This is a genomic window from Streptomyces sp. NPDC041122 (assembly GCF_055592445.1).
In genome coordinates, this window is sequence record NZ_JBVIYQ010000008.1 from 282,732 (window position 1) to 337,218 (window position 54,487).

The 54,487-nt window shown below is 72.7% G+C and carries 54 protein-coding genes and 7 tRNA genes (2 of these 61 only partly in view); 43 read left to right on the forward strand and 18 right to left on the reverse strand.

What is annotated here, in order from left to right; genetic code table 11:
• A protein-coding gene (locus ACZ6B8_RS27950; RefSeq protein WP_471609065.1) for a VOC family protein crosses the window boundary here: on the forward strand, positions 1-606 show its 3' portion. Its footprint begins 180 nt before the window's first position; 606 of the gene's 786 nt are visible here — the last part of the coding sequence; the start codon falls outside the window, past its left edge; its stop codon occupies positions 604-606.
• A gap of 13 nt (positions 607-619) precedes the next feature.
• Here ACZ6B8_RS27950 and ACZ6B8_RS27955 read toward each other — a convergent pair whose 3' ends face one another.
• Positions 620-1,225, reverse strand: coding sequence for a dihydrofolate reductase family protein (locus tag ACZ6B8_RS27955; RefSeq protein ID WP_471080730.1), 606 nt, complete (start codon positions 1,223-1,225; stop codon positions 620-622).
• Positions 1,226-1,403: 178 nt separating this feature from the next.
• Between ACZ6B8_RS27955 and argC the strand changes: the two genes are divergently transcribed.
• The 5 genes from argC to ACZ6B8_RS27980 are packed head-to-tail and all read left to right on the forward strand — an operon-like array spanning position 1,404 to position 6,324.
• A complete protein-coding gene (gene argC, locus ACZ6B8_RS27960) occupies positions 1,404-2,432 on the forward strand; it encodes an N-acetyl-gamma-glutamyl-phosphate reductase (protein WP_471609066.1) in 1,029 nt (342 codons plus the stop codon).
• Positions 2,429-3,580: a bifunctional glutamate N-acetyltransferase/amino-acid acetyltransferase ArgJ gene (gene argJ / locus ACZ6B8_RS27965; protein ID WP_471609067.1), complete on the forward strand. Its 1,152-nt coding sequence runs from the start codon at positions 2,429-2,431 to the stop codon at positions 3,578-3,580. Before argC ends, argJ begins: the two co-directional genes overlap by 4 nt.
• Positions 3,577-4,569: an acetylglutamate kinase gene (argB, locus tag ACZ6B8_RS27970; protein WP_471080774.1), complete on the forward strand. Its 993-nt coding sequence runs from the start codon at positions 3,577-3,579 to the stop codon at positions 4,567-4,569. Before argJ ends, argB begins: the two co-directional genes overlap by 4 nt.
• The gene (locus tag ACZ6B8_RS27975) at positions 4,566-5,771 is read left to right on the forward strand and encodes an acetylornithine transaminase (protein WP_471609068.1); all 1,206 of its coding nucleotides are present in this window, start codon (positions 4,566-4,568) and stop codon (positions 5,769-5,771) included. The genes argB and ACZ6B8_RS27975 overlap by 4 nt, the downstream gene beginning before the upstream one ends.
• Before the next feature lie 7 nt (positions 5,772-5,778).
• Entirely contained in the window at positions 5,779-6,324 is a 546-nt protein-coding gene (locus ACZ6B8_RS27980; protein WP_361726545.1) for an arginine repressor, read from the forward strand.
• Positions 6,325-6,474: 150 nt separating this feature from the next.
• Here the strand turns inward: ACZ6B8_RS27980 and ACZ6B8_RS27985 are convergent, their stop codons facing one another.
• Both ACZ6B8_RS27985 and ACZ6B8_RS27990 read right to left on the reverse strand, forming a co-directional pair.
• The gene (locus tag ACZ6B8_RS27985; RefSeq protein ID WP_471609069.1) at positions 6,475-7,494 is read right to left on the reverse strand and encodes a bile acid:sodium symporter family protein; all 1,020 of its coding nucleotides are present in this window, start codon (positions 7,492-7,494) and stop codon (positions 6,475-6,477) included.
• 57 nt (positions 7,495-7,551) lie between these two features.
• Positions 7,552-8,157: a pyridoxamine 5'-phosphate oxidase family protein gene (locus ACZ6B8_RS27990; protein ID WP_471080784.1), complete on the reverse strand. Its 606-nt coding sequence runs from the start codon at positions 8,155-8,157 to the stop codon at positions 7,552-7,554.
• A 144-nt stretch (positions 8,158-8,301) separates the two neighbouring features.
• Between ACZ6B8_RS27990 and argH the strand changes: the two genes are divergently transcribed.
• Genes argH through ACZ6B8_RS28010 form a run of 4 tightly spaced genes read left to right on the forward strand, consistent with a single transcriptional unit; the run spans position 8,302 to position 12,916 of the window.
• A complete protein-coding gene (gene argH / locus ACZ6B8_RS27995) occupies positions 8,302-9,732 on the forward strand; it encodes an argininosuccinate lyase (RefSeq protein ID WP_471609070.1) in 1,431 nt (476 codons plus the stop codon).
• 57 nt (positions 9,733-9,789) lie between these two features.
• On the forward strand, positions 9,790-10,764 hold the full coding sequence (locus ACZ6B8_RS28000; protein WP_471609071.1) for an aldo/keto reductase: 975 nt from the start codon (positions 9,790-9,792) through the stop codon (positions 10,762-10,764).
• A gap of 56 nt (positions 10,765-10,820) precedes the next feature.
• Positions 10,821-11,372, forward strand: a complete 552-nt coding sequence (locus tag ACZ6B8_RS28005; RefSeq protein ID WP_471609072.1) for a TetR/AcrR family transcriptional regulator — start codon at positions 10,821-10,823, stop codon at positions 11,370-11,372.
• Positions 11,369-12,916, forward strand: a complete 1,548-nt coding sequence (locus ACZ6B8_RS28010; protein ID WP_471609073.1) for an MFS transporter — start codon at positions 11,369-11,371, stop codon at positions 12,914-12,916. The genes ACZ6B8_RS28005 and ACZ6B8_RS28010 overlap by 4 nt, the downstream gene beginning before the upstream one ends.
• Before the next feature lie 295 nt (positions 12,917-13,211).
• Here the strand turns inward: ACZ6B8_RS28010 and ACZ6B8_RS28015 are convergent, their stop codons facing one another.
• Positions 13,212-13,901 carry a lysophospholipid acyltransferase family protein gene (locus tag ACZ6B8_RS28015; RefSeq protein WP_471081372.1) on the reverse strand — a complete coding sequence of 230 codons (690 nt, stop codon included), beginning with the start codon at positions 13,899-13,901 and terminating at the stop codon, positions 13,212-13,214.
• A 365-nt stretch (positions 13,902-14,266) separates the two neighbouring features.
• Here ACZ6B8_RS28015 and ACZ6B8_RS28020 point away from each other — a divergent pair, with 365 nt between their 5' ends.
• The 3 genes from ACZ6B8_RS28020 to ACZ6B8_RS28030 all read left to right on the forward strand — a co-directional run bounded on the left by ACZ6B8_RS28020 (position 14,267) and on the right by ACZ6B8_RS28030 (position 16,637).
• Positions 14,267-15,457, forward strand: coding sequence for a glycerophosphodiester phosphodiesterase (locus ACZ6B8_RS28020; protein WP_471609074.1), 1,191 nt, complete (start codon positions 14,267-14,269; stop codon positions 15,455-15,457).
• Positions 15,458-15,571: 114 nt separating this feature from the next.
• A complete protein-coding gene (locus ACZ6B8_RS28025; RefSeq protein WP_471080800.1) occupies positions 15,572-16,087 on the forward strand; it encodes an RNA polymerase sigma factor in 516 nt (171 codons plus the stop codon).
• A 37-nt stretch (positions 16,088-16,124) separates the two neighbouring features.
• Positions 16,125-16,637 (forward strand): GNAT family N-acetyltransferase, encoded by a 513-nt coding sequence (locus ACZ6B8_RS28030; protein WP_471609075.1) that lies wholly within the window; start codon positions 16,125-16,127, stop codon positions 16,635-16,637.
• 13 nt (positions 16,638-16,650) lie between these two features.
• Here ACZ6B8_RS28030 and ACZ6B8_RS28035 read toward each other — a convergent pair whose 3' ends face one another.
• Both ACZ6B8_RS28035 and ACZ6B8_RS28040 read right to left on the reverse strand, forming a co-directional pair.
• Complete coding sequence (locus ACZ6B8_RS28035; protein WP_471609076.1) at positions 16,651-17,097, reverse strand: hypothetical protein; 447 nt, start codon at positions 17,095-17,097, stop codon at positions 16,651-16,653.
• 7 nt (positions 17,098-17,104) lie between these two features.
• Complete coding sequence (locus ACZ6B8_RS28040) at positions 17,105-17,464, reverse strand: hypothetical protein (protein WP_471080831.1); 360 nt, start codon at positions 17,462-17,464, stop codon at positions 17,105-17,107.
• Positions 17,465-17,604: 140 nt separating this feature from the next.
• Between ACZ6B8_RS28040 and ACZ6B8_RS28045 the strand changes: the two genes are divergently transcribed.
• The 10 genes from ACZ6B8_RS28045 (at position 17,605) to ACZ6B8_RS28090 (ending at position 31,341) form a co-directional block, all read left to right on the forward strand.
• A complete protein-coding gene (locus ACZ6B8_RS28045) occupies positions 17,605-18,252 on the forward strand; it encodes an HAD family hydrolase (RefSeq protein ID WP_471609077.1) in 648 nt (215 codons plus the stop codon).
• A 411-nt stretch (positions 18,253-18,663) separates the two neighbouring features.
• Positions 18,664-19,722 carry a methionine ABC transporter ATP-binding protein gene (locus ACZ6B8_RS28050; RefSeq protein ID WP_471080837.1) on the forward strand — a complete coding sequence of 353 codons (1,059 nt, stop codon included), beginning with the start codon at positions 18,664-18,666 and terminating at the stop codon, positions 19,720-19,722.
• Complete coding sequence (locus ACZ6B8_RS28055) at positions 19,719-20,465, forward strand: methionine ABC transporter permease (protein WP_471080840.1); 747 nt, start codon at positions 19,719-19,721, stop codon at positions 20,463-20,465. Before ACZ6B8_RS28050 ends, ACZ6B8_RS28055 begins: the two co-directional genes overlap by 4 nt.
• Positions 20,466-20,548: 83 nt before the next feature.
• A complete protein-coding gene (locus tag ACZ6B8_RS28060; protein ID WP_471609078.1) occupies positions 20,549-21,388 on the forward strand; it encodes a MetQ/NlpA family ABC transporter substrate-binding protein in 840 nt (279 codons plus the stop codon).
• Positions 21,389-21,390: 2 nt separating this feature from the next.
• Positions 21,391-22,209: a MetQ/NlpA family ABC transporter substrate-binding protein gene (locus ACZ6B8_RS28065; RefSeq protein ID WP_471609079.1), complete on the forward strand. Its 819-nt coding sequence runs from the start codon at positions 21,391-21,393 to the stop codon at positions 22,207-22,209.
• Positions 22,210-22,350: 141 nt separating this feature from the next.
• Complete coding sequence (locus ACZ6B8_RS28070; protein WP_469255398.1) at positions 22,351-23,034, forward strand: GNAT family N-acetyltransferase; 684 nt, start codon at positions 22,351-22,353, stop codon at positions 23,032-23,034.
• 187 nt (positions 23,035-23,221) lie between these two features.
• A complete protein-coding gene (gene cbiE, locus ACZ6B8_RS28075; protein ID WP_471609080.1) occupies positions 23,222-24,436 on the forward strand; it encodes a precorrin-6y C5,15-methyltransferase (decarboxylating) subunit CbiE in 1,215 nt (404 codons plus the stop codon).
• A gap of 355 nt (positions 24,437-24,791) precedes the next feature.
• The gene (gene cobT, locus ACZ6B8_RS28080; RefSeq protein WP_471609081.1) at positions 24,792-29,012 is read left to right on the forward strand and encodes a nicotinate-nucleotide--dimethylbenzimidazole phosphoribosyltransferase; all 4,221 of its coding nucleotides are present in this window, start codon (positions 24,792-24,794) and stop codon (positions 29,010-29,012) included.
• Positions 29,013-29,173: 161 nt separating this feature from the next.
• Positions 29,174-30,406 (forward strand): uroporphyrinogen-III C-methyltransferase, encoded by a 1,233-nt coding sequence (gene cobA, locus ACZ6B8_RS28085; protein ID WP_471080856.1) that lies wholly within the window; start codon positions 29,174-29,176, stop codon positions 30,404-30,406.
• A 116-nt stretch (positions 30,407-30,522) separates the two neighbouring features.
• Positions 30,523-31,341, forward strand: coding sequence for a TrmH family RNA methyltransferase (locus ACZ6B8_RS28090; protein ID WP_471080858.1), 819 nt, complete (start codon positions 30,523-30,525; stop codon positions 31,339-31,341).
• 13 nt (positions 31,342-31,354) lie between these two features.
• On the opposite strand, the gene ACZ6B8_RS28095 is transcribed toward ACZ6B8_RS28090, so the two are convergent.
• On the reverse strand, positions 31,355-32,653 hold the full coding sequence (locus ACZ6B8_RS28095) for a serine/threonine-protein kinase (protein WP_471080860.1): 1,299 nt from the start codon (positions 32,651-32,653) through the stop codon (positions 31,355-31,357).
• Between the two features lie 196 nt (positions 32,654-32,849).
• On the opposite strand from ACZ6B8_RS28095, the gene ACZ6B8_RS28100 reads away from it, so the two are divergent.
• From ACZ6B8_RS28100 to ACZ6B8_RS28120, 5 genes are all read left to right on the forward strand, one after another.
• A complete protein-coding gene (locus ACZ6B8_RS28100; protein WP_471080863.1) occupies positions 32,850-33,116 on the forward strand; it encodes a hypothetical protein in 267 nt (88 codons plus the stop codon).
• Between the two features lie 198 nt (positions 33,117-33,314).
• On the forward strand, positions 33,315-33,518 hold the full coding sequence (locus ACZ6B8_RS28105) for a hypothetical protein (RefSeq protein ID WP_355810567.1): 204 nt from the start codon (positions 33,315-33,317) through the stop codon (positions 33,516-33,518).
• Positions 33,519-33,687: 169 nt separating this feature from the next.
• On the forward strand, positions 33,688-33,960 hold the full coding sequence (locus ACZ6B8_RS28110; RefSeq protein ID WP_471609082.1) for a hypothetical protein: 273 nt from the start codon (positions 33,688-33,690) through the stop codon (positions 33,958-33,960).
• Between the two features lie 113 nt (positions 33,961-34,073).
• Positions 34,074-35,009 carry a phosphotransferase family protein gene (locus ACZ6B8_RS28115; protein ID WP_471609083.1) on the forward strand — a complete coding sequence of 312 codons (936 nt, stop codon included), beginning with the start codon at positions 34,074-34,076 and terminating at the stop codon, positions 35,007-35,009.
• A 102-nt stretch (positions 35,010-35,111) separates the two neighbouring features.
• Entirely contained in the window at positions 35,112-35,420 is a 309-nt protein-coding gene (locus tag ACZ6B8_RS28120; RefSeq protein ID WP_471609084.1) for a TFIIB-type zinc ribbon-containing protein, read from the forward strand.
• A gap of 49 nt (positions 35,421-35,469) precedes the next feature.
• Here the strand turns inward: ACZ6B8_RS28120 and ACZ6B8_RS28125 are convergent.
• The 5 genes from ACZ6B8_RS28125 to ACZ6B8_RS28145 form a co-directional block, all read right to left on the reverse strand.
• A tRNA-Val gene (locus ACZ6B8_RS28125) sits at positions 35,470-35,544 on the reverse strand.
• Positions 35,545-35,573: 29 nt separating this feature from the next.
• Positions 35,574-35,645, reverse strand: a tRNA-Val gene (locus ACZ6B8_RS28130).
• A gap of 39 nt (positions 35,646-35,684) precedes the next feature.
• A tRNA-Val gene (locus tag ACZ6B8_RS28135) sits at positions 35,685-35,756 on the reverse strand.
• A gap of 1 nt (position 35,757) precedes the next feature.
• A tRNA-Cys gene (locus ACZ6B8_RS28140) sits at positions 35,758-35,831 on the reverse strand.
• A gap of 39 nt (positions 35,832-35,870) precedes the next feature.
• Positions 35,871-35,943: transfer RNA gene (locus tag ACZ6B8_RS28145), tRNA-Gly, on the reverse strand.
• A gap of 186 nt (positions 35,944-36,129) precedes the next feature.
• Here ACZ6B8_RS28145 and ACZ6B8_RS28150 point away from each other — a divergent pair.
• From ACZ6B8_RS28150 to ACZ6B8_RS28160, 3 genes are all read left to right on the forward strand, one after another.
• Entirely contained in the window at positions 36,130-37,155 is a 1,026-nt protein-coding gene (locus ACZ6B8_RS28150) for a chorismate-binding protein (protein WP_471609171.1), read from the forward strand.
• Positions 37,152-37,973 carry an aminotransferase class IV gene (locus tag ACZ6B8_RS28155; RefSeq protein ID WP_471080875.1) on the forward strand — a complete coding sequence of 274 codons (822 nt, stop codon included), beginning with the start codon at positions 37,152-37,154 and terminating at the stop codon, positions 37,971-37,973. The genes ACZ6B8_RS28150 and ACZ6B8_RS28155 overlap by 4 nt, the downstream gene beginning before the upstream one ends.
• Positions 37,974-38,039: 66 nt before the next feature.
• A complete protein-coding gene (locus ACZ6B8_RS28160; protein WP_471609085.1) occupies positions 38,040-38,861 on the forward strand; it encodes a GNAT family N-acetyltransferase in 822 nt (273 codons plus the stop codon).
• Here ACZ6B8_RS28160 and ACZ6B8_RS28165 read toward each other — a convergent pair.
• Positions 38,858-39,379, reverse strand: coding sequence for a DsbA family protein (locus ACZ6B8_RS28165; protein WP_471609086.1), 522 nt, complete (start codon positions 39,377-39,379; stop codon positions 38,858-38,860). The two genes, ACZ6B8_RS28160 and ACZ6B8_RS28165, sit on opposite strands and share 4 nt — an antisense overlap.
• Positions 39,380-39,604: 225 nt before the next feature.
• On the opposite strand from ACZ6B8_RS28165, the gene ACZ6B8_RS28170 reads away from it, so the two are divergent.
• Together ACZ6B8_RS28170 and ACZ6B8_RS28175 are read left to right on the forward strand one after the other, a co-directional pair.
• The gene (locus tag ACZ6B8_RS28170; RefSeq protein WP_471609087.1) at positions 39,605-40,051 is read left to right on the forward strand and encodes a hypothetical protein; all 447 of its coding nucleotides are present in this window, start codon (positions 39,605-39,607) and stop codon (positions 40,049-40,051) included.
• A 238-nt stretch (positions 40,052-40,289) separates the two neighbouring features.
• Entirely contained in the window at positions 40,290-40,538 is a 249-nt protein-coding gene (locus ACZ6B8_RS28175; protein ID WP_471080887.1) for a hypothetical protein, read from the forward strand.
• Here ACZ6B8_RS28175 and ACZ6B8_RS28180 read toward each other — a convergent pair.
• Complete coding sequence (locus ACZ6B8_RS28180) at positions 40,535-41,092, reverse strand: CGNR zinc finger domain-containing protein (RefSeq protein WP_471080890.1); 558 nt, start codon at positions 41,090-41,092, stop codon at positions 40,535-40,537. The two genes, ACZ6B8_RS28175 and ACZ6B8_RS28180, sit on opposite strands and share 4 nt — an antisense overlap.
• A gap of 250 nt (positions 41,093-41,342) precedes the next feature.
• Positions 41,343-41,756 (reverse strand): SsgA family sporulation/cell division regulator, encoded by a 414-nt coding sequence (locus ACZ6B8_RS28185; RefSeq protein WP_003959770.1) that lies wholly within the window; start codon positions 41,754-41,756, stop codon positions 41,343-41,345.
• Positions 41,757-41,947: 191 nt separating this feature from the next.
• Here ACZ6B8_RS28185 and ACZ6B8_RS28190 point away from each other — a divergent pair, with 191 nt between their 5' ends.
• Positions 41,948-42,382 (forward strand): TIGR02611 family protein, encoded by a 435-nt coding sequence (locus tag ACZ6B8_RS28190; protein ID WP_471609088.1) that lies wholly within the window; start codon positions 41,948-41,950, stop codon positions 42,380-42,382.
• Positions 42,383-42,448: 66 nt separating this feature from the next.
• Positions 42,449-42,520, forward strand: a tRNA-Val gene (locus tag ACZ6B8_RS28195).
• 104 nt (positions 42,521-42,624) lie between these two features.
• Here the strand turns inward: ACZ6B8_RS28195 and ACZ6B8_RS28200 are convergent.
• Positions 42,625-45,012 (reverse strand): SCO7613 C-terminal domain-containing membrane protein, encoded by a 2,388-nt coding sequence (locus tag ACZ6B8_RS28200; protein WP_471609089.1) that lies wholly within the window; start codon positions 45,010-45,012, stop codon positions 42,625-42,627.
• A 108-nt stretch (positions 45,013-45,120) separates the two neighbouring features.
• Between ACZ6B8_RS28200 and ACZ6B8_RS28205 the strand changes: the two genes are divergently transcribed.
• Positions 45,121-45,567: an SRPBCC family protein gene (locus ACZ6B8_RS28205; protein ID WP_471609090.1), complete on the forward strand. Its 447-nt coding sequence runs from the start codon at positions 45,121-45,123 to the stop codon at positions 45,565-45,567.
• 39 nt (positions 45,568-45,606) lie between these two features.
• Positions 45,607-45,678: transfer RNA gene (locus ACZ6B8_RS28210), tRNA-Val, on the forward strand.
• Positions 45,679-45,738: 60 nt separating this feature from the next.
• Here the strand turns inward: ACZ6B8_RS28210 and ACZ6B8_RS28215 are convergent.
• The gene (locus ACZ6B8_RS28215) at positions 45,739-46,464 is read right to left on the reverse strand and encodes an exonuclease domain-containing protein (protein ID WP_471080902.1); all 726 of its coding nucleotides are present in this window, start codon (positions 46,462-46,464) and stop codon (positions 45,739-45,741) included.
• 168 nt (positions 46,465-46,632) lie between these two features.
• Here ACZ6B8_RS28215 and ACZ6B8_RS28220 point away from each other — a divergent pair, with 168 nt between their 5' ends.
• The 3 genes from ACZ6B8_RS28220 to thrS all read left to right on the forward strand — a co-directional run bounded on the left by ACZ6B8_RS28220 (position 46,633) and on the right by thrS (position 50,513).
• Positions 46,633-47,199, forward strand: a complete 567-nt coding sequence (locus ACZ6B8_RS28220; protein WP_471609091.1) for a DUF4365 domain-containing protein — start codon at positions 46,633-46,635, stop codon at positions 47,197-47,199.
• Positions 47,196-48,425, forward strand: coding sequence for a hypothetical protein (locus ACZ6B8_RS28225; RefSeq protein WP_471609172.1), 1,230 nt, complete (start codon positions 47,196-47,198; stop codon positions 48,423-48,425). The genes ACZ6B8_RS28220 and ACZ6B8_RS28225 overlap by 4 nt, the downstream gene beginning before the upstream one ends.
• A 108-nt stretch (positions 48,426-48,533) precedes the next feature.
• The gene (thrS, locus tag ACZ6B8_RS28230) at positions 48,534-50,513 is read left to right on the forward strand and encodes a threonine--tRNA ligase (RefSeq protein ID WP_471080909.1); all 1,980 of its coding nucleotides are present in this window, start codon (positions 48,534-48,536) and stop codon (positions 50,511-50,513) included.
• 92 nt (positions 50,514-50,605) lie between these two features.
• Here the strand turns inward: thrS and ACZ6B8_RS28235 are convergent, their stop codons facing one another.
• Positions 50,606-51,289: a potassium channel family protein gene (locus tag ACZ6B8_RS28235; protein ID WP_471080912.1), complete on the reverse strand. Its 684-nt coding sequence runs from the start codon at positions 51,287-51,289 to the stop codon at positions 50,606-50,608.
• A gap of 67 nt (positions 51,290-51,356) precedes the next feature.
• On the opposite strand from ACZ6B8_RS28235, the gene ACZ6B8_RS28240 reads away from it, so the two are divergent.
• The 3 genes from ACZ6B8_RS28240 to ACZ6B8_RS28250 all read left to right on the forward strand — a co-directional run.
• Complete coding sequence (locus tag ACZ6B8_RS28240) at positions 51,357-51,929, forward strand: HIT family protein (RefSeq protein ID WP_471080915.1); 573 nt, start codon at positions 51,357-51,359, stop codon at positions 51,927-51,929.
• Positions 51,930-52,028: 99 nt separating this feature from the next.
• Positions 52,029-53,474 (forward strand): helix-turn-helix domain-containing protein, encoded by a 1,446-nt coding sequence (locus tag ACZ6B8_RS28245; RefSeq protein WP_471609092.1) that lies wholly within the window; start codon positions 52,029-52,031, stop codon positions 53,472-53,474.
• Positions 53,475-53,714: 240 nt separating this feature from the next.
• A protein-coding gene (locus ACZ6B8_RS28250) for a M20/M25/M40 family metallo-hydrolase (RefSeq protein ID WP_471080921.1) crosses the window boundary here: on the forward strand, positions 53,715-54,487 show its start. Its footprint extends 2,419 nt past the window's final position; 773 of the gene's 3,192 nt are visible here — the first part of the coding sequence; it begins with the start codon at positions 53,715-53,717; its stop codon lies beyond the right edge, outside the window.

Below are 54,487 nucleotides of genomic sequence, written 5' to 3' on the forward strand. Positions count from 1 at the left end.
CCGCTCACCGACGAGAGCGCGCAATCCGCCTGGATGGTCCACTTCCAGACCCCGGACGCCGATGCCACCGCGCGGGCCGTCCGCGACGGCGGCGGCACGGTGCGGACGGAACCCATGGACGTGATGGACCACGGCCGGCTGGCGCAGTTCACCGACCCGCAGGGTGCCGAGTTCGCGGTCTGGCAGCCCGCGAAGACCGGCGGGCTGGAGGTGGCCTCGGAGGACAACGCGCTGATCTGGGTCGAGCTGCACGTACCGGACCCGGTCGCGGGCATCGCCTTCTATGCCGGCGTCTTCGGATGGCGGCACTCCGAGATGCAGGCACCGGGCATGCGGTACCGGGTGCTCAGCATCGCCGAAGGCGACCAGGAGCAGGGTTCCTTCGGCGGTGTCTCGGAGGACGCGGGCCCCGGGCAGGCCGGGACGCCGAGGTGGGTGCCGTACTTCCACGCGCCGGACGTCGACGCCACCGTCGCCGCGGTCCAGGCCTCCGGCGGAAGCGTGGTCATGCCGGCGGCGGACGTCCCGCAGGTCGGGCGGATCGCCTGGGCCGCGGACCCGGCCGGAGCGGTCTTCGCGCTGCTGACGCCGGATCCGCGGATGTGACGACGGGGCGGCCTCAGGCGGGGGCGCCGAGCGGCGGATGATCGAGCACGCGGGGCCGGTACTCGACCAGTTGGGTGCGGCCGTCGAAGGTGTGGTGCTCGATCATCTCCAGGGCGACGTCCGGGTAGCCGTCGTAGATGCGTTCCTCGCCCGTGGCCCCGGTGATCACCGGGAACATCACGACCCGGAAGCGGTCGACGAGCCCGGCCCGCAGCAAGGACCGGCACAGGCTGAGGCTGCCGATCGTGCTGAGCAGCCCCGAACCACTCGATTTCAGGGCGCGGACCGCCTCGACGGCGTCGTCGCGGACGAGCGTGGAGTTGGCCCACGTCAGCGGCTCGTCGAGCGAGGAGGAGAACACCACCTTGGACGCTTGCGTGAGCTGGTCGACGGAGGCCTCTTCCTCGGGCCTGAACTCGTCCTGACCGCTCGGGACGTCGCCCGCGGCGAAGCCGGACATCAGACGGTAGGTATTCGCCCCCATCAGGTACGTGACCTCGGGCTGCTTGCTCAGCCATGCCAGGTACTCCGGGCCTTCGAGGCCCCAGAAACCGGGCCATCCCTCTCCTGACGCGTAGCCGTCGAGGGTGGTGATGAAGTCGACGAGAAGCTCCGGCATGACGGTGTCCCTTCCTCAGGTGTCATGAGTGGGGACCGTCCGGGCGCCACAAACTCATCGGCGACGCGCGGGGGCCGACGGAAACGCTCAGTCACACACCACTCACCGGCTCCCCCGACCCCATATTGCATAAAACTGCGGCGATACGTATAGTCATGCCATCCAAGAGGAGGGTTCCATGAGGGTACGCGCAGCAGTGGCAGGGGCGAGTGGGTACGCGGGCGGCGAGCTGCTGCGCCTGCTGCTCGCCCACCCCGCGATCGAGATCGGCGCCCTCACCGGCCACTCCAACGCGGGCCAGCGCCTCGGCGCGGTGCAGCCGCATCTGTTCCCGCTCGCCGACCGCGTCCTGGAGCCGACCACGGCCGAGGTCCTCGCGGGGCACGACGTGGTCTTCCTGGCGCTGCCCCACGGGCAGTCCGCCGCCGTCGCCGAGCAGCTCGGCCCCGACGTCCTCGTCGTCGACATGGGCGCCGACTTCCGGCTGGCCGACGCCGCCGACTGGGAGACGTTCTACGGCAGCCCGCACGCCGGCACCTGGCCGTACGGCCTGCCCGAACTGCCGGGCGCCCGTGCCGCGCTGGAGGGGGCCAAGCGCATCGCGGTGCCCGGCTGCTATCCCACCGCCGTCTCGCTCGCGCTCTTCCCGGCGTACGCGGCGGACCTCGTCGAGGCGGAGGCGGTGATCGTCGCGGCCTCCGGCACCTCCGGCGCGGGCAAGGCCGCCAAGCCGCACCTGCTCGGCTCCGAGGTCATGGGCAGCATGTCCCCGTACGGCGTCGGCGGAGGCCACCGGCACACGCCCGAGATGATCCAGAACCTCAGCGCCGCCGCGGGTACGCGGGTCGGCGTCTCCTTCACGCCGACCCTGGCGCCGATGCCCCGCGGCATCCTCGCCACCTGCAGCGCGAAGGCGAAGCCCGGCGTCACCGCCGAGAGCCTGCGGGACACCTACACGAAGGCGTTCGCCGACGAACCGTTCCTGCACCTGCTCCCCGAGGGGCAGTGGCCCGCCACCGCCGCCGTGTACGGCTCGAACGCCGCGCGGATCCAGGTCGCCCTCGACGAGGCGGCCGGGCGCGTGATCGTGATCAGCGCCATCGACAACCTGACCAAGGGCACCGCGGGCGGCGCCCTGCAGAGCATGAACATCGCCCTCGGCCTCGACGAGGCCACCGGGCTCACTACGATCGGAGTCGCGCCGTGAGTGTGACGGCAGCCAAGGGATTCACCGCGGCGGGCATCGCCGCCGGAATCAAGGAGAACGGCAACCCGGACCTGGCCCTCGTGGTCAACACCGGGCCCCGCCAGGCCGCCGCGGGCGTCTTCACCTCCAACCGCGTCAAGGCCGCCCCCGTGCTCTGGTCGGAGCAGGTCATCAAGGGCGGCGTCGTCTCCGCGGTCGTCCTCAACTCCGGTGGCGCCAACGCCTGTACGGGTCCGCGGGGCTTCCAGGACACGCACGCCACCGCCGAGAAGGTCGCCGAGGCGCTGTCCCTGAACGCCGGAGAGGTCGCCGTCGCCTCGACCGGGCTCATCGGCGTCACGCTCCCCATGGATAAGCTGCTGCCCGGCATCGGCAAGGCGGCCGGTGAACTCTCCGCGCACGGCGGCGAGAAGGCCGCCATCGCCATCAAGACCACCGACAGCGTCCACAAGACGTCCGTCGTCACCAGGGGAGGCTGGACCGTCGGCGGCATGGCCAAGGGCGCGGGCATGCTCGCCCCCGGCCTCGCCACCATGCTCGTCGTCCTGACCACCGACGCCGACCTGGCGGCCGACCTCCTGGACCGCGCGCTGCGCGACGCCACCCGGCTCACCTTCGACCGCGTCGACTCCGACGGCTGCATGTCGACCAACGACACCGTGCTGCTGCTCGCCTCCGGAGCCGCCGGAGTCACCCCGGAGTACGCCGAGTTCGCCGAGGCCGTCCGCGAGGTCTGCGACGACCTGGGCCGCCAGCTCATCGGCGACGCCGAGGGCGCCAGCAAGGACATCAAGGTCGAGGTCGTGAACGCCGCGAGCGAGTCCGACGCCGTCGAGGTGGGCCGCTCCATCGCCCGCAACAACCTCCTCAAGTGCGCCCTGCACGGCGAGGACCCCAACTGGGGCCGGGTGCTCTCCGCGATCGGCACCACCTCCGCCGTCTTCGACCCGGACCGGCTGAACGTCGCCATCAACGGCGTCTGGGTCTGCAAGGACGGCTCCGTGGGCGAGGACCGCGAGCTCGTCGACATGCGCTACCGGGAGATCGTCGTCACCGCCGACCTGGCCGCGGGCGGCGAGACCGCGACGATCTGGACCAACGACCTCACCGCCGACTACGTCCACGAGAACAGCGCGTACTCCTCATGACCGTCGACACGCCCAAGGACACGAGCGGCCAGCCCACCGCGCGCAAACACACCGCGCTGCCCAAGGCGCAGATCCTCATCGAGGCGCTGCCCTGGCTCACCCGGCACCGCGGCAAGACCGTCGTCATCAAGTTCGGCGGCAACGCCATGGTCGACGAGGAGCTCAAGGCCGCCTTCGCGCAGGACGTCGTCTTCCTGCACCACGCGGGCCTCAGGCCCGTCGTCGTGCACGGCGGCGGACCGCAGATCAGCAAGGCCCTCGACCGGCACGGCATCGTCAGCGAGTTCAAGGCGGGCCTGCGCGTCACCACCGAGGACGCCATGGACGTGGTCCGCATGGTCCTCGCCGGACAGGTGCAGCGCGAGCTCGTCGGCCTGCTCAACCAGCACGGCCCGCTCGCCGTCGGCCTCACCGGCGAGGACGCGCACACCATCACCGCCACCAAGCACCAGCCCCGCATCGAGGGCGAGTTGGTCGACATCGGCCGGGTCGGCGAGATCACCGAGATCGACACCGGCGCCATCGAGGCGCTGCTCGCCGACGGCCGCATCCCGGTCGTCTCCTCGATCGCCCGCTCCCAGGACGACCACCATGTCTACAACGTCAATGCTGATACGGCGGCTGCGGCACTTGCGGCTGCGCTGGACGCCGAGACGCTGATGGTCCTCACCGACGTCGAGGGCCTCTACGAGGACTGGCCCCACTCCGACGAGGTCATCAGCAGGCTCACCGCCCGCGAGCTGGAAAAGCTCCTGCCCGAGCTGGCCAGCGGCATGGTCCCGAAGATGGAGGGCTGTCTGCACGCCGTGCGCAACGGCGTCGAGACCGCCCGCGTCATCGACGGACGCGTCCAGCACTCGATCCTGCTGGAGATCTTCACCGACGAGGGCATCGGCACGATGGTCGTGCCCGACACGCCGCACGACGACACGCCGCACCACGCCACGAACGCCACGCACGACGCGATCGACACGCAGGGGGAGTCATGAGCAACCAGGAGCTGACCGGGCGCTGGCAGGGCGCCCTCATGGACAACTACGGCACGCCCCGGCTGCCCCTCGCGCGCGGCGCCGGCAGCAAGGTGTGGGACGTCGACGGCAAGGAGTACCTCGACTTCGTCGGCGGCATCGCGGTCAACGCCCTCGGCCACGGCCACCCCGCCGTCGTCGAGGCGGTGAGCCGCCAGATCGGCGCCCTCGGCCACGTCTCGAACCTCTTCGTCGCCGAGCCGCCCGTCGCGCTCGCCGAGCGACTGCTCCAGCTCTTCGGACGCGAGGGCCGGGTGTACTTCTGCAACTCCGGCGCCGAGGCCAACGAGGGCGCGTACAAGCTCGGACGGCTGACCGGCCGGCGCCACATGGTCGCCACCCGGGGCGGCTTCCACGGCCGGACCATGGGCGCGCTCGCCCTCACCGGCCAGCCCGGCAAGCAGGAGCCGTTCGTGCCGCTGCCCGGCGACGTCACGCACGTCCCGTACGGCGACGTCGGGGCGCTGCGCGCGGCGGTCACCACCGAGACCGCCTTCGTGATCATCGAGCCGATCCAGGGCGAGAACGGCGTCGTCGTACCGCCCGCGGGCTACCTCACGGCCGCCCGGGAGATCACCCGGGCCACCGGCACCCTCCTCGTCCTCGACGAGGTGCAGACCGGAATCGGCCGCACCGGCCACTGGTTCGAGTACCTCGCCCACGAGGGCGTGGAGCCGGACCTCGTCACGCTCGCGAAGGGTCTGGGCGGCGGCCTGCCGCTCGGCGCGACGGTCGCGTTCGGCGCGGCCGCGGAGCTGTTCAAGCCCGGCCACCACGGCACGACGTTCGGCGGGAACCCGGTCGCCTGCGCCGCGGGACTCGCCGTCATCGACACCATCGACGCCGAGGGGCTGCTGCAGAACACCAAGCGGGCGAGCGAGCGGCTGCGCGGCGGAATCGAGTCACTGGGACACCCGCTGGTGGGCCATGTAAGGGGCGCGGGCCTGCTGCTGGGTATCGTGCTCACCGAGCCGCTCGCGCCGCGGGCGCAGCAGGCGGCTCAGGACGCCGGCTTCCTGGTGAACGCGCCCGCCCCCGATGTCGTACGGCTGATGCCGCCGTTGAACGTGCGCGACGACGAGGTGGACGCGTTCCTCCGGGCGCTGCCCGGCGTACTGGACAAGGCCGCTGCGGCCGACGGGGACGGACGATCCGGAGAATGAGACGACGATGAGCCAGGCGCAAGGCAACGAGCACGGCGACCACGCGGGTCCCGCCGTGCCGCAGACCCGCACCGCACGCCACCGCCGGATCGTGGACATCCTCAACCGGCAGCCGGTGCGCTCCCAGAGCCAGCTGGCGAAGCTGCTCGCCGACGACGGTCTGACCGTCACTCAGGCGACGCTCTCCCGGGACCTGGACGAGCTGAACGCGGTCAAGATCCGCAACGCTGAGGGCGACCTCATCTACGCGGTGCCGAGCGAGGGCGGTTTCCGCACCCCGCGCGCGCCGCTCGGGGAGTCGGCCAAGGAGGAGCGGATGCGGCGTCTCTCCGCGGAGCTGCTGATCTCCGCGGAGGCCTCGGCCAACCTCGTCGTCCTGCGCACCCCGCCCGGCGCCGCCCAGTTCCTGGCGTCCGCGATCGACCAGGCCGAACTGCACGACATCCTCGGCACGATCGCGGGCGACGACACGCTGATGCTGATCAGCAGGGAGCCGACGGGCGGCCAGGCGCTGGCGGACCACCTCCTGCGGCTGGCCTCGAACGAGCACTAGTTCCGCCGGGCGCCGCGCTTCGCACCGGGGGAGGTCTGGCAGCGGGGGGGGGGGTGCCGCGCCGTCCCTCTCCCGCGCCCTCGGACGCCGCGAAGCGCGTGCCGATGCCTCCCGACGCGCGGTGGGTGGCACGTGGAGGACCCGGGCTGATCAGCCGGGTTCGGCCGTCCGTGTCAGGCCCGCCGCCGGCTCGGGCCGCTCCTCGCCCCGCGCCCGATGGGACATCCACGCCGCCACCAGCGCCCCCGACACGTTGTGCCACACGGAGAACACCGCCGAAGGGAGCGCCGCGAGCGGGCTGAAGTGGGCCGTCGCCAGGGAGGCCGCGAGACCCGAGTTCTGCATGCCGACCTCGAAGGCCATCGCGCGGGAGGCGGGACGGCCGAGGCGGGCGAGTTTGCTGGCGCCGTAGCCGAGCGCGAGCCCGAGGCCGTTGTGCAGGAACACCGCGAGGAGCACCAGCGCGGCGGCCGACTTGATGGCCGTGGCGCTGCCCGCGACCACGATCGCCACGATGGCGGCGATGGTCATCGCCGACAGCCACGGCAGCGCGCCGAGCACCCGGTCCACGTACCGGCCGAGCAGTAGCCGTACGAGCAGGCCGGCGACGACCGGGAGCAGCACCGTCTTGACGATGTCCGTCACCATCGAGCCCGCGTCGACGGGCAGGTACTCGCCGGCGAGCAGCAGCGTCAGCGGGGGCGTGATGAGCGGGGCGAGGACGGTCGAGACGGTGGCGACGGAGACGGACAGCGCCACGTCGCCCCGTGCGAGGTAGGTGACCACGTTCGACGCGGTGCCGCTCGGGGCGCAGCCCACCAGGATGACGCCGGCCGCCAGCTGCGGGGAGAGACCGAGCGCGTGGGCGATCAGCCAGCCGAGGCCCGGCATGATCACGTAGTGCGCGACGAGGCCGAGCGCGACGGCCCACGGCCGCTTGACCACGCCCTGGAAGTCGAGCGGCGTCATGGTCAGCCCCATGCAGAACATCACCACGCCCAGCAGGTACGGGACGTTCGTGCCCCAGCCCGCGAAGGCGTCCGGCGCGGCGAGGCCGAGGGCGCCGGCCGCGAGGACGAGGACGGGGAAGACGGTGACGGCGCGGCGGGCGGCCCGGTCGGTGGGGTCCGCCCCGTCGGCCGGGCTGGTGGTCGTCTGTTCGGCTTGCACGGCGCGATGCAACGCCCCGGCCGGGCGCTCGTGCAACCCCGTCTCGGTATGTGGTCGCTACACGGAGGTCGGCGGCGAGGGCGCGACCGGCGGCAGCGGGAGGGGCAGCCCGGGGAGGCCGTCGATGCTCCGCGCGATGTGCTCCTTCTTGGCGAAGTACGCGCCGAGGGAGGCGTCGTCCTCCCGGCCGAAGCGCCGGGCGTGCAGGTCGCGGTCCTCGTCGTACGACATGAAGGGCACCGCGTATCCGCAGGAGTCGCGGACCAGTTCGGCCGTCACGACGATGACGGCGCGCAGGCCGTGCGGCGTCGGATCGATGCCGGGGAAGTGGCCGAGGAGTTCCTCGAAGCGCGGGTCGTCACGGAAGACCGGCTCGCCCCGGCCGTGCACGCGCACGATGGTGGGCGGCCCCTGGAAGGCGCACCACATGACGGTGATGCGGCCGTTCTCCCGCAGGTGCGCGATGGTCTCCGCGTGGCTGCCCGCGAAGTCGAGGTAGGCGATGCGCTGTTCGTCGAGCACCGCGAACGAACCGCGCAGTCCCTTGGGGGAGAGGTTGATGGTCCCGTCGTCGGCCCGGGGCGCGGTCGCGGTGAAGAACACCGGCTGTTCCTCGATGAAGGCGCGCAGCCTGCCGTCTATGCGTTCGTACGTCTTTCCCATGGCTGACGATTATTCGCGCACGTCCTTCAGGTGTCGCAGGACTTTGCCGATGTTCCCGGTCGGTGGGACGGCCCTCGATTGACGAATCATGCAGAGCAATGCATACTCATGCAGAGATCGGATGATGCAGTGAGGAGCACGTCAGTGAGCAGCAACAACGGTGGTGACCTCCGGCTCTGGGGCGGACGGTTCGCCGACGGGCCCGCGGAGGCCCTGGCGAAGCTGTCGGCATCGGTGCACTTCGACTGGCGCCTGGCGCCGTACGACATCGCCGGCTCCCGCGCCCACGCCCGTGTGCTCCACACGGCGGGCCTGCTCACCGAGGAAGAGCTGACCGGCATGCTGGGCGGGCTCGACCGCCTCGAGGCCGACGTGGCCGACGGATCGTTCGTCGGTACGGTCGCCGACGAGGACGTCCACACCGCCCTGGAGCGGGGCCTGCTGGAGCGGGTCGGGCCCGACCTCGGCGGCAAGCTGCGGGCCGGCCGGTCCCGCAACGACCAGGTGGCCACGCTCTTCCGGATGTACCTGCGCGACCACGCCCGGATCATCGGCGGCCTGCTCGCCGAGCTCCAGGGCGCGCTCGTCGGGCTTGCCGAGGCGCACCCCGACGTCGCCATGCCCGGCCGCACCCATCTGCAGCACGCCCAGCCGGTGCTCTTCTCCCACCACGTCCTCGCGCACGTCCAGTCGCTCTCCCGGGACGCCGAGCGGCTGCGGCAGTGGGACGCCCGGACGGCCGTGTCGCCGTACGGGTCCGGCGCGCTGGCCGGCTCGTCGCTGGGCCTCGACCCGGAGGCGGTCGCGAAGGACCTCGGCTTCGAGCACGGCTCGTCCGCCAACTCCATCGACGGCACGGCCTCGCGTGACTTCGTCGCGGAGTTCGCCTTCATCACCGCGATGATCGGCGTGAACCTCTCCCGGATCGCCGAGGAGATCATCATCTGGAACACGAAGGAGTTCTCCTTCGTCACCCTGCACGACGCCTTCTCCACCGGCTCGTCGATCATGCCGCAGAAGAAGAACCCGGACATCGCCGAGCTCGCCCGGGGCAAGTCGGGCCGCCTCATCGGCAACCTGACGGGTCTGATGGCGACGCTCAAGGCGCTGCCGCTCGCGTACAACCGGGATCTCCAGGAGGACAAGGAGCCGGTCTTCGACTCCTGCGACCAGCTGGAGATCCTGCTCCCCGCCTTCACCGGCATGATGGCGACGCTCACCGTGCACCGCGAGCGCATGGCGGAGCTGGCCCCGGCCGGCTTCTCGCTCGCCACCGACATCGCCGAGTGGCTGGTCAAGCGGGGCGTGCCGTTCCGCGTCGCGCACGAGGTGGCGGGCGAGTGCGTGAAGGTCGCCGAGGCCGAGGGCAAGGAGCTCGACGACCTCACCGACGAGCAGTTCGCGAAGATCTCCGAGCACCTCACGCCCGAGGTGCGCACCGTCCTGAACGTCCCCGGCGCGCTCGCCTCCCGCAGCGGCCGCGGCGGCACCGCGCCCTCGGCCGTCGCCGTCCAGCTCGCCGAGGTCAAGACGGATCTGACGGTGCAGCAGGAGTGGGCGGCCGCGCGCAGGTGAGAAAAGGGCGTCGCGGGTTACGTTGACGGGGAGATCCCCTACGACGAGGAGCCCGCGATGCCCTTCGCACGGCTGGCCGCAGCGACGACCCCGACCGCACACCTGGGGCTCGGCCTCGCCGCCGTCGGCAGGCCCGGCTACATCACGCTGGGCCGGGAGAGCGACCTGCCGCCGGACCGCAGCGTCGAGGCCCTGCGCGAGCGGTCCGTGGAACTCCTCGACGCCGCCTACGCGTCGGGCGTCCGCTACTTCGACGTGGCGCGGTCGTACGGCAGGTCCGAGGAGTTCCTCGCCGACTGGCTGCGCGCACGGCCCGACATCGGCGATGTCGTCATCGGCAGCAAGTGGGGCTACACCTACACGGCCGACTGGCGCACCGAGGCCGAGGGCCCGCACGAGGTCAAGGACCACAGCGTCGCCGCGTACGACCGCCAGCGCGCCGAGACCGCCGAACTTCTCGGCGACCGGCTCGACCTCTACCAGGTGCACTCCGTGACGCCCGAGAGCCCGGCGCTCACCGACAAGGAACTGCACGGCCGGCTGGCCGCGCTCGCCGCCGAGGGCGTCACCGTCGGGCTCTCCGTGAGCGGCCCCGACCAGGCCGCCGCGATCCGCGCGGCGCTCGCCGTGACCGTCGACGGGGAGCCGCTCTTCCGCACCGTCCAGGCCACGTACAACATTTTGGAGACCTCCGCGGGGCCCGCGCTCGCCGAGGCGCACGACGCGGGGCTCACCGTGCTCGTCAAGGAGGGCCTGGCCAACGGCCGCCTCGCCGATCCGTACGCGCCGCCCGTCCTGCGCGAGGTCGCCGAGGAGACCGGGCTCGGCTGCGACGCGGTCGCCCTCGCCGTCCTGCTGGCCGAACCGTGGGCTGGAGTCGTCCTGTCCGGCGCGGCCACCTCCGTCCAGCTCGTCTCCAATCTGCACGCGGCCGCGGTCGACCTGGACGCGGGGCAGCTGGAGCGGCTCGTGGGTCTGGCGCAGGACCCCGCGGCGTACTGGGAGGGGCGGGCGCGGCTGCCCTGGAACTGACGCGACCGACGGTTGAATGTGAGACATCTTTGTCTCACATGGCTTAGGCTTGTCTCATGTCAGTCGATCGCGAGCAGGTCCTGCGCAGCGCCGCGGCCCTGCTCACCCGCAAATCCACCGCCACGATGGACGAGGTCGCCCGCGCCGCGGGCATCAGCAGGGCGACCCTCCATCGCCACTTCGCGGGCCGTGACGCCCTCGTGCGCGCCCTGGAGGAGCTCGGGCTCCAGGAGTGCGAGGCCGCACTCGACCGGGCCCGGCTCGACGAGGGCGGCGCGAGCGAGGCGCTGCGGCGCCTGGTGCAGGAGATCGAGCCGGCCGCCGGGCTGCTCGCGTTCCTGTACACCGAGAACCAGCTGTTCGAGGGCGACGGACAGAACCAGGGCTGGCACCGCATCGACGACCGGCTCGCGGCCCTCTTCCGGCGCGGCCAGGAGAACGGCGAGTTCCGCATCGACCTCACCCCCGCCTGGCTCACCGAGGCGTTCTACGGCCTCGTCGGCTCCGGCGCCTGGGCGGTGCAGGACGGCCGGGTGGCCGCCAACGACTTCTCGTACATGATCGCCGAGCTGCTGATCGGCGGCGCACAGCGGAGAGTGGACTCATGACCAGCACCCACCGGCAGCCCGCGGCCCCCGAGGCGGAGCGCAGCCCCGGCCGCTGGCTCGCGCTCGCCGTGCTCGCCCTCGCCGTCCTCCTGGTCGCCGTCGACGCGACCGTGCTCGGCCTCGCGACGCCCTACATCAGCGAGGACCTCAAGCCCTCCGGCACCCAGCTGCTGTGGATCGGCGACGTCTACTCCTTCGTCATCGCCGGCCTGCTCGTCTCCATGGGCAGCCTCGGCGACCGCATCGGCCGGAAGAAGCTGCTGCTCTGCGGGGCCGTCGCCTTCGGCGCGGTGTCGGTCCTCAACTCCTACGCCACCAGCCCCGAGCTGATGATCCTGGCCCGCGCGCTGCTCGGTGTCGCGGGCGCGACGCTGATGCCGTCGACGCTGGCGCTGATCCGGAACATCTTCCACGACCCGCGCGAGCGCAGCCTCGCGGTCGGCATCTGGGGCGCCATGGCGTCCGCGGGCGCGGCCGTCGGACCCGTCGTCGGCGGATTCCTTCTCGAACACTTCTGGTGGGGCTCGGTCTTCCTCATCAACCTGCCGGTGATGGCCGTGCTGGTCCTGGTCGGCATCAAGTTCCTGCCCGAGTCCAAGAACCCGGCGCCGGGTCCGTGGGACCTGATCAGCGTCGTGCTCTCGCTCATCGGCATGATCGCGGTGGTGTACGCCGTCAAGGAGGCGGCAGCGCACGGGATGCGCTGGGACGTCGCGGCCTCCGCGGTCGTCGGCGTGGCCGCGCTCACCTGGTTCGTACGCCGCCAGCTGACGCTCGCCGCGCCGCTCCTGGACATGCGGCTGTTCCGCAACCGCGGCTTCTCCGGGGCGGTCCTCGCCGACCTGCTGACCGTCCTCGGCCTGTCCGGCCTGGTCTTCTTCCTCTCCCAGTTCCTGCAACTGGTGCAGGGCAGGCGGCCGTTCGAGGCGGGCCTCGCCGAACTCCCCGCCGCGGTGGGCGCGGTGGCGGCGGGCCTGGTCGCGGGCGTGGTGGCGCGGCGCTTCTCGGTACGGGTGGTGGTGGCGGGAGGACTCGCGGCGGTGGGCCTCTCGCTCGCCGCGCTCACAGCGCTGAGCCAGCACACGGGGTATCCGCTGCTCGGCGCGGCGCTCCTGGTCGTCGGCGTCGGGGCGGGCTTCTCGTTCACGGTGACGGCCGACGTCATCCTCTCCAGCGTGCCGAAGGAGCAGGCGGGCGCGGCGTCCGCGGTCTCCGAGACGGCGTACGAACTGGGCGCGGCGCTCGGCATCGCCCTGCTCGGCTCCATCGTCACGGGCGTCTACCGCGACTTCACGGCACCGCCGGGCACGCCGGCGGACGTGGCGTCGGCCGCGCACGAGTCGCTCGGCGGCGCCGTGGAGTCGACGGCGGACCTGCCGGCGGCGCAGGCGGACGTCCTGCTCTCCGCGGCCCAGACCGCCTTCGTGGACGGGCTTCGACTGGCGTCGGGCGTCGGGGCGGTGGTGCTTCTGGCGACGGCGGGGGTGGCGTGGTTCCTCTTGAAGGGCCAGAAACTAGAGGAAAGCGGTACGAAAACCCACTGACCGGCCACCCTTCCGGGGCGAGGCCCCGGGCCACCTCGCCACGGTGACGGCTGATCGCGCAGTTCCCCGCGCCCCTCACGGGGCGCACCCGGCGACGTGCGGGGCGCCCCACAGGGGCGCGGGGAACTGCGCGAGCAAGCACAGCCGACCGGCAGACGAAGTGCGGCCTTTTCAGGGGCGCGGGGAACTGCGCGAGCGACCACGACCGACCGGCAGACGAACGCCCGCCCCGGTACCGGAGAAAGACCTCCGCACCGGTGCGGGCGCACAACGAATCCGCTCAAGCCCCGCAGGGCTACGCCGCCTTCGCCTTGGTGGCGTACATGTCCACATACTCCTGCCCCGACAGCAACATGACCTCCGTCATCACGGAGTCCGTCACCGCGCGCAGCACATACCGGTCCCGGTCCATCCCGTCGTACCGCGAGAACTCCATCGCCTCGCCGAAGCGGACCGTCACCTTCCCGGGCCGGGGAAGCCCCTTGCCGCCCGGCTGGAGCTTGTCCGTGCCGATCATCGCGAAGGGGACGACGGGCGCGCCCGTCATCAGCGTCAGCCGCGCGATGCCCGTACGGCCCCGGTACAGCCGCCCGTCGGGCGACCGCGTGCCCTCGGGGTAGATGCCGAACACATTGCCGTCGTCGAGAATGCGCCGCCCCGTCATCAGCGCCGCCACACCGCCGCGCCCGCCGTCGCGGTCCACCGGGATCATGCCGACGCCGGTGAAGAACCACGCCATGAGGCGGCCCTTGAGGCCCTTGCCGGTGACGTACTCGTCCTTGCCGATGAAGTACACCGGGCGCTTGGTCACCAGCGGCAGGATCATCGAGTCGATGAACGTGAGGTGGTTTCCGGCCAGGATGACGGGCCCGGTCCCCGGAATGTTCTCGGCGCCTTCTACCCGTGGGCGGAACATCAGGCGCAAGAACGGTCCGAGCACTGCCTTGATGAGCGCTAGACGGGACAACAGGCCCTCCGGTGTCAACGGGTCGACGACGAGTAAATGCAGGTGAGGACGATACTCGCGGGCCCCCGTCCTTTGCACATCGGGTTCATGCACTCGATACGCAGTGTTGACCTGATTTTGCGGGGTCTTGCCCGAAGCCGTCGTCTTTGTGACGACCGTATCCCCGCGGGGGAGGTGTGGCCCGAACCAGTGGTCCTTGTCACGCGGACCCGTCGCTGTGCGTGGCGGCCGCGCGCACGGCCCGCCACCTCCATGGTGCGCCCACTCGCCACGCCGCGTCATCCCGCCGTTCCGTCCTAGGTCTCCCACACGTCACTCCCGGCCACCTACGATCAGTCCCGCTTTGTCAGGTGCAAGGCAGCGGTACATCGGGAGGAGCGCCAATGGCGACGCAGGAGTCGGGTCAGCAGCAGCCGGGGACGAGCCCGGGACGGCGCGCGGTACTGGGGGTGGCGGTCCTCGGCGCGGGCGCGGCCGTGGCAGGAGCCCCCGGCGTGGCGAGAGCCGGCGAACGGCACGGCGGCGGACAATGCGGACACGACGGGAGCGGGGGGTACAAGAGCCTGCCCGTGCCCACCGTCGTCGCCCACCGGGGCACCAGCGGATACCGCCCCGAGCACACGCTCGGCTCGTACCAGCTCGCCCTCGACATGGGCGCGCACGTCATCGAGCAGGACGTCGTGCCGACCAAGGACGGTCACCTCGTGTGCCGTCACGAGAACGACATCACCGGGACGACGGACGTCTCGGCCCACCCCGAGTTCGCGTCCCGCAAGACGACCAAGTCGGTGGACGGCGTCAAGCTGACCGGCTGGTTCACCGAGGACTTCACGCTCGCCGAGCTGAAGACGCTGCGCGCCAAGGAGCGCATCCCGGGCACCCGTCAGCGCAACACCCTCTACGACGGCCGCTGGGAGATCCCCACCATGGAGGAGGTCCTGCGCTGGGCGGAGAAGGAGGGGCGCCGGCGCGGGCGGCCGGTCTGGCTGCACATCGAGACCAAGCACCCCACGTACTTCCGCAAGCTGGGACTCGGCCTGGAGGAGCCGCTCGCCAAGCTGCTGCGGCGCTACGGGCGGCACAAGAAGAACTCGCCGAACTTCCTGCAGTCCTTCGAGCCCAGCAGCATCCAGCGGCTGGCCAAGCTGGTCTCCGGGCCCCGCGTCGTGCTCCTGTCCACCGCGGACTCCCGCCCCTGGGACTTCGTCGAGGCGGGCGACCCGCGCACCGTCGCCGACCTGATCACGCCCAAGGGCCTCGCGTGGATGGCGGGCTTCGCCCAGGGCATCGGCCCGACCCTCGACCTGATCATCCCGAAGAAGGCCGACGGCAGCCTCGGCACCCCGACCACGCTGGTCGACGACGCGCACGAGGCGGACCTGATCCTGCACCCGTACACGATGCGCAACGAGAACACCTTCCTGCCCACGAACTTCCGCAAGGGCACCGACCCGAACGCCTACGGGGACGCCTTCGGCGCCTTCAAGGCCTACTTCGAGACCGGCATCGACGGGATCTTCTCCGACAACTGCGACACCGCGCTGCTCGCCGCCGCGGACTTCGCGCGGGACTGAGGGGCCTCGCGGGCGCCGGGTGACTCGCGTCAACGGCAGGCCGATCGGCCCCGGATGGAGTGAGAAGCGGCCGTTCCGGAAACCTCGTACCGGAGCGGCCGCGTCCCGCCGGGCATGACCCACGACCTCATCCCCGCCCTGCGCCCCCTGCTCGCCGCCGAGGCGTCCGCCGAGGCCCTCGGCTCCGGCGCCGACCCCGGCGACCTGGAACAGGCCGTCTGGCTGCGCCTGTTGGAACGCCTGGAAGCGGACGGACCGCCCGCCGACCCGGCGCGGTGGCTGCGCGGCGCCGTGCGGTCCGAGGCGCGCCGCACCCGGTGCACCGGCCGGCGCGAGGTCTCGTACGCGAGCGAGCCCGCCGACGACACCGAACGCGGCCCCGAACAGCGCGCCCTGACCGCCGACCGGCACCGGACCCTGCACGCCGCGGTGCGCAGACTCCCCGCCCGCTGCGCCCGCCTCATGTCCGCGCTGCTGTCCCCGGAGGACCTCACCTACCGCGAAATCGCAGGGGAGTTGGGAATGTCACAGGGGAGTCTGGGACCGGAACGTTCCCGATGCCTGGGATGCCTGCGCAGAATGCTGACGGCGGAGGTTGCGGCTCCTGCTCCGTGGGGAATGGAGCGGTAGACAACCGGTGGAGCAGGTGAGCGGGAGGCATGCACACATGGGCATGAGCGTGACCATCTCGGTGGCGGCGGCGGACGACCAGGACGCCGCGGAGCAAGTCCTCAAGCTGCAGTACCTCTGCTACCAGAGCGAGGCGCAGATCTACGGCGACTACGCGATCGAACCCCTGACCCAGTCCCTCGACTCCCTCCGGGCCGAAATGGCGGCGGGCACCGTCCTGGTGGCCCGCCTCGGCGCCGAGGTGGTGGCCTCCGTGCGCGGCACGGTGGACGCGGACGGCACGGCACGGATCGGCAAGCTCATCGTCCACCCCCGGATGCAGCGGCACGGCCTGGGCGGCCGGCTGCTCGACGCGATAGAGGGCCGCCTCGGCGCGGACGGCGCCGCGAAGTCCTTCCAGCTCTCCTCCGGCCACCGCAGCGAGCAGAACCTCCAGCTCTACCGCAAGCACGGCTACGCGCAGGTGGACACGGAGCGCGTGAACGACCGGCTCACGAGAGTCACGCTCGCCAAGGACGTGACCGCGCAAGCCTTCGTGACGAGCGCGTAGCGGCCCCGACCGGCTAAGCGGCCGTCCGCCGCGCCCTGTTCAGCCAGAAGATCGCCGTCACCGGCAGGATCACCGGGATGAAGAGGTAGCCCATCCCGAAGTCCGACCACACCGTGGCGTCGGGGAAGGCGGACGGTTCCACCAGCGTCCAGGTGCCCACCACGAGCACCCCCACCAGTTCGGCGGCGCAGCACACCAGCGCCGCCGAGCGGGCCGCGGCGCCGCCGCGCACCAGTGAGTACGTGATGAAGCCGTAGACGACGCCCGCCAGCGCGGAGAGCGTGTAGGCGAGCGGCGCCCTGTCGAAGTCCGTGGAGATCTGCACCGCCGAGCGGGACACGGCGGCGACGACCATCACGCCGTACAGCCACACCAGCAGGATGCCGGGGCCGGTGATCAGTTTCTGGCGCGCGGGGGTCTCGGCGCGCTCCGCCCCGCCGTCGTTCTCGGGCTCGGTCATCGCCACCTCAGCCTCCCCAGATGTCGTAGAGCCGCACTTCGAGCACGGCGAGCACCACGCCGCCCGCGGCGACCGTCACGGAACCCCAGCGGCTCCGCTCGGCCAGCGACATGAACCCCGTTGCGGGGATGCAGGCGAAGGCGCCGATCAGATACGAGACGAAGATCGTCGTGCCCTGGTCCGCCTTCTCGCCGCGGGCGAGCTGGACGATGCCGACGATCAGCTGCACCGCGGCGAGGAAGGTCACCACGGCCATGCCGATGAAGTGCCAGTCCTTGGTCGGCTGGTCGCGGTACGCGGCGAAACCGCACCAGGCGGCGAGGGCGAGCGCGGCCACGGAGACCGCGATCGTCAGGGCATCAACCATGCCCGTGACTTTATTACGGGCCCTTCGGCCCTCGGCGCGCGGCCCTTGCGCCCCCCTGCCGGGCGGGACCCACGGCCCCCGTCGCCGGGCCGCTCGCCCCGATGCGCGTCCCCGGGGAGCGACCCGTACCCTCGGGCACCATGAAGATCCAGGCTGACGCGCTCCTGTTCGACAACGACGGCACCCTCATCTCCTCCATGGAGTCGGTGTACCGCTGCTGGACGCGGTGGGCGCAGGAGTACGGGATCACCGCCGAGGCCTTCGCCGCGGTGGAGCTGCACGGCCGCCCCGCCGCCGAGATCGCCGCCGATCTGCTGCCCCCGGAACAGGTCGCCGAGGCGGTCGCCCGCATCGAGGAGCTGGAGGTCTCCGACGTGGCCGGCGGCGTCGTGCTGCTGCCCGGCACCCGCGAGCTCCTCGACTCCCTGCCGGCCGGCCGCTGGGCCGTGGTGACCTCCGCGACCCGCGCCCTCGCCGACGCCCGCCTCGCCGAGGTCGGCATCCGCCCCGGTCTCGTCATCGCCGCCGACGACATCACGCGCGGCAAGCCCGACCCGGCGCCCTTCCTGCTCGCGGCCGAGAAGCTCGGCGTCGACCCGGCGCGCTGCGTCGTCTTCGAGGACGCCCCCGCGGGCCTCCAGGCCGGTCGCGCCGGTGGCATGACCACCGTGGCGTTGACCACAACCCACCAGGCGTCCGAGCTCTCGGCCGACGCCGTCGTCACCGACCTCTCCGCCGTGTCCGCGCAGGCCACGGCCGGTGGCGTGGAGATCACGCTCACCGACTGAGTCCGGGAACCCGAGCGTCCGCCGCCGTCCCACCGCTGTCCGGTATACGGACAGCGGTGGTGGACGGCGGCCGCACGCATGTTTTACTTGGGCCTATGACCACGACGAGCAGCCGCACCCCTGCGACCGAGGCGATCACGACGCCCGGTGCTCGTTGTATGTGTCGAATGTGCGCCTTCTGAGGGCCCCCGCACCACCTCCGAGCCTCGCGCCCCGAAGCGAAGCCGCTGTGCCGCGCTCCTGACCGACGTACTCGATGGAATCGACAAGTCGACGCAGGAAGCGAGCCGGCCCCGCGCACACGTCCTCCGGTTTCCCGCCCCATCACCGCGAGAACCGTGCCGCGTTCCGAACGAATGCCCCGTGCCCGGCGACACCCGCGCCGCGCACTCGACAGTGACGGAAACCCCTGTGATCACCACTTCCGGCCTCACCAAGGTCTACCGCTCACGCGGTCGTGAAGTAACCGCTCTCGACGGAGTCGACCTGCACGTCCGCGAGGGCGAGGTGTACGGCGTCATCGGCCAGTCCGGCGCCGGCAAGTCCTCCCTGATCCGCTGCGTCAACCTTCTGGAGCGCCCCACCTCCGGCACCGTGACCGTGGCGGGCCAGGACCTCACCGCCCTCGCCGGCCGCGGCCCGCGCGCCGGCAGGGAACTGCGCCGCGCCCGCAGCCGCATCGGCATGGTCTTCCAGCACTTCAACCTGCTGTCCTCGCGCACCGTGCAGGACAACGTCGAGCTGCCGCTGGAGATCCTCGGCCTGAGCGGGCAGCAGCGCTCCCGCAAGGCGCTGGAACTCCTCGACCTCGTCGGCCTCGCCGACAAGGCCCGGTCCTACCCGGCCCAGCTCTCCGGCGGCCAGAAGCAGCGCGTCGGCATCGCCCGCGCCCTGGCCGGCGACCCCAAGGTGCTGCTCTCCGACGAGGCCACCAGCGCCCTCGACCCGGAGACCACCCGCTCCATCCTCCAGCTGCTGCGCGACCTCAACCGGCAGCTGGGCCTGACCGTCCTGCTCATCACGCACGAGATGGACGTCGTCAAGAGCGTCTGCGACTCCGCCGCCCTCATGGAGCGCGGGCAGATCGTCGAGTCCGGCACCGTCACCGAGCTGCTCGCCACGCCGGGCTCCGAGCTCGCCGCCGCGCTCTTCCCGGTCAGCGGCGAGGCCACCGGCGACGACCGCACCGTCGTCGACGTGACGTTCCACGGCGAGGCCGCGACCCGGCCGGTCATCTCCCAGCTGTCGCGCACGTACAACATCGACATCTCGATCCTCGGCGCCGCGATGGACACCGTCGCGGGCAAGCAGGTCGGCCGGATGCGCATCGAACTGCCCGGCCGCTTCGAGGAGAACGTCGTCCCGATCGGCTTCCTGCGCGAGCAGGGCCTGCAGGTGGACATCGCGGGCGAAGAGCCCGCCGCCCCGCCGAAGGACGAGACGCTGCTGGTCAAGGAAGGTGCCAAGTGACCTGGTCGGAGATGCAGCCCCTGCTGGAGCAGGCCTGTTGGGACACCCTCTACATGGTGGGCTGGTCGACGCTGATAGCCGTCGTCGCCGGCCTCCCGCTCGGCATCCTGCTCGTCCTCACCGAGCGCGGCGCGCTGCTGCAGAACGCCGTCCTGAACAAGGTGATCGGGCAGATCGTGAACATCGCGCGGTCGATGCCCTTCATCATCCTGATGGTCGCCCTGATGGGCTTCACGCGCTGGATCACCGGCACCACGATCGGCCGCGAGGCCGCGCTCGTGCCGCTGGCCGTCGGCGCCATCCCGTTCTTCGCGCGCCTGGTGGAGACCTCGATCCGTGAGGTCGACGGAGGGCTCGTCGAGGCCGTGCAGTCGATGGGCGGCTCCACCTGGACCGTCGTACGCAAGGTCCTCGTGCCCGAGTCGCTGCCCTCGCTGATCTCGGGCGCCACCACCACGATCGTCGCCCTCATCGGCTACTCCGCGATGGCCGGCACGGTCGGCGGTGGCGGCCTCGGCGACCTCGCGCTGCGCTACGGCTACCAGCGTTTCGAGACCGAGCTGATGTGGATCACCGTGGCGATCCTCGCCGTGGTCATCTCGATCATCCAGTTCGCCGGCGACTACGCGGCCCGCAGGCTGCACAAGCGCGGCGGCGGCTCGGGTCCGCTGCTGCTCTTCCGCCCGCTGCGCGGCGTCCTGCCCGGCACCGCCGCCGCGGAGTCCACCGCCAAGAGCGGCTGACGCCTCCCCGGCAGGCCGACCGCAGAACTTCCCCGCGGAGCACTCCCGCGGGGCTGCACCACCCATGGAGAAAGGCACTTTTCGTGCGTAACACCGCCAAGATCACCACCGCTGTCCTCGCCGCCGGAGCCCTCACCCTCGGGCTCTCCGCCTGTGGCTCCGACAAGGGCTCCGCGGGCGACAAGGACGGCCCGCTCGTCGTCGCCGCGACCCCGACGCCGCAGGGCGAGATCCTCGACTACGTCAAGAAGAACCTCGCCAAGAAGGCCGGCCTCGACCTCCAGGTGAAGGAATTCACCGACTACATCACGCCGAACACCGCCGTCCAGCAGGGCGAGGTCTTCGCCAACTACTTCCAGCACAAGCCGTACCTGGACGACTTCAACAAGAAGCGGGGCACCGAGATCGTGCCCGTCCCCGGGGCCACGGTGCACCTGGAGCCGCTCGGCGTGTACTCGAAGAAGGTCAAGAAGCTGTCGCAGCTGAAGGACGGCGCCACCGTCGCCATCCCGAACGACACCACCAACGAGGCCCGCGCGCTCAAGCTCCTCGCGGACAACGGCGTCATCGAGCTCAAGAAGGGCGTGGGCTACGAGGCCACCCCCAAGGACGTCGCCAAGAACCCCAAGAACATCACGTTCAAGGAGCTCGAGGCCCCCACGGTGCCCCGCACCCTGGCCGACGTCGACGCCGCGGTGATCAACGGCAACTACGCGCTGGAGGCCAAGCCCTCGCTCAGCCCCGCCAAGGACGCCATCGTCGCCGAGCCCGCCAAGGACAACCCCTACGGCAACTTCCTCGCCGTCAAGAAGGGCGACGAGAACGACCCGCGCGTGAAGAAGCTCGCCAAGCTCCTCACCTCGCCCGAGGTCAAGAAGTTCATCGACGAGAGGTACGACGGCGCCGTCGTCGCCGCGTTCTGATCATGCGTACGTCAGTGATCGCCGCCGCGGCGGGGACCGTGGCCCTGGCCCTCGGTCTCACCGCGTGCGGCGCGGACTCGGGGAAGTCCGGCGGCGGCCTCGTCGTCGGCGCCACCCCGACGCCGGCCGGCGAAGTCCTCACGTACATCAAGGAGCACCTGGCGAAGAAGGCCGGACTCGACCTCAGCATCACCGAGTTCACCGACTACAACACGCCGAACACCGCGCTCCAGGAGGGCTCGCTCGACGCCAACCTGTACCAGCACAGGCCGTACCTCGAGAACTTCAACAAGTCCAAGAAGACGGATCTGATACCGGTCACCGAGGTGTACCTGCCGCCGATGGGCGTGTACGCGAAGAAGACCGACAGCGTCGCCCGGCTCGGCACCGGCGCCACCGTCGGCGTTCCGAACGACACCACCAACGAGGGCCGGGCGCTCCAACTGCTCGCCTCCCGGGGCGTCATCGGGCTCAAGAAGGGCGCCGGCGACACGGCGACGCCCGAGGACATCACGTCCAACCCGAAGAAGCTCACCGTCAAGCCGCTCGACCCCGCGCAGCTGCCGCGCTCGCTCGACGACCTCGACGCGGCGGTCATCAACAACAACTACGCGCTCGACGCCGGGCTCAGCCCCAAGAAGGACGCCATCCTCCTGGAGTCCCCCAAGGGCAATCCCTACAACAACGTCCTCGCCGTCAAGAAGGGCGACGAGGACGACCCGCGCGTGAAGAAGCTCGCGAAGCTCCTCACCTCGCCCGAGGTCAGGAAGTTCATCGAGCACAAGTACCAGGGATCCGTACTGCCCGTTCGAGCGGGCTGAACGGCCTCCCGCGCGCGGGCGGCCGACGGGGTCCTCTCCCACATCGGGAGCGGACCCCGTGGTGCGTCTGGGCCCGTGCATGCTGCATGCTGGGCACTTCAGAAGACCGAAAGGTGAAGGTCCTTCAGGTCTATGAAGGTTATGGAGCGGCGCATGACTACAGCCTCCTCGGGCACAGCGGGCACGTCGGGGTTCCCCGACATCTCCATCAGCACGGAGCGGCTGGTGCTGCGCCCTCTCGAAGAGGCGGACGTCCCCGCGTACGCGGAGATGATGAACGACGAGCAGATCACGGCCTGGACCTCCGTGCCGCAGCCCTACACCGAGGCCGACGCGCGCGAGTGGATCACCCGCCTCGCCCCCGCCGAGCACTCCGAGGGCCGCGGAATCGTTCTGGCGATCACCGAGTTCCTCACCCAGCGCCTTGTCGGCATCATCCAACTCCGGGACACCGACTGGCGGGTGCGCTCCACCGAGCTGAACTACGTCGTCGCCCCCTGGGCCCGCGGCGAGGGCTACGCCTCCGAGGCCGCGCTCGCCACCGCCCAATGGCTCTTCCACGACCAGAAGTTCGAGCGCATCGAGCTGCGCACCGCCGCCGACAACACCGCCGCCCAGCAGGTGGCCCAGAAGATCGGCTCCATCAGCGAGGGCGTCCTGCGCGGCGCCTGGATAGCGCGGACGAGGAACGGCGGCGACCCCTTCGGCGGCTGGCTGGACGTGCGCACCGACCTCATCGTGTGGAGCCTGCTCCCGGAGGATCTCGAAGGCGTCTCCGAGAGCCTCGCCGACAGCGGCTTCTCGGCCTACTCCGACTGGAACTGAAAACCGCCCCGGGCCACGCCCCGCGCCGGCCGCGCCCGCCGGCATCCGTCCGCCGGGACACACGCCACCCGTCACACGGCCGCTCCCGAGTCCCAGCAGGTACGCTCGCCCTGGCCGCGTGCGCGGTCGCTCCCGCGCACCCCCGCCCCGCACTGACGACCCGCGAGAACCCTGGAGAGAGACGACGATGGCCGACCGGGTCACGGTGATCGGCTGGGACGGTACGCCGCTGACCGCCGCCGCGCGCGCCGCGCTCGGCGCCGCGACGCTCGTGGCGGGCGCCGCCCACCACCTGGCGCTGGACGAGGTGCCCGTCCGCGCCGAACGGATCCGCCTCGGCAGCGTCGCCCTCGCCGCCCGCCGCATCGCCGCCCACCGCGGCACCGCCGTCGTCCTCGCCGACGGCGACCCCGGCTTCTTCGGCGTCGTCCGCACCCTGCGCGCCCCGGAATTCGGCCTGGAGGTCGAAGTGGTGCCCGCCGTCTCCTCGGTGGCCCAGGCGTTCGCCGGGGCCGGCATGCCCTGGGACGACGCCGAGATCGTCGTCGCCCACCGCCGCACCCTGCGCCGCGCCGTGAACGTCTGCCGCGCCCACCCCAAGGTCGCCGTCCTCACCTCGCCCGGCGCGGGCCCCGCCGAGCTCGGCCTGCTGCTCGAAGGCGTCCACCGCACCTTCGTGATCTGCGAGGAGCTGGGCACCGAGCGCGAGCAGGTGTCCGTCGTCACCTCGGACAACGCGGCCGACCACTCCTGGCGCGACCCGAACGTCGTCATCGTCATCGGCGGCGCCCCGTCCGCCGCCGACACCGGCTGGATCATGGGGCGCGAACCGGGCGCGGGCCCGCGCGGCTGGGCGCTGCCCGCCGCGGAGTACGGCGGCGACATCTGGCTCGGCGAGGGCGAGACCGACCGGCTGCGCTCTGCCCAACTGGCCCGCCTCGGGCCGCGCCTGGGCGACCTCGTCTGGGACATCGGCTGCGGCAGCGGGGCCTTCACCGCGGAGGCGGCCCGGTTCGGCGCCGCCGTGATCGCCGTCGACCGCGACCCGGACGCCCTCGGCCGCACCACGGCCGCCGTCCGCCGCTTCGGCGTCCAGGCGCAGACCGTGCACGGCGACGCCCCGCACATCCTCGAAGACCTTCCCGAACCCGATGTCGTACGGGTCGGGGGCGGGGGAGCCGCGGTGGTCTCCGCGGTCGCCGACCGCCGCCCGGAACGCATCGTGACGCACGCCGCGACACGCGACGCCGCCGAACTCATCGGCCGGGACCTGAGCGAGCACGGATACGTCGTCGAATGCGCCCTGCTGCAGTCCGTGGAGCTCGACACCCGCGCCTGGCGGGAAGAGAAGCGGACCGTGGTGTTCCTGCTCTCGGGACGGTTGCCCGACCGCTCCCCGTGACCCTTTCGGGGCACCGTGCGAGGTAGGCTGACCGATCGTCGTACTGCACCCGGCCGCCGAGGAGTTCGTCGGCCGATGTCCGGAAAGCCCGCCCGTTTCGAGGGTGGGTGTGGTACGGCGTGACCGGAGGACGCGCAACGTGGCGCAGTCCACAGTGGGCCGTGCCCGATCAAGCCGCCGCGGTGGCGGACGGACAGGGAGAATGCCGGTAGTCCGGTGCGCGGTTCGTGCCGCGCGGCGCGCACGCTCGTTGAGGATGACGGGCGGTTGGTGCACCGCTCCGGGCGATCGGGCCTCCCCGGCCGAAGGCTGAGGGCGGTCGAAGAAGCACTAACCGATGGGCGAGGGGTTACGCATGACCGACACCGGCCAGGTCCCGGGTGAGGGACTGCCGGAGGGCGCAGGCAACGGTGTACCTTCCGGGCCCGCGCAGGGCATGGGGGCGCAGCAGCCGGGCGTACCCGCACCGGGCGCGTACACCTTCGCCGATCCCGCCGCCCCCTCCGCCCCCGCCGAAAGTCCTGCCGATGACGACGACCTGCTGCTGATGCCCGGCGCCCAGGGGGCCTGGAGCGAGGCGCAGGCCGCGTCGGCCGCGGCGCAGGGCCAGCTGCCGGGTCACGCGCCGGTTCCCGGCCATGGGCAGCAGCCCGCTCAGGGTGCCGGGCCCGCGCGGGCGGCTCAGCCGGCCCATGCCGCCGAGCCCGCCCATCAGCCCGTCCACCAGCCCGGTCCGCACGAGACCTCCGGCCGCGACAGCGGCTCGGTCGACCTGAACGGCGTCCGCATGCCCGACGGCACCTCCGCGCCGTCCCACCCGGGACCCGCCCGCCGCCCGCTCCATCACGGCCCGTCCGGCCCCGCGGTGCCCGACGGCATGGGGAGCCCGGTGCGCTCCCTCGCCGACCGCGGGCCCGCGGGGGCGCCCTCGGCCCCGCACACCGCGCCCGCGCGCCACGCGGGGCCGCCGACCGGTCCCGAGTACCTCGACATCCCGCGGGACGCCGCGGGCCAACCGCTGCCCGGCCCGCAGCTCGGCGAGATCCCGCCGCAGGGGGCCGCGCCGTGGGGGCAGATGGCTCCGGGGCAGGCCGACGAGGTGGCACTCGCCGCACCAGCAGAAACGGTCGTCCCGGAGGCACCGGAAGCAGCGCAAGCACCGGAGGCAGCGGAAGGCGCTGAAGCCCCAGTGTTCGCGGGGGCGGCAGCAGCCGCAGAGGTCACTGGCGCCGCAGAAGCATCGGAAATCCCGGACGCCCCGGACGCCCCGGGTGCCGCCATCGTCACAGAGGCCGCAGCCGCCACAGAGACGCCGGACGCCTCGGTCGTCACACCGGCCGAGCAAGGCCCGGCTGCCGTCTCCGCCGAGCTGCCTCCGGAGGCGCTTGCCGGTGCGCTCGCCGAGGGGCGGGGAGAGCAGGCACCGGAGCACGCGCCGGAGCACGAGCACGCGCCGGGGCACGTCCCGGAAACGGACGCGCCGGTCGCGTACGCCCCCGAGGCCGCCGCCTTCCCGAACGCCGCCGACTTCGGGCAGGCCCCGGTGCAGGAGCAGCAGTTCCCGGTCGGCGAGCAGCAGTTCGCGCCCGGCGACCAGCACTTCCCGATGGACGGCGCGCAGTTCGCGCCGGAGGAGCAGCAGGTTCAGGTCCCGGCCGGTGAGCAGCCCGCGTTCGCGTACGCCGGGCCCGCCGGCGCCGGCGAGCCCGCGTTCGCCGTCGCCTCCGCCCAGCCGTGGGACGGGGCGCAGGTCCCGCACGTCGACGAGATGCCGTACCCGGGGTTCGCCCCCGAGGCCGCGCAGGGCGCGCACACCGCGCCGCACGCCCCGGAGGGGTACCCCGCCGAGGCCCGGCACGCCGCCCCGGGACCGCAGCAGCCCGACCCGCAGTTCCCCCAGGACCCGCACGTCCCGCAGGAGACCGCGGCGCCGATGAACGGCCAGGCCGCCCCGGTCCACGGTGAGCCCGGCCTGCCCCAAGGCCCGGCGCCCGTCGGCCAGTTCGTGCCGGTCGACGGTTCGCTCCCGACCACCCCGCACCTGGCCCCGACGCCGCCGCACCCCGTGGCCGTCCCCCAGGAGGCCCCGGCCGCCCCGGAGGCCCCCGAGGCCGAGGCCCTGGCCGCGGATCAGCTGGACGCCGCCCCCGTACCCGTACCGCCCATGGAGACGGCCGACGCCCCGGCGCCGGACCTCCCGGGGCCCGGGGCCCTGACGCCCGAGGCCCTCACCCCCGAGGGCCCGGCGACCGCGGACGGCACGCCCGACGCGGCACAGCAGCCCGCTGTCACCGTGCCCGCCCCGCGAGACGGTGGTGAGCCCGTGGCCGAGGAGCCGGCTCCCGCGCCGGACGCCGAAGGTGTGGCAGCCGACGAGCCGGGTCTGCCGACCGGTGAGGCGACGGCGGAGGCGACGCCCGAAGCCGCTGAGGCCCCCCAGGGCCCCGCGGGCTCCGAGGTGCCCCGTATTGTCTCCTCTGCGGCGGTTCCGACCGGATTCCCGGCCGCCCCGCAGACGGCCGACCCGGCCGACGAGTTGGACGAGGCCGACGACGTCATCTCGTTCGAACCGATCGAAGCGAACGAAGTGACCGAAGTGGCCGAAGCACCCGAGATGGCCGAAGCGCCTGAAGCCCCCCTGCCCGCGCCCGCTGCGCCCGAGGCTCCCGAAGCCCTCGCACCCGCCGCCGCGGCGGAAGCCCCCGAGGCGCACGACGCCCCGCACGCCCCCGAGCTCCCGGAGCCGCTCGTGGCGGCCGACGCCGAGGCCCCGGAGTTCCTGGCCGCGGCCGAGGCGCCGGGCGGGACCGACGCCGAGGCCGCCGAGCCCGCCGTGTCTCCGGGCACCGCCGCCCCGGGCTACGCCGACGCCGAGCGCGAGGCCGTGCTGCGCGTCATGCGCGAGCGCCGCGACATCCGCAACGGCTTCCGCGCCGACCCCATCCCGCACGAGGTGCTGCTCCGCGTCCTGGAGGCCGCGCACACCGCCCCGTCCGTCGGCCACTCCCAGCCCTGGGACTTCGTCGTCATCAAGTCCGCGGAGACCCGCAGGACCATGCACGAACTGGCCGCCCGCCAGCGCGACGCGTACGCCAAGTCCCTGCCCAAGGGCCGCGCGAAGCAGTTCAAGGAACTGAAGATCGAGGCCATCCTCGACACCCCGGTGAACATCGTCGTCACCGCCGACCCCACCCGCGGCGGCCGCCACACCCTCGGCCGGCACACCCAGCCGCAGATGGCCCCGTACTCCTCGGCGCTCGCCGTCGAGAACCTCTGGCTCGCCGCGCGCGCCGAGGGCCTCGGCGTCGGCTGGGTCAGCTTCTTCGACGAGCGCGAGATGGTCCGCGCCCTCGGGCTCCCCGAGCACCTCGAAGTCGTCGCCTACCTCTGTGTGGGATACGTCGACGAGTTCCCGGACGAGCCCGAGCTGATGCAGGCCGGCTGGTCCAAGCGCCGCCCGCTCTCCTGGGTCGTCCACGAGGAGACGTACGGCCGCCGCGCCCTGCCCGGCGAGGACCCGCACGACCTGCTCGCCGAGACCGTGGCCAACATCCGCCCGCTGGACGCCAAGGCGCTCGGCGAGGCGTGGGAACGCCAGAAGCGGATGACCAAGCCGCCGGGCGCGCTCGGCATGCTGGAGATCATCTCCGCGCAGCTCTCGGGCCTGTCCCGGATGTGCCCGCCGCCGATCCCGGAGCCCGCGGCCGTCGCGATCTTCGCGGGCGACCACGGCGTGCACGCCCAGGGCGTCACCGCCTGGCCGCAGGAGGTGACCGCGCAGATGGTCGCCAACTTCCTCGGCGGCGGCGCGGTCTGCAACGCCTTCGCCAACCAGGTGGGCGCCGAGGTCTGCGTCATCGACGTGGGCGTGGCGAGCGAACTCCCGGCCACGCCGGGCCTGCTGCCCCGCAAGGTCCGCGCGGGCACCGCCGACATGACGACCGGACCCGCGCTCACCCGCGAAGAGGTCAAGGCGGCCGTCGAGGTCGGCATCGAGACCGCCCGCGACCTGGTGGCGGCCGGCAACAAGGCGCTGCTCACCGGCGAGATGGGCATCGCCAACACCACCGCGTCCGCGGCCCTGATCTCCGTCTACACGGACGTGGACCCCGCGGAGGTCACCGGCCGCGGCACGGGTATCAACGACGAGATGCACACCCGCAAGGTCGAGGTGGTCCGCCGCGCCCTCGAACTGCACCGGCCCGACCCCGCGGACCCGATCGGCGTCCTCGCGGCCATCGGCGGCCTGGAGCACGCGGCCATGGTCGGCCTGCTCCTCGGCGGCGCCTCCCTGCGCACTCCGGTGATCCTCGACGGCGTCAGCGCCGGCGCGGCCGCCCTGGTCGCCCGCGCCATCGCCCCCGAGGTCCTCGCGGCGTGCATCGCGGGCCACCGCAGCGCGGAGCCGGGCCACGTGGCCGCGCTCAACAAGCTGGGCCTGCGCCCCCTGGTCGACCTGGACCTGCGCCTCGGCGAGGGCACCGGCGCGCTGCTCGCGCTGCCGGTCGTGCAGAGCGCGGCCCGCGCGATGCACGAGGTCGCCACGTTCGACTCGGCGGGCGTCACCGAGAAGTAGCCGCCGCCGGGGCGAAGACCCCGATTTCGGCGCCGGGGCGGGGCTGGGGGAGACCTCCGGTCCCGCCCCCGCCATACTGAACCCGCACGTCAAGCAGCCGCTCCAGCGCAGCAGCGGTAGCGCACCACGAAGACTCCGCCCGCACGAGGAGCCCCAGAGCCATGGCCGAAAACCCCGCCTACCCCGTAGGCCTCCGCCTCGCAGGGCGCCGCGTCGTCGTCCTCGGCGGCGGCCAGGTGGCCCAGCGCCGCCTCCCGGCGCTGATCAAGGCGGGCGCCGACGTCCTCCTCGTGTCGCCGTCGGCGACCCCGTCCGTCGAGGCCATGGCGGACGCGGGCGAGATCACCTGGACGCGGCGCAGGTACGAGGACGGTGACCTGGACGGCGCCTGGTACGCCCTGATCGCCACCAGTGACGCGGCGGCGAACACCCGGGCATCGGCGGAGGCGGAGGCCCACCGTGTCTGGTGCGTGCGCTCCGACGACGCCGAGGCCGCCACCGCCTGGACCCCGGCCACCGGCCGCTCCGAGGGCGTCACCGTCGCGGTCCTCTCCAGCGACGTCCACGACCGCGACCCCCGCCGCACCGCCGCCATCCGCGACGCGGTCGTCGAGGGCCTGCGCGACGGCAGCCTCGTCGCCCCGCACCTGCGCGCCCGGACCCCCGGCGTCGCCCTGGTCGGCGGCGGACCCGGCGACCCCGACCTGATCACCGTCCGCGGCCGGCGGCTGCTGGCCGCCGCCGACGTCGTCATCGCCGACCGCCTCGGCCCCCGCGACCTCCTCGACGAACTCCCGGCGCACGTCGAGGTCATCGACGCCGCGAAGATCCCCTACGGCCGCTACATGGCGCAGGAGGCGATCAACAACGCCCTGATCGAGCACGCCAAGCAGGGCAAGGCCGTGGTCCGTCTGAAGGGCGGCGACCCCTATGTCTACGGGCGCGGCATGGAGGAGCTCCAGGCGCTCGCCGAGGCGGGCATCGCCTGCACGGTGGTCCCCGGCATCTCCAGCTCGATCTCCGTCCCCTCGGCCGCCGGCATCCCGGTCACCCACCGCGGCGTCGCCCATGAGTTCACGGTGGTCAGCGGCCATGTGGCGCCGGACGACGAGCGCTCCCTGGTCGACTGGGAGTCGCTGGCCAAGCTGCGCGGCACCCTGGTGATCCTGATGGGCGTCGACAAGATCGGCAAGATCGCCGAGGCGCTGATCGCCCACGGCAAGGACGCCGACACCCCGCTCGCCCTGATCCAGGAGGGCACGACGGCCGCCCAGCGCCGCGTCGACGCCACGCTCGGCACGGTCGCGGAAGCGGTCCGCGTCCACGAGGTGAAACCCCCGGCCGTCATCGTGATCGGCGACGTCGTGCGGGTGGGCCCCTCGGACCCCGCCTGACCGGGGCCCCGCCCCTCGCACCCCGCCCAGCCCCTCCGGCCCCCACACGTAACCAGCGGTAACGGAACCCGTCCACAGCCGTTGGCACCACACCCAGGACAAGGCAGTATCACCCTGTGGCTGATCTCATCACCGTCGACGACCCCGACGACCCCCGCCTGCGCGACTACACCGGCCTGACCGACGTCGAGCTGCGCCGCAGGCGCGAACCGGCCGAGGGCCTGTTCATCGCGGAGGGCGAGAAGGTCATCAGACGGGCCAAGGACGCCGGGTACGAGATGCGCTCGATGCTGCTCTCGGCCAAGTGGGTCGACGTCATGCGCGACGTCATCGACGAACTCCCGGCCCCGGTGTACGCGGTCAGCCCCGACCTCGCCGAGCGGGTCACCGGCTACCACGTGCACCGCGGCGCGCTCGCCTCCATGCAGCGCAAGCCGCTGCCCACGGCCGACGAACTCCTCGCGGCCACCCGCCGGGTCGTCGTCATGGAGGCGGTGAACGACCACACCAACATCGGGGCCATCTTCCGCTCCGCCGCGGCGCTCGGCATGGACGCGGTCCTGCTCTCGCCGGACTGCGCGGACCCGTTGTACCGCCGCTCCGTGAAGGTCTCGATGGGCGCGGTCTTCTCCGTCCCCTACGCCCGCCTGGAATCCTGGCCGAAGGGCCTGGAGGGCGTGCGCGGGGCGGGCTTCAACCTCCTGGCCCTCACCCCCGACGAGAAGGCCAAGTCCCTGGACGAGGCGGCGCCGCACCGGATGGACCGCGTCGCGCTGATGCTGGGCGCCGAGGGCGACGGCCTCTCCACCCAGGCACTGGTCGCCGCCGACGAGTGGGTCCGCATCCCGATGGCCCACGGCGTGGACTCGCTGAACGTGGGCGCGGCCGCGGCGGTCGCGTTCTACGCGGTGGCCACGGGACGCCCGCAGCTCTGAGGAGCTGCCGCCCTCACGCGCCCGGCGTGGCCGAGGGATCGGTCCGCGTGTGCTGCCGCACGTCGCGTACGTGATCGTCCCCGAGGCCCCGCGCGGGGCCCTGGCAGCCTTGCGCGGCCGCGATGCCGAGCGCCACGAGCAGCGTGACGACGACGAAGACGAAGAGCCGCTGCCGCAGCAGCCGCGGATTGGCGGGCCCGCGCCGCCCCGTGCCGGTGGTGCGCGGTCCCGGGCGCCCCGCGCCGCTGCGCGGGGCGGGCCTGCCGCCCGAACGCGTGGTGTTGCGGGGCCCGGAGGGCCGCGAGCCGGAGCGCGCGCTGTGCGGCCGGGACGAGCCCGTCCGCGGCGGGCCGGAGCGCGGCGGGGGAGTGGCGCCGGGGGCGGGCCTGCGCTGGGTGCGCTCGTCCAGATAGCCCTCGGCGAGGCGACCGGTCGGCTGGTCGTGGCTCTGCCGGGGCGCGGGCGGCCGGACGGCGCCGAGCCCTTGAGCCTCGCGGGCCGCGATCTCCTTGAGCCTGAGCGACAGTTGGAGCGTGCTGGGCCGCTCCTCCGGATCCTTGGCGAGGCAGGCCCGGATCAGCGGCGCGAGCGCGTCGGGCACGCCGTGCAGCTGCGCCTCCTCGTGGACCACCCGGTAGAGCATGACCTCGGAACTGCCGTGTCCGAAGGGTGAGTCCGCCATGCCCGCGTACGCGAGGGTGGCGCCGAGCGCGAAGACGTCGGTGGCGGGGGTGACGGTGGCGCCGCGCACCTGTTCGGGCGCGAGGAAGCCGGGCGACCCGACGGCCGTCCCGACGTGCGTCAGCGTCGAGGCGCCGGTGGCCCAGGCGATGCCGAAGTCGATGATCCGCGGGCCCTTGGGGGACAGCAGGATGTTCGACGGCTTGAGGTCGCGGTGGACGACACCGGCCTCGTGCACGGCCACCAGGCCCTCCGCGAGCGCGGAGCCGACCACCGCCACGTCGGCCGCGGAGAGCGGCCCCTCGGCGGCGACCTTGTCGTGCAGCGAGGGACCGGGCACGTACTGCGTGGCGAACCACGGCCGGTCCGCGTCGAGGTCGGCCGCGACCAGCCGTGCCGTACAGCCGCCGCGGATGCGGCGCGCGGCCGACACCTCACGGGCGAACCGCGACCGGAACTCCTGATCCTCCGCCAGATCCGGCCGGATCACCTTCAGCGCGACGCGTTGGCCGCGCCGGTCCGAGCCCAGATAGACCACACCCATGCCGCCGGCGCCCAGGCGCCTGTGCAACCTGAACGAGCCGACGACACGCGGGTCCTCGCGCCGGAGCCGCATCATCGTCATGTCCATCCCCGCTACCCGGTCCGTTTGACGAGCCACAGCTTACGTTTCCACGGCCGGGCACGTGCAGAGGCCGCGCCCTCGCGGGGCGATCGATTGTCAGTGCCCGGTGGGAAACTTGAAGAGTGGTCAGAAGGCGGGGGACCTGGGGGCGTTGCTGATGCCCCGATCTCCAACCATCCATCGCTGAAGGGGGATTGATCCCGTGAAGGGTGATCGCGTGGAGATAGTCGTGGACGCCGGTGACACGACTCGGACGTACGAAGTGGTGGCCAGTCGGGCGGGTCGACGGGTGGAGACGGCGGTGCGCAGGGGAGTGGTCGAAGTGAGCGAAGTCACCCGAAGCGGATCAGTGGTGCGTACGGCGCGGTTCATGTCCACCCGCGTCCTCGCCTTGGTGGAACAGCCCGTTCCGAGGGAGGACACCTCCGAGGCAGCGGCCCGTCCCCTCCGGGAAGACCCGGAGTCCTAGGACCTCTTCTCCACCCACGGGAGTACATGCGTGCCGGGTGCTCATCCTCCGGGAGGCCCGGCAATCGGTACGAGGGCATGACGTCCCGCACCCGCCCCGCACCTAAATTTGAGCTCAAGCGGCGGGTGGCGCACTCGTCCCCCGAGGCCGGACACTCGCCGCTGCCAACACCACATCGAAGCGGTCAGGAGAGGAATCATGGCGGACACGGCACCGCGGACCATGATCCGCACGCAAGGGCGCAGATTCTCCGCGTTCGGCGTCCGCCCGTCCGGCACGCGCCATCCTCTGGTGGCGACGGCCATGGTCCTCCCCCTGGCAGCTCTGCTCGTGGTCGTCTTCGGCGGCTGGGAGTCAGTGGTCACACAAGCGTCGTCCGTGGGCGTGATGCTGGGGCGCTGAGCGGCGCCCCAGGCCCGGAAGAGCGGTCCGGGCGGGGACATCCGGCCATGAAACCCCGTGGGGACGGGGGTGCGGCGGACGGCAAAATGCCCGCGCAGCTGGGGAGCTGCGCGGGCATGGCCATGTCCGCGCCCGGAACCGGCCGCCGCCCGCGGGCGTCCTGGTCGTCATGGCGCAGGGCGGAAGCACGATGGGCGAGGAGCCGGGCTGGGGTGAACTGCTGCTCGGCTTCGCCGCCGCGGCTCTCCCGCCCACCCTGATCGGCGGGGCGCTGATCCTCTCCCTCGTCGGCCTGACGGTATGGGCCACGGCACCCCTGCGCGGACGCAGACGCCCCCGGACCCATAGCCCCGAACCGCTCGCCCGCCCCGGGCCACCCGCCTCCCGGGAGGGCCCGGCCCCGGTCGCCGAACACCGACCCGCCGAACCACCGAACCCCTGAGCACCCGCCCGCCCGGCGCCCCGCCCGCCCCGCAGCAGGCCGACCGCCGCCCCGGCGGCCCCACCCCCACGCCCCAGTCGTACGCTTCGCCGACGACCCTTCGACGTACGGACGTGCCAGAGACCGTGACCCCCGCGCTGCTCCCCGCCCTGACCGCCGAGGTCCGCTCCGCGGCCCACCCGACGGTCGGCGCGGTCTGCTCCTGCCCCGTCGGCGACGCGGTGCTCGCGGAGCGGGAGGACGCCACGGTGGTCCGGCACGGCGCCCTTGTCGCCAAGGCGCACGCCCCCGGCACGGACCCCGCGGAGCTGGCCGTACGCCTGGACGTCGCCACCCGGCTCCCCGGCACCCTCCTCGCGCCCCTGCACCCCGGCGCCATGCCCCTCCACGGCCGCCTCGTCACCCTGTGGCCGCACGGCACCCCGGTCGACCGCGACGACCCCGACGCCGCCCCCTGGGAGGCCGCGGCGGCCCTCCTCGCCCGGCTGCACGCCACACCTCCGGCGGCGCTCCCGCATCCGCTGCCGCCCATGCGCGGCCCCCTCAAGGCGGCCCGTGCCGTCGACCGGCTGCGCGCGGCCGGTCCGCACCCCGCCGCCGCCCCGGTCCTGCGCGCCTGGGCCGCCCTGCCGCCCTGGGCCCGCGCCGAGGCCCCCGCACCGGGCCCGCCGCGGCTGTGCCACGGGGACCTCCACCTCGGCCAGCTCGTCCAGGCCCCCAAGGGGAACTGGCTGCTCATCGACGTGGACGACCTCGGCGCCGGCGACCCCGCCTGGGACCTGGCGCGGCCCGCCGCCTGGTTCGCGTGCGGCCTGCTCGCCCCGCAGGAGTGGACCCGCTTCCTGGACGCCTACCGACGGGCCCACGGACCCGCCGTTCCCGCGGACGGCGGCGACCCCTGGCCCGCCCTGGACGTTCCCGCCCGCGCCCTCACCGTGCAGACCGCCGCGCTGGCGATCGCCAAGGCGGTCGCCGCGGACCGGCCCGTGGACGAGGTCGAGCAATCCCTGGTCGACGCCTGCGACCGCATGGGCTCAATCGCCGCCTGACCACCCGAGTTGGCACCGGAGGCGACGAAGTAGGGTGCAACGCACCGAAGCCGGGCAGTGTTCCGGCGAAGCAGTCACCACCGGCGAGGAGTTGAGCCGTCCATGCAGTGCCCCAAGTGTCACGCACCGATGCACACGTACAACCGCAACGGCGTCCAGATCGAGCAGTGCAGCAACTGCCGCGGGATATTCCTGGACTACGGCGAGCTGGAGTCCCTGACCCGCCTGGAGTCGCAGTGGGGCGGACAGCAGGTCCCGCCGCCGGCGCCACCGGCCCCGCAGGGCTACCCCGCGGCCCCCGCGCCGGCCTGGGGCGCCCCGCACGGCGGCCACGGCGGTCACGGTGGTCACGGTGGTCACTACGGCCACAACCGTCACAAGAGCTTCGGGCACATGCTCTTCTCGTCCTGAGCGAACGACGAAGCCCCCGGTCGTGGGGACGACCGGGGGCTTCGTGGGGTGGTGCGCGATACTGGGATTGAACCAGTGACCTCTTCCGTGTCAGGGAAGCGCTCTCCCGCTGAGCTAATCGCGCAGGTGAACCTGCGTGTGCTGCGTACTGCGTGCGCGATACTGGGATTGAACCAGTGACCTCTTCCGTGTCAGGGAAGCGCTCTCCCGCTGAGCTAATCGCGCGGGACGACCCTCATGAAGACGACCTTCGTGAAGATCCAGTGGACGATACTGGGATTGAACCAGTGACCTCTTCCGTGTCAGGGAAGCGCTCTCCCGCTGAGCTAATCGTCCTTGGAGGTGGAGACGGGATTTGAACCCGTGTAGACGGCTTTGCAGGCCGTTGCCTCGCCTCTCGGCCACTCCACCAGGAGTGCGGGGGTTCGGGAAGATCCCCCTCTTCCTGCGAGCGGACGACCAGGTTCGAACTGGCGACCTCAACCTTGGCAAGGTTGCGCTCTACCAACTGAGCTACGTCCGCTTGTCTTTCCCGTTTCGCTTGCGCGTCCCGGCGACGTGTTGAACTCTAGCGGATTCCTGGGCCAGTACAAAAACGCGTTTGCGCAGCGTGCTGCGCTGTCGCCGGTCGGGGCGGTGCGAAGAGACCGGTCATAGACTCAAAGCTGTGCACAACCCCCCTCTGACGACCTCCGCCACGCTCCCTCCCATGGCGCGCTTCGGCGGCCGCGTGGCGACCGGTCTACGCGATGTGACCAGCGACCCCGCGGCCCTGGACTCCACCGGCTTCTGGGCGGTGTCCGCGGACTTCGAGGGGGGTCTGGTCTGCGCACGCTTCGACGACATGCGCGAGGAAGCGGTGCCCGCCCCCGTCCCCGGCGCCTGGCACGGCCCGGCCACCGACGCCTGGACGTCGTCCCTCGACCGCGCCGCGTACATGGAGGGCGTACGGAGGGTGCGCGCGTCCATAGCCGCCGGCGACGTCTACCAGGCCAACCTCTGCCGGGTGCTGTCCGCGCCCGTCCCCGCCGACGCCGACGTGGACGCCCTGACCGCACTCCTCGCGCGCGGTAACCCCGCCCCGTACGCCGGGACCATCCGGCTGCCCGGCCACGGCGTGGAGGTGGCCACCGCATCGCCCGAGCTCTTCCTGCGCCGCGCGGGCCGGGTCGTGGAGTCCGGGCCCATCAAGGGCACCGGGCGCACCGAGGCGGACCTCCTGGAGAAGGACTACGCCGAGAACGTCATGATCGTGGACCTCGTCCGCAACGACCTCGGCCGCGTCTGCGCCACCGGCTCGGTGACCGTCCCCGACCTCTGCGTGGTCGAGAAGCACCCGGGGCTCGTCCATCTCGTCTCCACCGTGAGCGGAGAGCTGAGCCCCGGCGCGGGGTGGCCCGAACTGTTCGACGCGGCCTTCCCGCCCGGCTCCGTCACCGGCGCTCCGAAGTCCAGCGCGCTGCGGATCATCGACGAACTGGAGACCGCGCCCCGGGGCCCGTACTGCGGCGGCATCGGCTGGGTCGACGCCGACCGCGGCACCGCGGAGCTCGCCGTCGGCATCCGCACCTTCTGGATCGACCGGGCCGCGGGCCTGCTGCGCTTCGGCACCGGCGCGGGCATCACCTGGGGCTCCGACCCGGAGGGGGAGTGGCGGGAGACCGAGCTGAAGGCGGCGCGGCTGCTGGCGGTAGCGTCGGGGGCGTACGCAGCGAGTGGAGGAACCCCGACGTGAAGATCTGGCTCAACGGTGGCCTGCAGGACCTCGACGCCGCCCGCGTCTCCGTGCTGGACCACGGACTGACGGTGGGCGACGGCGTCTTCGAGACGGTGAAGTCGGTCGAGGGCCGGCCGTTCGCCCTGACCCGCCACCTGGCCCGGCTCGCGCGGTCGGCGCGCGGACTCGGGCTGCCCGAGCCGGACCTGGACGAGGTGCGCCACGCCTGCGCCGCCGTCCTGGCGGCCGACCCGCTGCCGCTCGGCCGGCTGCGGATCACCTACACCGGCGGGATCTCGCCGCTCGGCTCGGACCGCGGCGACCAGGGCACCACGCTGGTCGTGGCGGCCGGCGAGGCCGGGCGGCGCCCCGACACCACCGCGGTGATCACGGTCCCGTGGACCCGCAACGAACGCGGCGCGCTGGCCGGCCTGAAGACCACCTCGTACGCGGAGAACGTCGTGGCGCTCGCCCGCGCCCGCGAACAGGGCGCGTCGGAGGCGCTGTTCGCCAACACCGTCGGCCGGCTCTGCGAGGGCACGGGCTCCAACGTCTTCGTCGTCCTCGACGGCGAACTCCACACCCCGCCGGTCTCCTCCGGCTGCCTGGCGGGCATCACGCGCGAGCTGACGGTCGAGTGGACCGGCGCCCGTGAGACCGAGCTGCCGCTGGACGTCCTGGACCGCGCCGACGAGGTCTTCCTGACCTCGACGCTGCGTGACGTCCAGGCCGTGCACCGGGTCGGCGACCGCCAACTGCCGGACGCGCCGGGGCCGGTGACCGCCAAGGCGATGCGGGTCTTCGACGAGCGGGCGGCGGACGACCTGGATCCGTGAGCCGGGTCCAGGGCCGAGGGGAAACCCTGGTGACGGTGCGGGCCCGGTGCGGGTAGAACGTCAGTGATGACCACGACCCTGCGGCCGACCGGGCCGCTTCAGCAGGGCGCCGACGGCGCCAAGGCGCGTACGTACGACGTCTGCGTGAACAGCCGGCCCGTGGGGTCGATAGACCTCGCCACGCACGACGTCTTCGGGCCCGGCGTCTGCCGCGTCCGCGACCTGCGGATCGCGGAACCGGACCGGGGCCGCGGCCGGGCCACCGTCGCGGCGCTCGCCGCCGAGGAGGTGGCCCGTGGCTGGGGCTGTACGCGCGTCGAGGCGACCGTGCCCGCGGCGGCCGCCGCGGCGCTGCGGCTGGCCACGGCGCTCGGCTACGTCGAGCGCAACCGCCAGATGGCCAAGCCGCTCGCGGGCGCGCTCACCCTGCCGGAGGGCACCGAGTGGCGGGCGATGACCGAGGACGAGTACGGGGCGTGGCTCGCGGACCACGAGGAGGGGTATGTGCGCGACTGGGTCGAGCGCGGCGTGCCCGAGGCGGAGGCACGCGCCAAGGCCAGGGCCGACAACGCGCGCTTCCTCCCCGACGGGCTCGCCACCCCGGACAGCCGGCTGAGCGTCCTCACACATCGGGGAACCAGGGTCGGCACCCTGTGGGTCGCCCTGGAGAGCGGCGGCGCCTTCGTCTACGACGTCGAGGTCGACGCGGAGCACCGCGGGCACGGCCACGGCCGTTCCCTGATGCTCGTCGCCGAGGAGCAGGCCCGCGCGGCGGGCCGCAGCCGCATCGGCCTCAACGTCTTCGCGGGCAACACCCCGGCGCTGTGCCTGTACGAGTCGCTCGGCTACGAACCCACCTCGTACTACCTCTACAAGCCGCTGTCCTAGTCCGCCGCGAGCAGCCGGTCGGCGATCTCCTCGATGCGGGCGCGCAGCCCGTCCTGGCTCTTGCCGCCGTCGAGGCGCTCGCCGTCGATGACGTACGTGGGCGTGCCGGTGACGCCGATCGCCTTGCCCTCGGCCTGGTCGGCGTCGACGATCAGGATGTGCCGCCCGTCGATCAGGGCGGTGTCGAACTCCTCGGCGTCCAGGCCGAGTTCGCGGGCGGTGTCCACCAGGTGGCGCTCGCCCTCGCGGTCCAGCTTCTCCACCCCGGCGAGCACCGCCTCGACGTACGGCCACCCCTTGCCCTGCTCGAAGGCCTCCTCGGCGGCCTGCGCGGCGGCGAAGGAGTGCTTGTGCTTCTCGAGGGGGAAGTGCCGCAGGCGCAGCTCGATGCGGTCGCCGTACCGGGCGCGCAGGGCGCGCACGTCGTCGAGGGCGGTACGGCAGTCGGGGCACTGCAGCTCGCACCAGACGTCGAGGACGACGGGGCGGGCGGGGCGGTCGGAGGGGGAGTCGCTCATGGGCACAGTCTTTCAGCCGGTCGCGGCCGCGCGCCCGCCGGATCCGCTTCCCGGGCGGCACGGGGCGTCACCGACCGGCACCTGGGGAGGAGGGCGGACCCCTAGATGACCCGGAAATGTCCCTGAGGTCCGCCCGCGACGTGGCTCCGCGGCGCCGACCCGGTGCAGGATGGAAGGGACGACAGCGTCATTTTCCGACGTACGCCTGCATGCCTGGAGGACCGGATGATTGCCGAGACCGTCTGTTCCGCCGTGTCCGCGGCCGGGCTGGGCATCGCCGCGGTCTCGGCCTACCGCAAGCGGTTCCTCTCCGCGGCCCGGCTCGCGGGGTACTCCCTGGTGCCGATCGGCCTGGTCCTGACGGGCGTCGTCGGCTGGGCGGCCGACACGGCGTTCAGCCTCAAGGCCTGGGTCGGCTTCGGCATGCTCGGCGTGGCCTGGCTGGTGTTCCTGGGCACGCGTGCCGTGGAGCGCAGGCAGGGCGGCACCCGCAAGGAGCGCAGGGCCGCGAAGGCCGCTCAGCGCGAGGCGGTGGCCCCCGGGGCGTCGGCCCCCTCGCTCGGCGGCAGCTCGCGGCAGGCCCCCGGCCGCCCGGCGGCCAAGCCGCAGTCGGCCGCGCCCGCGGAGGACTTCAGCGACATCGAGGCGATCCTGAAGAAGCACGGCATCTGAAGGAGCCGCGTCCGCGGGCGGCGGTCGTCAACCGCCGTCTGCGCTCCCGGGCGTGAATGGCTCCCTCGTTCGAGCGCGGTCGCGGGCGCCCCGGCCGCGCGCGAGAACGCGCTGGTGAGCGCGGGATGGGCGGGCCGCACGCCGGTCTTTCGCCGGTTCACGGGATCCGGCGAACTCCCGCTCGGACCGAGCGTGTTGGTCGGCGGGGGTCGCGGCGCTGCGTCATCATCACCGCGAGATGCTGGACACCACCACAGAGGGCGATGCCGCCCCGCCGGACGACGGCAGGCAAGCGGCACCGGCCCATGAGCGACGACCTGCCGACGCAGAGCGGCACGGCCCCCACGGCGAAGCGGAGCCGCCCGCCGGCGACGAGGAGCGGCAGGGCTGTCTCTTCGCCCTCTCCCAGCCACCCTTGATGATCTTTCTGGCGGTGATCGGCACCCTGATCCTGCTGGCCTCGCTGCACGACCTGCTGCTGCTCTAGCCCGCTGCTTCCCGGCGGCGGGCGCGGTAGGCGGCGACGTGCAGCCGGTTGCCGCAGGTGCGGCTGTCGCAGTAGCGGCGCGAGCGGTTCCGCGAGAGGTCGACGAAGGCGTGCCGGCAGTCCGGGGCCTCGCAGCGCCGCAGCCGTTCCTGCTCGCCGGCGACCACGAAGAAGGCCAGGGCCATCCCGCAGTCGGCGGCCAGGTGGTCGGCGACGGACGCCCCGGGCGCGAAGTAGTGGATGTGCCAGTCGTAGCCGTCGTGGTCGGTGAGCCGGGGCGTGGTGCCGGCCGTCGCGATCAGCTCGTTGAGGATCGCGGAGGCGGTCCGTGGTTCGGGGTGGGCGAAGACCTCCCCGAAGCGGGCGCGGATGTGGTGGACGGCGGCGAGGTCGTCCTCGGTGAGCACCCCGACGTCGCTCACGTCGTGGGTCCGTACGAATTCCCCGAGTGCCGCCACGTTCGCGAGCCCGTCCGTCCCGTTCGTTTCCGGTGCGGTGTTCACCAGATCGACCACGGAGTCTAGGGAACACCGGGTGTCGTGGGTGATCAGCACGATTCGCTCCCTGGCCTGGAGGTGGTGGCGGCCTCCCCTCGCCCCCGCGGGGCCGGGGGAGCGGTGCCCGCCGATGCTGGCCGATGCTAGCGGCTCACCCACAGGACGCACCGGCGCCGTCGCCGCGGAAAGTCCGCGGCGACGGCGCCGGTGTCTGTATCTGTTCGCCTTGTGTCGTTGTGTCGTGACTGCCTGCCGCCGTCGCCCCGAGTCGGACGGCGTATGCGGTTCTCGACGCGCCGGGTGGCGCTTAGCTCTCGGCCAGGATGTGTGAGAGCTCGGTGTCGAGGTCGAAGTGGCGGTGTTCCGTGCCGGGTGGCACGGCTGCGTCCGTTCTCTTGAGAAACGACTCCAGGGCCCGCGCCGGGGCCTCGAGCAGAGCCTCGCCCTCCGGCGAGCTCAGGGCGATGCAGACAACGCCCTGACCGTGGCTCCGGGACGGCCAGACTCGGACGTCGCCGGTTCCGGTGGGCCGGTGCAGGCCCTCGGCGAGGAGGTCGCGGGCGAACACCCACTCGACGGTTTCCTCGGCTCCGGTGTGGAAGGTGGCGTGCACGGCATAGGGATCGGCCGTGTCATACCGCAGTCCTGCGGGTACAGGCAGTGAGGACTCGCTCGACACAACGAGGCGCAGGTGCAGCTCGCAGCTGACCGTGGTGTTCATAAGCGCCAGGGCCTTTCGCTCAGTGTGCGCTCGGGGATTCGCACGTCGGCGAAATCGACATGCCACCTACGGTGCCGTTGTAAACCCCTCTGAGGGATTTGCGTGTCTTTATGTGCCTCGTATGGCGGGTTGTGTCCTTCGTTGATGCACCCATTCCGGTGACGGGTTTCCGTCCGGTAGGGTTTGGCCGCATGAATACGGGGAGTAACGAACCGGCGGAGGTCGCGGACCCAGCCGCCGGAGTCAAGCCCGAACAGCCGCTCGGTTCCCGAGCGCCGAAGTTCATCCAGGCCCGCCGGGCGCTGCACCTCAGCTGGCAGGTGGGCGTCTTCGTCGTGGGTCTCGCCGTGGTCGTGGCGGGCATCATCATGCTGCCCCTGCCGGGCCCGGGCTGGCTGGTGATCTTCGGCGGCATGGCGATCTGGGCGACCGAGTTCGTCTGGGCCCAGCTGGTGCTCCGCTGGACGAAACGCAAGGTCACCGAGGCCGCACAGCGTGCGCTCGACCCCAAGGTGCGCCGCAGGAACATCATCCTGACGACCATCGGGCTCGTGATCATCGCGGTGCTCGTCGGTATCTACGTGTGGAAGTTCGGCATCGTCATGCCGTGGAAGATCAAGGAGTGACCGGCGGGTGACTCCGAGGCGGTCCGGAGCACCCGCTGACATGCGGTAATGTTCTCCGTGCGCCCGGGGCGATTAGCTCAGTGGGAGAGCGCTTCGTTCACACCGAAGAGGTCACTGGTTCGAACCCAGTATCGCCCACCCCGGATTACGGCCCAGAGGCTTTTCAAGCCTCCGGGCCGTTCTCGTATTCCCGTGCCCGTGCGGGGAATTGACGGGGCGACACATTTCGGCCGTTCCTGGAATCAGCGCATTCGGTGGAGCGCATTCCGGAACCGGCGTGCGTCGCGCAGCCGTTGTTCATAAGTGGCGCCGACGGCGAGGAGCAGCAGGCCCGCGAGTGCGGGCGGCAGCCAGCGCGGCAGGGCGTCCACGACCTGCACGAGATACGGGGCGAGCTCGTGCAGCGCGTCCAGGGCGAGCACCCCGCCGCCCAGCACCAGTGGGGCGCTCAGCCGGTGGTGGGCGCCCAGCAGCGTCAGGACGAGGGCCGCCGTGCCGAGCAGCAGCGGACGCGGCCAGTGCGGGTCGCTCCAGGCGGCGGCGAGGCTCGGCAGCAGCGTCACCGCGAGGCCCGGGCCGTACGCCGTCCAGGAGAGGGCCGACGGGTCGCGGCGGCGCCGCAGCGCCCCGACGACCAGCGCGGGCACCGTCACCGGCAGTGTGTACGCCTCCGGGGCCGAGGCTCCCCAGGCGGCGAGGCGGACCCAGCCCGCCAGGACGAACAGCGCCACGGCCGCGTACCCGACGGCCCGGCGGTCCGGGCGCAGCGCGGTGCCGGACAGGATGAGGCCGCCGAGGCCCAGGGCGAGCGCGAGGGTGGGGGCGTCCGTGGCGGTGAGGGCGAGCGCGACGACTCCGGAGGCGGCGGCCGTGATCTCGACGGGCAGCGTCGGCGGACGTCCGCCGAGACGGGCCGCGGCGAGCGCCGCCAGGGCCGGCACCGCGAGGACGAGCAGCCCGGTGTGTTCGGGGCGCAGCCCGGTGGCGGCGCCCGCGGCGCAGGCCAGCGCCGCGGCGAACGCCACGGCCGCGCAGGCCGCCGCGGCGGCCACCCCGGGAGCGGGCGCCGTCTCGCGGGCCAAGGGCAGGCAGGCCGCCAGGCAGAGCGCGGTGAGGGCGCCGAGCGTGGTGAGCGTGGCCGCCGGGGTGGCGAGCGCGAGGAAGGCGGCACTCACCGCGGAGACCAGCGCGAGGACCACGGCGGTCACGGCAGCGCCGGCCGACACCGCGCGTGCCGCGACGAGGAGGAGGCCGGCGGCCACCAGTACCTGCGCCGACAGTCCGGCGGCGTACGGCAGTCGCAGCGCGCCGGGCAGGGCGACGGCCGCGGCCCAGCCGAGCACCGGCGCACCGTACCGGGCCGCGCGCCGCACCGGTTCCCCGAAGCCGGCACCGGCCCCGCGCACCACGAGGGCCACCGTCGCGAGGACCAGGGGGGACAGGAGCGGGTGCGGCAGGGGCAGTTCGCGCAGCACCTCCCCGGCGTCCGAGGGCGTTCCCGACCAGGCCCGGGTGGCCCAGCCGAGCGGCCCGAACAGGGCGAGCGCGGCGACCGGCAGCGCCCACAGCACCGCGAGCCCCTGCACCACACCCGACGCCGCACCCACCCCGCGGCGCGGCGCCCGGGGCAGCGGAGCGCGCAGGACCGCCAACAGCGCGACGCCACACGCGAGATGGGCCGGCACCGTCCAGGCGGCGGGCAGCACGGTGCGCAGCACCCCGCCGGCCGCGGCCACCGCGAGCAGACCGCCGGCGCACGCCGCACCGGTCACGACCCGAACCCCCTTCGCCCGGTACGCGACCGTCGCGGCGATCGCGGCGGCGAACAGCAGCAGCACACCCGCACGCGTCGCCCCGGCCGGACCGGCGGCCTGCGCGGAGAGCCAGCCGGCGCTCGCCGCGCCCCACAGCCCCAGCAGACCGGCCCCGGCCGCGGCGGTGACCCGCACCGAACGGACGCCCGCCCACAGCGCGAGCGCGGTGTCGCAGGCGGCCGTCACGAGCAGCGCGGCCGTCATCGCGTGCTGCCCGGCGTGCGCGGCACCCGCCGCCAGGACCAGCGGGAGTTGGGCTGTCGCCACGGCCGCGGGGAGCGGCAGGCGCAGCGCGCCGAGGAGTGTGCCGTACCCCGCCCACAGCGCGGCGAGAACCGCGGACGTCGCCGCGGCGAAGGTGAGGGTGTCGACGTCGGGGAGTGCCAGATGGCGCAGCGCGTACGAGTCGAGGACGGTCAGCGCGAGCCCGAGACCCGCCACCGCCTCCGCCGTCGAGCGCAGCGAACGCCGCAGCAGCACGGCCGGCACGCCGAGCGCCGCCAGCGTCACCGCGCCGAGGACCGCGCCGCGCCCGCCGATGCCCAAGTGGCCCCAGCTCACCACGGTGAAGGCGATCGCCGCGACGGTCAGGAGCACCCCGCCGAGCAGCAGCAGGATGTTCTGCGCGCTCACCGGCGCGGTCTCGGCGGCGGGCGGGCCGGCCGGACGAGGGGGCGGCCCGGCCGGGCCCGCCGCGCGCAGGACACCGAGCAGCCACGCCCGGCGCCGCAGCAACTGCGTCCTGCGCGCCTCCAGTTGGCGCAACTCTCCGTCGAGGATGCGGAGCTCCTCGGCGGGAGGCGGAAGGTAGGTCATGGTGGTGGAGTCTGGTCCGCGGCGCACCGCACGGCATCGGTACGGGTACTCAGGACGTACTCAGGTCCGTCTCCCTGCGGGCCCGGGTGTTTCCGGCAGACTGCCCCCATGGACTGGTGCCACTACCGCTTCCGCAGCGTCTGGGATCTGCCCGGCGCCCCCGCCGACGTCTACGCCGTCCTGGAGCGGGCGGAGGAGTACCCGCTGTGGTGGCCGCAGGTGCGCGAGGTGACCCCCGTGGACGAGGTGAGCGGCGTCGCGCGCTTCCGGTCCTTCCTGCCGTACGACCTGAACGTCGCCATGCGTGAGCAGCGCCGCGACCCCGCCGCCGGGATCCTGGAGATCGCCATGACCGGCGACCTGGAGGGCTGGGCGCGCTGGACCGTCCGCGCGGCGCCCGGCGGAACCAGGGCCTCCTACGACCAGGAGGTCGTGGTCCGCAGACGCCTGATGCGGCGCCTCGCGGTGCCCGGCCGTCCGCTGTTCCTGCTGAACCACGCGCTGATGATGCGCGCCGGCCGGCGAGGTCTCGCGGCCCGGCTGAGGGCGGTTTGAAGGAAAGGCGCCCGGACCTGTATTGTTCAGTGCGTTCCCGGGCGATTAGCTCAGTGGGAGAGCGCTTCGTTCACACCGAAGAGGTCACTGGTTCGAACCCAGTATCGCCCACCCGGAGAATGCCGGTCCGTCAGCAGACGGACCGGTTTTTTTCTTGTCCCTCGTGTCCGCTCAGGCCGCCGCCGAGAGTTCGGGACGCAGCGGCCACGCCGGGTCCACGGCCTCCGGTGTGCCGCTCTTGGCGAACCACGCCTGCAGCCCCCGGGCCTGCGCCGCGTGCCAGACGGCCTGGAGCGTGTGCAGCTCGGCCGGCGAGAGGCGCTCGAGGCGCCCCGCGAAGCGCCGTCCCACCGCGCGGACGACATCCATGGCGGCCTGCGCGTCCGCCGCCGCGTCGTGCGCGTCCGCCAGCTCCACCTCGTACTGCTCGCACAGGTCGGTGAGCGTGCGGCGGCCCTTGCGGTAGCGGTCCAACTGCTTGTCCAGCACCCTCGGGTCGATCACGCACAGCGGTGAGCCCTCCATGTACCGGCTCAGCGACGAGGCGCGGTGCCTGCGCAACTCCCGGTCCAGGATGGTCAGATCGAACGGCGCGTTCATCACCACGATCGGCCGGCCCGCCGCGCTCTGCTCGGCCAGATCGCGCGCTATCTCCTCCACCACCGGCGACGGCCAGCGGCCGGTGCGCTGCAGATGATCCTCCGTCAGTCCGTGGATCGCGGTGGCGGATGCGGGCACCGGAACGCCCGGATTCACCAGCCAGCGGGTGATGCGCGGCCGGGTGCCCGCGCCCTGCTGGACGACGACGGCGGCCGACACGATGCGGTCGGTCTCGACGTCGACGCCCGTGGTCTCCGTGTCGAATGCGGCCAAGGGGCCCTCGTACCAGCACGTCATAGTGACGCAACTCCTCGATCAGTTCCGGCAGATGACGTTCCGTCCCCTGCCCACGCTGGTGATACCCGGGCCGTTTGCGCTGTACGCGGCCCGGAGACAACAGAGGTACGGGACCTCGGAATTGGCGTCCCGAGCGGGGAACCACCGGTTTCGGAAGGCTTGTCGGACATGGCGCTCGCGCAGCCCGAACAGGGTGGGCTGCTGCCCGGGCGGATCGCACCGTCGCGCGGCACACTGGCCACCACCGCCTGTATGGAGACACTTCAGGTGGGCTACCTGCATGCCGTCGCGGCGGCCGCGGGATGCTCGCTCTCCCAGCCCTTTCCGGACAACGGCATCGACTGGCACGTCAGCCACAGCGCCCCCGGGCACACGGTCGACGACGAGGTCACCATCAAGGTCCAGCTGAAGTGCACCTACCAGATACCGCCGAATCCGGCGGGGCCCGCCTTCTCCTTCACGCTCGACAACGCGCACCTGGTGAAGCTCGCCCGTACGCCGGTCTCGGTCCACAAGATCCTGGTCGTGATGCTCGTGCCCCGCTCCCGCGACGACTGGCTGCGCGCCGGGCACGACCGGCTCGACCTGCGGCACTGCTGCTACTGGACCAACCTCGCCGGACACCCGGTGACCGGCCGGAGCAGGACCACCGTGCGTGTGTCGACCTCGCGGATCTTCGACGACCGCGCGCTCTGCGAGATCATGACGCGCGTCGGGACGGGAGGGAGACCCTGATGCACCGCCCCTTCGACCGCGACGAGCCCGTGCCCCCCGTCCGCCCGCACCCCGCCCCGGCCGCCGGCCGGTGGGCACGGCCGCCCGAGCCCGCCCAGGTCGACCCCGCCGTGCTCGGCGCGCTGCTCGCCCGGCACGGCTGGCAGCGCCGCGGCGGAGCCCCGGGGCGCTACGCGCGCTGGACCCCGCCGGGCCCCGGCGGCGCCGGCACCAGCCTGCTCGTGCCGGAGAGCCGCGCCTTCCCCGACTGCGAGGACCTGATCGGCGAGGCCCTCCTCGCGCTCTCCCGCAACGCGGCGCCCGCCGCCCGCGACGTACTGGTGGGGCTCGCCGTGCCGAGCGACGAGATCCACTGGTGGCGCGACGTCCCGGCGGGGCCCGCGGGCGCCGCGACCTGGCCCGCCGAGGAACAACTGCGCTCCGCCGCACGGCAGATGCTGCTCGCCGGGGCGCTCGCCGCGCGCGGCAGCGCCGGCTACCACGGCGCGCGGCACCGCGGCCCCGCCGCCGCGTCCCTGGAGAACGTCCTGGTGGGGCCCGCGGCGGGCGGACGCCGCCTCACCGCCTTCGTGCCCGTCATGACGGGACGGCCGCTCGCCGTCCGGCTGCACCACGCGCTGTACGCCGCCCGGGAGGCCGTCGACTACCAGCGCGCCACCGGCGGCATGGACGCCTTCGACGGCGCCGTCGAGGCGGGCGTCAGCCATGAGCTCACCGAGGCGCTCGTCGCGCTGGTGCGCGGTACGGAGGGGGCGCGCGTGGCGGTGGAGTGGGCGCCCGGCGCCGGGGTGCCCGAGGGGTGCGCGGCACGCGCCGAGCCCGTCGAGTTCTCGCCCGGCGATCTGCCGGTGCTGCGCGAGGCGGGCGCCCGGTACCTGCGCGACGAGCCGCCGGTGCCGGTGCGGCTCACCGGGGCCGTGGTGCGGATGCGGCGGTCGGCGCCGAGCGGCGCCGGCGCCGTGCGGGTCCGGGTGATCGCGGGTGCCGACGTCCCGCAGGTCCGGATGGTCCTGGACGAGGAGTCGTACCGCATCGCGGGCCACGCGCATCTGGTCGGCCTGCCGATCCGGGTGCACGGCCGGCTGGAGAGCCGGGGCGGCTTCCGCAGGCTCACCGGGGCGAATGGGGTGGTGCCGGTCCAGGTGGACGACGCGGAGCGCGACCGGCTCATGAAGTCGCTCCAGGAGAACCTGGACTTCTTCGAGGGGGCGTGCGGCGCCGAGTGACGGGGTACGGAGAGATCCGTTTCGCGGCGGGGGCCCGTGGCTCGGTACGATTCTCCTTGCGCACGCGTGACAGAGAGCGGCGCACCCCCTTTCAGGTAGGAGAGACCGGTGTCAGACGTCCGTGTGATCATCCATCGCGATTCCGAGCGGGAAGAGCGCGTGGTGACGACGGGCACTACGGCCGCCGAGCTCTTCCCCGGTGAGCGCACCGTCGTCGCGGCCCGCGTGGCCGGTGAGCTGAAGGACCTGGCGTACGCCGTGGCCGACGGCGACGAGATCGAGCCCGTCGAGGTCTCCTCCGAGGACGGCCTGAACATCCTGCGCCACTCGACCGCGCACGTCATGGCGCAGGCCGTGCAGGAGCTCTTCCCCGACGCCAAGCTGGGCATCGGCCCGCCCATCCGGGACGGCTTCTACTACGACTTCGACGTCAAGGAGCCGTTCACCCCCGAGGACCTCAAGCGCATCGAGAAGAAGATGCAGGAGATCCAGAAGCGGGGGCAGAAGTTCTCGCGCCGCGTCACCACCGACGACGACGCCCGCGTCGAGCTCGCCGACGAGCCGTACAAGCTGGAGCTCATCGGCCTCAAGGGCAACGCCGCGCAGGCCGCCGACGGCGCCGACGCCGAGGTGGGCGCCGGCGAGCTGACGATCTACGACAACCTCGACGCGAAGACCGGCGAGCTGTGCTGGAAGGACCTCTGCCGAGGCCCGCACCTGCCCTCCACCCGCGCCATCCCCGCCTTCAAGCTGATGCGCTCCGCCGCCGCCTACTGGCGCGGCAGCGAGAAGAACCCGCAGCTCCAGCGCATCTACGGCACCGCGTGGCCGTCCAAGGACGAGCTGAAGGCGCACCTGGAGTTCCTCGCCGAGGCCGAGAAGCGCGACCACCGCAAGCTCGGCTCCGAGCTGGACCTCTTCTCCTTCCCCGAGGAGCTCGGCCCGGGCCTCGCGGTCTTCCACCCCAAGGGCGGTGTGATCCGCAAGGTCATGGAGGACTACTCGCGGCGCCGCCACGAGGTCTCCGGCTACGAGTTCGTGAACACCCCGCACATCTCGAAGGAGAAGCTCTTCGAGATCTCGGGCCACCTGCCGCACTACGCGGAGGGCATGTTCCCGCCCATCGAGTTCGACGAGCAGAACTACCGCCTCAAGGCGATGAACTGCCCGATGCACAACCTGATCTTCAAGTCGCGCGGCCGCTCCTACCGCGAACTGCCGCTGCGGCTCTTCGAGTTCGGCACCGTGTACCGGTACGAGAAGTCCGGCGTCGTGCACGGCCTGACCCGCTCGCGCGGCTTCACCCAGGACGACTCGCACATCTACTGCACCAAGGAGCAGATGCCGCAGGAGCTCGACACGCTCCTGACCTTCGTGCTCGACCTGCTGCGCGACTACGGCCTGAACGAGTTCGAGCTGGAGCTGTCCACCCGCGACGACTCCGACAAGTTCATCGGCGAGGACGCCGACTGGGCGGAGGCCACCGAGGCGCTGCGGCTCGCCGCCGAGAAGCAGAACCTGCCGCTGGTGCCCGACCCGGGCGGCGCCGCCTACTACGGTCCGAAGATCTCCGTGCAGGCCAAGGACGCGATCGGCCGCTCCTGGCAGATGTCGACCATCCAGGTCGACTTCAACCAGCCCAAGCGGTTCAACCTGGAGTACACCGCGGCGGACGGCTCGCGCCAGCAGCCCGTCATGATCCACCGCGCGCTGTTCGGCTCCATCGAGCGGTTCTTCGGCGTGCTCCTGGAGCACTACGCGGGCGCCTTCCCGGCGTGGCTCGCGCCGGTGCAGGCCGTCGGCATCCCGATCGGCGACGCGCACGTCGACTACCTCCAGGAGTTCGCCGGGAAGGCGCGCGCCCAGGGGCTGCGGGTCGAGGTCGACGCCTCCTCCGACCGGATGCAGAAGAAGATCCGCAACCAGCAGAAGGCCAAGGTGCCCTTCATGGTCATCGCGGGCGACGAGGACATGAACAACGGTTCCGTCTCCTTCCGCTACCGCGACGGCTCGCAGGAGAACGGCATTCCGGCCGACGAGGCCATCGCCAAGATCGCGAAGGTCGTCGAGGAGCGGACGCAGGTCTGAGCCGGACCGGCGCGGGTTCAGCCGCCGCTCTCGTGGTGTGACGAGGCCCCCGGGGTGTTCCCCGGGGGCCTCGCACCCGTCCCGGGCTGCCGCTACCGGTCCCGCCGCGTCCCTCCGCCCGTCCGCCCCGTGCCGCTCTCCGCGTCCTCGCGGGCGAAGACCTGGATCAGCCACGACGAGAACGAGCCGGTGACCGCGCCCAGCAGCGCCAGGCCGCAGCCCATCAGCCCGACGGCAACGAGCCGGCCGAGCGGCGTGACGGGTGCCACGTCCCCGTACCCGACGGTGGCCAGCGTGGCGCAGGTCCACCACACGGCGTCCCCGAAGGTGACGATCGTCGCGCCGGGCGCCCCGTGCTCCTGGTGGTAGACGGCGAGCGCCCCGGCGAAGCCGAGGAGCAGGGCGGCCAGGCCCGCGTACGCCATCACGCGCGCGTACAGCGGCAGGCGCGGCTCCGCGTGCCGCCGCCGCACCGCCTCGTAGACGTGCACGATCCGCAGCGGCCGCAGCAGCGGCAGGGCGAGCACGACGGTATCCAGCCAGTGCCGGCGCACGAAGCCGAGACCCTGCCCGCTCAGCCGCCACCGCACCGCGTAGTCCACGGCGAACGCCGCCCACGCCGCGCACGCCACCGCCAGGCACAGGTCACGCCAGGGCGCCGGCAGCCCATGGGCCAGGACCCGCACCGCGTACGCCGCGAGGAACAGCAGCGATGCCACGGCGAGCGGGCCTTCGGTGCGGGCTTGCCAGCGCTCCTGCCGTACGTCGTCGATCATCGGCCAAGCTTCGCCGGGAGGGCACCGGTGTCCGCCCCGGCGACACGCCCCGTACGGGCGAAGTCATATGCTGCATCTCATGACGAGTGAGCCGGAGCAGCAGATCGGAGTCGGCACGCAGGACGCGTTCCAGCGCCTGTGGACGCCCCACCGGATGGCGTACATCCAGGGCGAGAACAAGCCGACGGGCCCAGGCGCCGACGACGGCTGTCCGTTCTGCTCCATCCCGGCCAAGTCCGACGAGGACGGCCTGGTGATCGCGCGCGGCGAGCAGGTGTACGCGGTGCTCAACCTCTACCCGTACAACGGCGGCCACCTCATGGTGGTGCCCTACCGGCACGTCGCCGACTACACCGAGCTGTCGGCGGCCGAGACCGCCGAGCTGGGCGAGCTGACCAAGCAGGCCATGACGGCGCTGCGCACCGCGTCCGGCGCGCACGGCTTCAACATCGGCATGAACCAGGGGGCCGTGGCGGGCGCGGGCATCGCCGCCCACCTGCACCAGCACATCGTTCCGCGCTGGGGCGGCGACACGAACTTCATGCCGGTCGTCGGCCACACCAAGGTGCTGCCGCAGCTGCTCGGCGACACCCGGAAGATGCTCGCCGACGCCTGGCCGACCGGCGCCGACCAGCAGTGACGGCGTTGTATTGCACCAACCCCCCTGTGCGGTAGGAGGGTTGGAGGCGGCAACCTCTCCTGCCACGCTCCATTCAAGGAGCCCGGTCCGGGAGGGGTCATGTCCGTCGGCACGGCAGAGGCGGCCGCCCCGGAGTGGGCGGAATTCGGGCGGCGCCTGCGCTACCACCGGCGCCGGGCCGGGCTCACCCAGCTCCAGCTCGGCCGGCGCGTGGGCTACCACCACAGTTTCATCAGCAGACTGGAGGGCGGGCTGCGGGAGCCGCCGTCCGACCTGGTGGACCGGCTCGACGCGGTCCTGGGGACGGGCGGTCAGCTCGCCGCGGCCGTCGCCGCCCGGACGACCCCGTCGCCGGGCGTCCCCGGCCCGTGTCTGACGGCATCCACGCTGTTCGCCCCGATCCCGGGGGCGGACGCTCCTGACGGGACCCCCGGGGACGAGGCGCCGCCAGTCGCGCAGCCCTGGCCCGCGCGGCTGCCCGCCGAGGGGCTCGCCTGCCCGCTGCACGGCCGGGTGGGCTGTGCGACGCCCGACCGGAGCTCGGTGGCGGACCTGCTGACCGGGCTGACCGGGCTCACCGGGGCGTACGAACGCGCCGGCGGGGCGGGTGGCGCGGGCGGCGCCGAGACGGAGCTGCTGCACGGTCTGACCGCCGTGCTGGCCTGCCTGATCCGTGCGGCGTTCGCTCACGTCACCGACGCCGGCGCGCACACCGTGGAACGGCTGCTGCGGGGCGTGGTCCGCTGGGCCGACGCGGTCAACGCCACGGGCCGGCTGCCGTACGGCCAGCTGCGGCTCGCCGCACAGTACGCCCAGGTCGCCGGGCGGCTGCGGATGGAGCGCGGGCAGAGCGGCGTCGCCATGGCCTGGTTCGGGCACGGCCTGCGGTGGGCCGATGCCGCACGGGACGCCGAGGCCCGCGCGACCCTCCTCAGCGACATGTCCACCCTGGTCCGGCTCGACGGGGACGCCGCGTCGATGCTCGGGTACGCGCAGGCCATCGGGGCGGTGGACGCCAAGCGGCGCTGGATGACGACGCTGGCCGACCTGTACCAGGCGCGTGCGTACGCACTGGGCCACGACGCCGACGCCTGCCGCCGGCACATCGCCCTGGCCCGGCGCAGATTCGCCCGGCTGGACGACCGGGACCGTCTCGAAGCGCCCTGGCTGTCGGGCGGGGAGGGCGTGCTGCGGCTGGAGTCGGCGATCGGCGGGGCGCTGCGGGACCTCGCGGCGGCGACGGGGGACCGGGCGGTGGCCCGCCGCGCGGTCGAGGCCACCGCCCGTTCGTACGCGCTGCTCCCGCCCGTCATGCACTCCACGCGCCTGCTCCTCACCCTGCGCCTCGCGGACAGCTGGGCGTGCGCGGGGGATCCGGTCGCGGCGGTCACCCTGGCGCGTCCGGTCGTCGAAGAGGCGGTGCGCGCACGGGAGTTGATGATCGCCGTCGAGCTGCGCGGGCTGCACGACCGGCTCGCGGGGGACTGGGGCGAGCTGCCGGAGGTGCGGGAGTACCGGGAACGGGTGCGCGGCGCCTCGGGGTGAGGCGCCGTGTGCCGGAGTGGGGTGCGGTGGTGCCGCCGCGCTTGCCAGTTCTTGCCGGGGCGGGCCGAGGGTCCGGAATCCGTTGACCGGGGGCCGGGCCGGTGTGAGGGTTCCGCCAGCCATGAGGGTGTCATGTCACCGCCAGTCCGGGACGAGAGTCGCGGGCACGACCGTACGGCCTGACGCGCACGTGCTCCCCCTGGCCCGAAGGAGCCTCAACACCTCTCACAAGGAGCCGTGATGCTCAGACGATCCGCAGCGGCCGGGATAACCCTGGCCCTGGCACTCGCGGGGGTGACGGTACCGGTCTCCCTCGCCTCGGCGGCCACGGCCGCACCCGCCGCGGGCAAGCCGGACCCCCTCGCCAGAGCCGTCGCCGCCGCCGACAAGGCGGTGCGCAGCGGTCTCGACTCGCTCGCCGGGGGACCCGAGGAGCAGTACGACCGGAACCGGGTCACCCCCTGGGCCAAGGGCCTGTACTCGGTCGCGTACGAACGCACCTACCGGGGATTGCCGGTGGTCGGCGGCGACGCGGTGGTCCTCGCCGACGGCGACGGCAAGGTGCGGTCCGTGCAGTCCGCGACCGACACCACGATCTCGGTCACCACCGAGGCGGAGGTGAGCGCGGCACAGGCGGTCAGGACGAGCCGGACGAAACTGGCCTCGGTCAAGAAGGTCGACTCCAAGCGGCTGGTGGTCCGCGTCAGGAAGGACGCGCCCACGCTCGCCTGGGAGACCCGGCTGACCGGCCGCACCAAGGCGGGCGACCCCAGCAAGCTGCACGTGTTCGTCGACGCGCGCACCGGCAAGGTCATCGACACCTACGACGACGTCCGCTCGGGCAGCGGCCACAGCAAGTGGAACGGCCCCGACCCGCTGACCATCGACACCTCCCGGTCCGGCAGCAACTACGTGCTGCGCGACACCACACGGCCGGGCCTGCAGTGCTCCAGCTACCAGGGCGGAGTCTTCACCAAGGCGACCGACGACTGGGGCACCGGCGACCCCAGCAG

What these genes read in the sequence shown, in the direction of transcription:
- ACZ6B8_RS28000 (WP_471609071.1), top strand. Translation starts at nt 9,790, where the DNA reads ATGCCCTTCGCACGGCTGGCCGCAGCGACGACCCCGACCGCACACCTG.
- ACZ6B8_RS28235 (WP_471080912.1), bottom strand. Translation starts at nt 51,289, where the DNA reads ATGATCGACGACGTACGGCAGGAGCGCTGGCAAGCCCGCACCGAAGGC.
- ACZ6B8_RS28215 (WP_471080902.1), bottom strand. Translation starts at nt 46,464, where the DNA reads ATGACGTGCTGGTACGAGGGCCCCTTGGCCGCATTCGACACGGAGACC.
- ACZ6B8_RS27975 (WP_471609068.1), top strand. Translation starts at nt 4,566, where the DNA reads ATGAGCAACCAGGAGCTGACCGGGCGCTGGCAGGGCGCCCTCATGGAC.
- ACZ6B8_RS28035 (WP_471609076.1), bottom strand. Translation starts at nt 17,097, where the DNA reads ATGACCGAGCCCGAGAACGACGGCGGGGCGGAGCGCGCCGAGACCCCC.
- ACZ6B8_RS28020 (WP_471609074.1), top strand. Translation starts at nt 14,267, where the DNA reads ATGGCGACGCAGGAGTCGGGTCAGCAGCAGCCGGGGACGAGCCCGGGA.
- ACZ6B8_RS28070 (WP_469255398.1), top strand. Translation starts at nt 22,351, where the DNA reads ATGGAGCGGCGCATGACTACAGCCTCCTCGGGCACAGCGGGCACGTCG.
- ACZ6B8_RS28245 (WP_471609092.1), top strand. Translation starts at nt 52,029, where the DNA reads ATGTCCGTCGGCACGGCAGAGGCGGCCGCCCCGGAGTGGGCGGAATTC.
- ACZ6B8_RS28170 (WP_471609087.1), top strand. Translation starts at nt 39,605, where the DNA reads ATGATTGCCGAGACCGTCTGTTCCGCCGTGTCCGCGGCCGGGCTGGGC.
- ACZ6B8_RS28005 (WP_471609072.1), top strand. Translation starts at nt 10,821, where the DNA reads ATGTCAGTCGATCGCGAGCAGGTCCTGCGCAGCGCCGCGGCCCTGCTC.
- ACZ6B8_RS28220 (WP_471609091.1), top strand. Translation starts at nt 46,633, where the DNA reads ATGGCGCTCGCGCAGCCCGAACAGGGTGGGCTGCTGCCCGGGCGGATC.
- cobT (WP_471609081.1), top strand. Translation starts at nt 24,792, where the DNA reads ATGACCGACACCGGCCAGGTCCCGGGTGAGGGACTGCCGGAGGGCGCA.
- cbiE (WP_471609080.1), top strand. Translation starts at nt 23,222, where the DNA reads ATGGCCGACCGGGTCACGGTGATCGGCTGGGACGGTACGCCGCTGACC.
- ACZ6B8_RS28165 (WP_471609086.1), bottom strand. Translation starts at nt 39,379, where the DNA reads ATGAGCGACTCCCCCTCCGACCGCCCCGCCCGCCCCGTCGTCCTCGAC.
- ACZ6B8_RS28010 (WP_471609073.1), top strand. Translation starts at nt 11,369, where the DNA reads ATGACCAGCACCCACCGGCAGCCCGCGGCCCCCGAGGCGGAGCGCAGC.
- ACZ6B8_RS28110 (WP_471609082.1), top strand. Translation starts at nt 33,688, where the DNA reads ATGGCGCAGGGCGGAAGCACGATGGGCGAGGAGCCGGGCTGGGGTGAA.
- ACZ6B8_RS28065 (WP_471609079.1), top strand. Translation starts at nt 21,391, where the DNA reads ATGCGTACGTCAGTGATCGCCGCCGCGGCGGGGACCGTGGCCCTGGCC.
- ACZ6B8_RS28200 (WP_471609089.1), bottom strand. Translation starts at nt 45,012, where the DNA reads ATGACCTACCTTCCGCCTCCCGCCGAGGAGCTCCGCATCCTCGACGGA.
- ACZ6B8_RS28175 (WP_471080887.1), top strand. Translation starts at nt 40,290, where the DNA reads ATGCTGGACACCACCACAGAGGGCGATGCCGCCCCGCCGGACGACGGC.
- argB (WP_471080774.1), top strand. Translation starts at nt 3,577, where the DNA reads ATGACCGTCGACACGCCCAAGGACACGAGCGGCCAGCCCACCGCGCGC.
- ACZ6B8_RS28150 (WP_471609171.1), top strand. Translation starts at nt 36,130, where the DNA reads ATGGCGCGCTTCGGCGGCCGCGTGGCGACCGGTCTACGCGATGTGACC.
- ACZ6B8_RS27980 (WP_361726545.1), top strand. Translation starts at nt 5,779, where the DNA reads ATGAGCCAGGCGCAAGGCAACGAGCACGGCGACCACGCGGGTCCCGCC.
- ACZ6B8_RS28030 (WP_471609075.1), top strand. Translation starts at nt 16,125, where the DNA reads ATGGGCATGAGCGTGACCATCTCGGTGGCGGCGGCGGACGACCAGGAC.
- ACZ6B8_RS28160 (WP_471609085.1), top strand. Translation starts at nt 38,040, where the DNA reads ATGACCACGACCCTGCGGCCGACCGGGCCGCTTCAGCAGGGCGCCGAC.
- ACZ6B8_RS27955 (WP_471080730.1), bottom strand. Translation starts at nt 1,225, where the DNA reads ATGCCGGAGCTTCTCGTCGACTTCATCACCACCCTCGACGGCTACGCG.
- ACZ6B8_RS28185 (WP_003959770.1), bottom strand. Translation starts at nt 41,756, where the DNA reads ATGAACACCACGGTCAGCTGCGAGCTGCACCTGCGCCTCGTTGTGTCG.
- cobA (WP_471080856.1), top strand. Translation starts at nt 29,174, where the DNA reads ATGGCCGAAAACCCCGCCTACCCCGTAGGCCTCCGCCTCGCAGGGCGC.
- ACZ6B8_RS28040 (WP_471080831.1), bottom strand. Translation starts at nt 17,464, where the DNA reads ATGGTTGATGCCCTGACGATCGCGGTCTCCGTGGCCGCGCTCGCCCTC.
- ACZ6B8_RS27990 (WP_471080784.1), bottom strand. Translation starts at nt 8,157, where the DNA reads ATGGGAAAGACGTACGAACGCATAGACGGCAGGCTGCGCGCCTTCATC.
- ACZ6B8_RS28190 (WP_471609088.1), top strand. Translation starts at nt 41,948, where the DNA reads ATGAATACGGGGAGTAACGAACCGGCGGAGGTCGCGGACCCAGCCGCC.
- ACZ6B8_RS28240 (WP_471080915.1), top strand. Translation starts at nt 51,357, where the DNA reads ATGCTGCATCTCATGACGAGTGAGCCGGAGCAGCAGATCGGAGTCGGC.
- ACZ6B8_RS28120 (WP_471609084.1), top strand. Translation starts at nt 35,112, where the DNA reads ATGCAGTGCCCCAAGTGTCACGCACCGATGCACACGTACAACCGCAAC.
- argC (WP_471609066.1), top strand. Translation starts at nt 1,404, where the DNA reads ATGAGGGTACGCGCAGCAGTGGCAGGGGCGAGTGGGTACGCGGGCGGC.
- ACZ6B8_RS28205 (WP_471609090.1), top strand. Translation starts at nt 45,121, where the DNA reads ATGGACTGGTGCCACTACCGCTTCCGCAGCGTCTGGGATCTGCCCGGC.
- ACZ6B8_RS28095 (WP_471080860.1), bottom strand. Translation starts at nt 32,653, where the DNA reads ATGGACATGACGATGATGCGGCTCCGGCGCGAGGACCCGCGTGTCGTC.
- ACZ6B8_RS28045 (WP_471609077.1), top strand. Translation starts at nt 17,605, where the DNA reads ATGAAGATCCAGGCTGACGCGCTCCTGTTCGACAACGACGGCACCCTC.
- ACZ6B8_RS28025 (WP_471080800.1), top strand. Translation starts at nt 15,572, where the DNA reads ATGACCCACGACCTCATCCCCGCCCTGCGCCCCCTGCTCGCCGCCGAG.
- ACZ6B8_RS28105 (WP_355810567.1), top strand. Translation starts at nt 33,315, where the DNA reads ATGGCGGACACGGCACCGCGGACCATGATCCGCACGCAAGGGCGCAGA.